This is a genomic window from Neomegalonema perideroedes DSM 15528 (assembly GCF_000374145.1).
Classification (GTDB): domain Bacteria; phylum Pseudomonadota; class Alphaproteobacteria; order Rhodobacterales; family Rhodobacteraceae; genus Neomegalonema; species Neomegalonema perideroedes.
Genome location: NZ_KB893654.1, coordinates 222,328 through 277,874, shown reverse-complemented (window position 1 = coordinate 277,874; position 55,547 = coordinate 222,328). Strand labels below are relative to the sequence as shown.

General features: G+C 68.0%; 53 protein-coding genes and 2 pseudogenes (2 of these 55 only partly in view). 40 read left to right on the top strand and 15 right to left on the bottom strand.

Annotated elements, in window-relative coordinates; genetic code table 11:
• The 3 genes in view from B161_RS0108400 to B161_RS0108390 are tightly spaced (at most 58 nt apart) and all read left to right on the top strand, a layout consistent with a single transcriptional unit that may run on beyond the window.
• Positions 1-139, top strand: partial view of an acetyl-CoA C-acyltransferase gene (locus tag B161_RS0108400; protein ID WP_018632926.1) — the end only. The gene continues 1,049 nt to the left of window position 1, outside the view; the window shows 139 of its 1,188 coding nt (coding positions 1,050-1,188); the start codon falls outside the window, past its left edge; the stop codon is at positions 137-139.
• Between the two features lie 10 nt (positions 140-149).
• A complete protein-coding gene (locus B161_RS0108395; protein WP_018632925.1) occupies positions 150-1,277 on the top strand; it encodes an acyl-CoA dehydrogenase family protein in 1,128 nt (375 codons plus the stop codon).
• 58 nt (positions 1,278-1,335) lie between these two features.
• A complete protein-coding gene (locus tag B161_RS0108390; protein WP_018632924.1) occupies positions 1,336-2,295 on the top strand; it encodes an aldo/keto reductase in 960 nt (319 codons plus the stop codon).
• A 175-nt stretch (positions 2,296-2,470) separates the two neighbouring features.
• Here the strand turns inward: B161_RS0108390 and B161_RS0108385 are convergent, their stop codons facing one another.
• The 7 genes from B161_RS0108385 to B161_RS0108355 form a co-directional block, all read right to left on the bottom strand.
• Positions 2,471-3,901 carry a gamma-aminobutyraldehyde dehydrogenase gene (locus B161_RS0108385; RefSeq protein WP_018632923.1) on the bottom strand — a complete coding sequence of 477 codons (1,431 nt, stop codon included), beginning with the start codon at positions 3,899-3,901 and terminating at the stop codon, positions 2,471-2,473.
• A gap of 139 nt (positions 3,902-4,040) precedes the next feature.
• On the bottom strand, positions 4,041-4,859 hold the full coding sequence (locus tag B161_RS0108380; protein WP_018632922.1) for an ABC transporter permease: 819 nt from the start codon (positions 4,857-4,859) through the stop codon (positions 4,041-4,043).
• Positions 4,849-5,787 carry an ABC transporter permease gene (locus B161_RS0108375; protein WP_018632921.1) on the bottom strand — a complete coding sequence of 313 codons (939 nt, stop codon included), beginning with the start codon at positions 5,785-5,787 and terminating at the stop codon, positions 4,849-4,851. Before B161_RS0108375 ends, B161_RS0108380 begins: the two co-directional genes overlap by 11 nt.
• Positions 5,784-6,833, bottom strand: a complete 1,050-nt coding sequence (locus tag B161_RS0108370) for an ABC transporter ATP-binding protein (protein ID WP_018632920.1) — start codon at positions 6,831-6,833, stop codon at positions 5,784-5,786. Before B161_RS0108370 ends, B161_RS0108375 begins: the two co-directional genes overlap by 4 nt.
• Before the next feature lie 165 nt (positions 6,834-6,998).
• Positions 6,999-8,159, bottom strand: coding sequence for an ABC transporter substrate-binding protein (locus B161_RS0108365; RefSeq protein WP_018632919.1), 1,161 nt, complete (start codon positions 8,157-8,159; stop codon positions 6,999-7,001).
• A gap of 174 nt (positions 8,160-8,333) precedes the next feature.
• On the bottom strand, positions 8,334-9,251 hold the full coding sequence (locus tag B161_RS0108360) for a LysR substrate-binding domain-containing protein (RefSeq protein WP_018632918.1): 918 nt from the start codon (positions 9,249-9,251) through the stop codon (positions 8,334-8,336).
• Positions 9,252-9,300: 49 nt separating this feature from the next.
• The gene (locus B161_RS0108355; protein ID WP_018632917.1) at positions 9,301-9,912 is read right to left on the bottom strand and encodes a hypothetical protein; all 612 of its coding nucleotides are present in this window, start codon (positions 9,910-9,912) and stop codon (positions 9,301-9,303) included.
• Positions 9,913-10,100: 188 nt separating this feature from the next.
• Between B161_RS0108355 and mutS the strand changes: the two genes are divergently transcribed.
• From mutS to B161_RS20020, 26 genes are all read left to right on the top strand, one after another.
• Positions 10,101-12,761 carry a DNA mismatch repair protein MutS gene (gene mutS, locus B161_RS0108350; RefSeq protein ID WP_018632916.1) on the top strand — a complete coding sequence of 887 codons (2,661 nt, stop codon included), beginning with the start codon at positions 10,101-10,103 and terminating at the stop codon, positions 12,759-12,761.
• A gap of 70 nt (positions 12,762-12,831) precedes the next feature.
• Positions 12,832-13,380 (top strand): hypothetical protein, encoded by a 549-nt coding sequence (locus tag B161_RS0108345; RefSeq protein WP_018632915.1) that lies wholly within the window; start codon positions 12,832-12,834, stop codon positions 13,378-13,380.
• Positions 13,370-14,101 carry a TlyA family RNA methyltransferase gene (locus tag B161_RS0108340; RefSeq protein ID WP_018632914.1) on the top strand — a complete coding sequence of 244 codons (732 nt, stop codon included), beginning with the start codon at positions 13,370-13,372 and terminating at the stop codon, positions 14,099-14,101. The genes B161_RS0108345 and B161_RS0108340 overlap by 11 nt, the downstream gene beginning before the upstream one ends.
• A complete protein-coding gene (locus B161_RS0108335) occupies positions 14,098-14,454 on the top strand; it encodes a hypothetical protein (protein WP_018632913.1) in 357 nt (118 codons plus the stop codon). Before B161_RS0108340 ends, B161_RS0108335 begins: the two co-directional genes overlap by 4 nt.
• 10 nt (positions 14,455-14,464) lie before the next feature.
• On the top strand, positions 14,465-14,854 hold the full coding sequence (gene crcB, locus B161_RS0108330; RefSeq protein WP_018632912.1) for a fluoride efflux transporter CrcB: 390 nt from the start codon (positions 14,465-14,467) through the stop codon (positions 14,852-14,854).
• Between the two features lie 4 nt (positions 14,855-14,858).
• Entirely contained in the window at positions 14,859-16,103 is a 1,245-nt protein-coding gene (locus B161_RS0108325) for a class I SAM-dependent RNA methyltransferase (RefSeq protein ID WP_018632911.1), read from the top strand.
• A 210-nt stretch (positions 16,104-16,313) separates the two neighbouring features.
• Positions 16,314-17,342, top strand: coding sequence for an RluA family pseudouridine synthase (locus B161_RS0108320; protein WP_018632910.1), 1,029 nt, complete (start codon positions 16,314-16,316; stop codon positions 17,340-17,342).
• Positions 17,343-17,369: 27 nt separating this feature from the next.
• Complete coding sequence (locus tag B161_RS18805) at positions 17,370-18,362, top strand: metallophosphoesterase (protein ID WP_018632909.1); 993 nt, start codon at positions 17,370-17,372, stop codon at positions 18,360-18,362.
• A gap of 155 nt (positions 18,363-18,517) precedes the next feature.
• Positions 18,518-18,835, top strand: a complete 318-nt coding sequence (gene rplU, locus B161_RS0108310) for a 50S ribosomal protein L21 (RefSeq protein WP_018632908.1) — start codon at positions 18,518-18,520, stop codon at positions 18,833-18,835.
• A gap of 37 nt (positions 18,836-18,872) precedes the next feature.
• Positions 18,873-19,142 carry a 50S ribosomal protein L27 gene (gene rpmA / locus B161_RS0108305; RefSeq protein ID WP_018632907.1) on the top strand — a complete coding sequence of 90 codons (270 nt, stop codon included), beginning with the start codon at positions 18,873-18,875 and terminating at the stop codon, positions 19,140-19,142.
• A 77-nt stretch (positions 19,143-19,219) separates the two neighbouring features.
• Positions 19,220-20,302, top strand: coding sequence for a GNAT family N-acetyltransferase (locus B161_RS18800; RefSeq protein ID WP_018632906.1), 1,083 nt, complete (start codon positions 19,220-19,222; stop codon positions 20,300-20,302).
• Positions 20,299-21,336 carry a GTPase ObgE gene (gene obgE / locus B161_RS0108295; protein ID WP_018632905.1) on the top strand — a complete coding sequence of 346 codons (1,038 nt, stop codon included), beginning with the start codon at positions 20,299-20,301 and terminating at the stop codon, positions 21,334-21,336. The genes B161_RS18800 and obgE overlap by 4 nt, the downstream gene beginning before the upstream one ends.
• On the top strand, positions 21,321-22,511 hold the full coding sequence (gene proB, locus B161_RS0108290) for a glutamate 5-kinase (protein ID WP_018632904.1): 1,191 nt from the start codon (positions 21,321-21,323) through the stop codon (positions 22,509-22,511). The genes obgE and proB overlap by 16 nt, the downstream gene beginning before the upstream one ends.
• The gene (locus tag B161_RS0108285) at positions 22,508-23,812 is read left to right on the top strand and encodes a glutamate-5-semialdehyde dehydrogenase (protein WP_018632903.1); all 1,305 of its coding nucleotides are present in this window, start codon (positions 22,508-22,510) and stop codon (positions 23,810-23,812) included. Before proB ends, B161_RS0108285 begins: the two co-directional genes overlap by 4 nt.
• A gap of 14 nt (positions 23,813-23,826) precedes the next feature.
• Positions 23,827-24,465, top strand: coding sequence for a recombination mediator RecR (gene recR, locus B161_RS0108280; RefSeq protein ID WP_018632902.1), 639 nt, complete (start codon positions 23,827-23,829; stop codon positions 24,463-24,465).
• Between the two features lie 308 nt (positions 24,466-24,773).
• Entirely contained in the window at positions 24,774-25,121 is a 348-nt protein-coding gene (locus B161_RS0108275) for a hypothetical protein (RefSeq protein ID WP_018632901.1), read from the top strand.
• On the top strand, positions 25,114-27,000 hold the full coding sequence (locus B161_RS0108270; RefSeq protein ID WP_018632900.1) for an OmpA family protein: 1,887 nt from the start codon (positions 25,114-25,116) through the stop codon (positions 26,998-27,000). Before B161_RS0108275 ends, B161_RS0108270 begins: the two co-directional genes overlap by 8 nt.
• Positions 27,001-27,150: 150 nt before the next feature.
• Positions 27,151-28,392: a 5-aminolevulinate synthase gene (hemA, locus tag B161_RS0108265; protein WP_018632899.1), complete on the top strand. Its 1,242-nt coding sequence runs from the start codon at positions 27,151-27,153 to the stop codon at positions 28,390-28,392.
• Positions 28,393-28,625: 233 nt separating this feature from the next.
• A complete protein-coding gene (locus B161_RS0108260; protein WP_018632898.1) occupies positions 28,626-29,987 on the top strand; it encodes a helix-turn-helix domain-containing protein in 1,362 nt (453 codons plus the stop codon).
• A gap of 57 nt (positions 29,988-30,044) precedes the next feature.
• The gene (ispG, locus tag B161_RS0108255; RefSeq protein WP_018632897.1) at positions 30,045-31,187 is read left to right on the top strand and encodes a flavodoxin-dependent (E)-4-hydroxy-3-methylbut-2-enyl-diphosphate synthase; all 1,143 of its coding nucleotides are present in this window, start codon (positions 30,045-30,047) and stop codon (positions 31,185-31,187) included.
• A complete protein-coding gene (locus B161_RS17405; protein ID WP_018632896.1) occupies positions 31,184-31,783 on the top strand; it encodes a GNAT family N-acetyltransferase in 600 nt (199 codons plus the stop codon). The genes ispG and B161_RS17405 overlap by 4 nt, the downstream gene beginning before the upstream one ends.
• A 112-nt stretch (positions 31,784-31,895) precedes the next feature.
• Positions 31,896-32,318 (top strand): nucleoside-diphosphate kinase, encoded by a 423-nt coding sequence (ndk, locus tag B161_RS0108245; RefSeq protein WP_018632895.1) that lies wholly within the window; start codon positions 31,896-31,898, stop codon positions 32,316-32,318.
• Positions 32,319-32,473: 155 nt separating this feature from the next.
• Positions 32,474-33,466, top strand: coding sequence for a 2-hydroxyacid dehydrogenase (locus B161_RS0108240; protein ID WP_018632894.1), 993 nt, complete (start codon positions 32,474-32,476; stop codon positions 33,464-33,466).
• 186 nt (positions 33,467-33,652) lie between these two features.
• Positions 33,653-34,645: a deoxyribose-phosphate aldolase gene (gene deoC / locus B161_RS0108235; protein ID WP_018632893.1), complete on the top strand. Its 993-nt coding sequence runs from the start codon at positions 33,653-33,655 to the stop codon at positions 34,643-34,645.
• A 12-nt stretch (positions 34,646-34,657) separates the two neighbouring features.
• Entirely contained in the window at positions 34,658-37,060 is a 2,403-nt protein-coding gene (locus B161_RS0108230; RefSeq protein ID WP_018632892.1) for an aldehyde dehydrogenase family protein, read from the top strand.
• The gene (locus B161_RS20020) at positions 37,060-37,848 is read left to right on the top strand and encodes an HNH endonuclease (protein ID WP_083922974.1); all 789 of its coding nucleotides are present in this window, start codon (positions 37,060-37,062) and stop codon (positions 37,846-37,848) included. The genes B161_RS0108230 and B161_RS20020 overlap by 1 nt, the downstream gene beginning before the upstream one ends.
• On the opposite strand, the gene B161_RS0108220 is transcribed toward B161_RS20020, so the two are convergent.
• The 3 genes from B161_RS0108220 to B161_RS0108210 all read right to left on the bottom strand — a co-directional run bounded on the left by B161_RS0108220 (position 37,811) and on the right by B161_RS0108210 (position 42,613).
• Entirely contained in the window at positions 37,811-39,529 is a 1,719-nt protein-coding gene (locus B161_RS0108220) for an acyl-CoA dehydrogenase family protein (protein ID WP_018632890.1), read from the bottom strand. The two genes, B161_RS20020 and B161_RS0108220, sit on opposite strands and share 38 nt — an antisense overlap.
• Before the next feature lie 223 nt (positions 39,530-39,752).
• Positions 39,753-40,589, bottom strand: a complete 837-nt coding sequence (locus tag B161_RS0108215; RefSeq protein ID WP_018632889.1) for a hypothetical protein — start codon at positions 40,587-40,589, stop codon at positions 39,753-39,755.
• 128 nt (positions 40,590-40,717) lie between these two features.
• A complete protein-coding gene (locus tag B161_RS0108210) occupies positions 40,718-42,613 on the bottom strand; it encodes an acyl-CoA synthetase (protein ID WP_018632888.1) in 1,896 nt (631 codons plus the stop codon).
• Positions 42,614-42,869: 256 nt separating this feature from the next.
• On the opposite strand from B161_RS0108210, the gene B161_RS0108205 reads away from it, so the two are divergent.
• On the top strand, positions 42,870-44,663 hold the full coding sequence (locus B161_RS0108205; protein ID WP_026310293.1) for an ABC transporter transmembrane domain-containing protein: 1,794 nt from the start codon (positions 42,870-42,872) through the stop codon (positions 44,661-44,663).
• Here the strand turns inward: B161_RS0108205 and B161_RS0108200 are convergent, their stop codons facing one another.
• Positions 44,664-44,918, bottom strand: a complete 255-nt coding sequence (locus B161_RS0108200; protein ID WP_018632886.1) for a zinc ribbon domain-containing protein — start codon at positions 44,916-44,918, stop codon at positions 44,664-44,666. It lies immediately after the preceding gene.
• Between the two features lie 297 nt (positions 44,919-45,215).
• Here B161_RS0108200 and B161_RS20015 point away from each other — a divergent pair.
• Both B161_RS20015 and B161_RS20010 read left to right on the top strand, forming a co-directional pair.
• A pseudogene (locus B161_RS20015) lies at positions 45,216-45,491 on the top strand (BON domain-containing protein); the annotation flags it as partial.
• Between the two features lie 225 nt (positions 45,492-45,716).
• Positions 45,717-45,869: pseudogene (locus tag B161_RS20010) on the top strand (LysM peptidoglycan-binding domain-containing protein); the annotation flags it as partial.
• 79 nt (positions 45,870-45,948) lie between these two features.
• Here B161_RS20010 and B161_RS0108190 read toward each other — a convergent pair.
• The 3 genes from B161_RS0108190 to B161_RS0108180 all read right to left on the bottom strand — a co-directional run bounded on the left by B161_RS0108190 (position 45,949) and on the right by B161_RS0108180 (position 47,881).
• Positions 45,949-47,022 carry a 5-(carboxyamino)imidazole ribonucleotide synthase gene (locus B161_RS0108190; RefSeq protein WP_018632884.1) on the bottom strand — a complete coding sequence of 358 codons (1,074 nt, stop codon included), beginning with the start codon at positions 47,020-47,022 and terminating at the stop codon, positions 45,949-45,951.
• Entirely contained in the window at positions 47,019-47,504 is a 486-nt protein-coding gene (purE, locus tag B161_RS0108185) for a 5-(carboxyamino)imidazole ribonucleotide mutase (RefSeq protein ID WP_040789702.1), read from the bottom strand. The genes B161_RS0108190 and purE overlap by 4 nt, the downstream gene beginning before the upstream one ends.
• A gap of 170 nt (positions 47,505-47,674) precedes the next feature.
• Entirely contained in the window at positions 47,675-47,881 is a 207-nt protein-coding gene (locus B161_RS0108180; RefSeq protein ID WP_018632882.1) for a YdcH family protein, read from the bottom strand.
• Between the two features lie 86 nt (positions 47,882-47,967).
• Here B161_RS0108180 and B161_RS17395 point away from each other — a divergent pair, with 86 nt between their 5' ends.
• Positions 47,968-48,471, top strand: coding sequence for a TIGR02444 family protein (locus B161_RS17395; RefSeq protein WP_018632881.1), 504 nt, complete (start codon positions 47,968-47,970; stop codon positions 48,469-48,471).
• Here B161_RS17395 and B161_RS0108170 read toward each other — a convergent pair.
• Positions 48,468-49,925, bottom strand: a complete 1,458-nt coding sequence (locus B161_RS0108170) for a TldD/PmbA family protein (RefSeq protein WP_018632880.1) — start codon at positions 49,923-49,925, stop codon at positions 48,468-48,470. The two genes, B161_RS17395 and B161_RS0108170, sit on opposite strands and share 4 nt — an antisense overlap.
• 349 nt (positions 49,926-50,274) lie before the next feature.
• On the opposite strand from B161_RS0108170, the gene coxB reads away from it, so the two are divergent.
• The 7 genes in view from coxB to miaB are tightly spaced (at most 39 nt apart) and all read left to right on the top strand, a layout consistent with a single transcriptional unit that may run on beyond the window.
• The gene (gene coxB, locus B161_RS0108165) at positions 50,275-51,117 is read left to right on the top strand and encodes a cytochrome c oxidase subunit II (protein WP_018632879.1); all 843 of its coding nucleotides are present in this window, start codon (positions 50,275-50,277) and stop codon (positions 51,115-51,117) included.
• Positions 51,118-51,154: 37 nt separating this feature from the next.
• Complete coding sequence (locus B161_RS0108160; RefSeq protein WP_018632878.1) at positions 51,155-52,126, top strand: heme o synthase; 972 nt, start codon at positions 51,155-51,157, stop codon at positions 52,124-52,126.
• Positions 52,127-52,139: 13 nt separating this feature from the next.
• On the top strand, positions 52,140-52,283 hold the full coding sequence (locus B161_RS19735) for a hypothetical protein (RefSeq protein ID WP_018632877.1): 144 nt from the start codon (positions 52,140-52,142) through the stop codon (positions 52,281-52,283).
• Positions 52,280-52,936 carry a cytochrome c oxidase assembly protein gene (locus B161_RS0108150; RefSeq protein WP_018632876.1) on the top strand — a complete coding sequence of 219 codons (657 nt, stop codon included), beginning with the start codon at positions 52,280-52,282 and terminating at the stop codon, positions 52,934-52,936. The genes B161_RS19735 and B161_RS0108150 overlap by 4 nt, the downstream gene beginning before the upstream one ends.
• 39 nt (positions 52,937-52,975) lie before the next feature.
• Entirely contained in the window at positions 52,976-53,815 is an 840-nt protein-coding gene (locus B161_RS0108145) for a cytochrome c oxidase subunit 3 (protein ID WP_018632875.1), read from the top strand.
• Between the two features lie 31 nt (positions 53,816-53,846).
• Positions 53,847-54,575: an SURF1 family protein gene (locus B161_RS0108140; RefSeq protein WP_018632874.1), complete on the top strand. Its 729-nt coding sequence runs from the start codon at positions 53,847-53,849 to the stop codon at positions 54,573-54,575.
• A 34-nt stretch (positions 54,576-54,609) separates the two neighbouring features.
• Positions 54,610-55,547, top strand: the 5' portion of a protein-coding gene (gene miaB, locus B161_RS0108135; protein ID WP_018632873.1) for a tRNA (N6-isopentenyl adenosine(37)-C2)-methylthiotransferase MiaB. The gene runs 436 nt beyond the window's last position; only the first 938 of its 1,374 coding nucleotides appear in the window; the start codon lies at positions 54,610-54,612; its stop codon lies beyond the right edge, outside the window.

The window sequence follows — 55,547 nt, the reverse complement described above, 5'->3', positions numbered from 1 at the left end:
TCCCATCGGGGCCTCGGGCGCGCGGATTCTCGTGACGCTCATCGCGGCCTTGCGGCGGCGCGGACTGAAGCGCGGCCTCGCGACGCTCTGCATCGGCGGCGGCGAGGCCACGGCCATGGCCGTCGAGCTTGCGGAATGAGGAGGCGCGCATGATTCCCAATGAAGAGCAGGCCGCCATTCAGGAGGCCGCCCGAAGCTTCGCGCAGGAGCGCCTCGCGCCCTTCGCCGAGGGCTGGGACCGCCGCCATGAATTCCCCGCCGAGGCTCTGCGCGAGATGGGCGACCTTGGGTTTCTCGGGATGGTGGTTCCCGAGGAATACGGCGGCGTGGGCGCCGGACAAATCGCCTACGCCATGGCGCTCGAAGAGATCGCGGCGGGCTGCGGCGCGGTCTCGACGATCATGTCGGTGCATAATTCGGTGGGCTGCGCGCCGATCCTGAAATTCGGGACCGAAGAGCAGAAACAAAAATTCCTGCCCAAGATGGCCTCGGGCGCATGGATCGGCGGCTTCGCCCTCACCGAGCCGCAGGCCGGATCCGACGCCAGCGCGCTCAAGACCCGCGCCCGCCGCGACGGCGATCATTACGTGCTGAACGGCGCCAAGCAATTCATCACCTCGGGCAAGAACGGCCATGTGATCGTCGCCTTCGCCGTGACCGACCCGGAGGCGGGCAAGAAGGGCCTCAGCGCCTTCATCATCCCTACGGATTCCCCCGGCTATAAGGTGGTGCGCGTCGAGGAGAAGCTTGGGCAGCACGCCTCGGACACTTGCCAATTGGCCTTTGAGGATCTGCGGCTTCCGGTCGAAAACCGCCTCGGCGAGGAGGGGCGCGGCTACGCCATCGCGCTCTCCAATCTGGAGGGAGGCCGCATCGGCATCGCCTCGCAATCGGTGGGCATGGCCCGCGCCGCCTTCGAGGCCGCCCGCGACTACGCCCGCCAGCGCGTGACTTTCGGCAAGCCGATCATCGAGCATCAGGCGGTGGCCTTCCGGCTGGCCGACATGGCGACGCGCATCGAGGCGGGGCGTCAGATGGTCTTGCACGCGGCGGCTCTGCGCGAGGCGGGCATGCCCTGCCTCAAAGAGGCGAGCATGGCGAAGCTCTTCGCCTCCGAGATGGCGGAGCGCGTCTGTTCGGACGCGATCCAGATCCATGGCGGCTACGGCTATCTCAAGGATTTCCCCGTCGAGCGCATTTATCGCGACGTGCGGGTCTCGCAGATCTACGAAGGCGCCAGCGACATTCAAAGGCTCGTGATCGCGCGGGATTTGTGAGCTTGCCGCCTGCGGCGGGGCGTGATCGGATGCGGCCTCATTCGCAAGGAGACCCTTCATGACCGCCCCCCGCCCTCTCGGCCGCACCGGAATCGACATCCAACCGCTGATCTTCGGCGGCAACGTCTTCGGCTGGACGCTGGACGAAGCGCAGTCCTTCGCGATCCTCGACGCCTTTCTCGATCAGGGCTTCGACGCCATAGACACCGCCGACGTCTATTCCGTCTGGGTGCCCGGCAATCAGAGCGAAAGCGAAAGGATCATCGGGCGCTGGATGAAGGCGCGCGGAAACCGCGATAAGGTCAAGATCTTCACCAAGGTCGGCATGGAGCTGGGGCCGGAGCGCAACGGCCTCTCGGCGCGCTGGATCGCGCAGGCCGTCGAGGATTCGCTCAAACGCCTCCAGACCGACCACATCGACCTTTATCAGAGCCATCGCCCCGATCCCGAAACCCCGCAGGAGGAGACTCTCCGCGCCTATGAGGACCTCGTCAAGGCGGGGAAGGTCCGGCATGTCGGCGCCTCGAATTTCGACGCCGCCCAGCTCGGCGAGGCGCTGAAGCTCAGCGCCGAGAAGAGCCTGCCGCGCTATGAGACCCTCCAGAACGAATATAACCTCCTCACCCGCGAGAAGATCGAGGGCGAGCTGCAAGCTCTGGCCGTGCAGGAAGAGATCGGGCTGATCCCCTTTTATGCGCTTTCGGCGGGCTTCCTGACCGGGAAATATCGCTCCGAGGCCGATTTTCATAAAAGCCCGCGCGGCGGCGGCATGGGGCGCTTCCTCACGCCCAAGGGTCTGCGGGTGCTGGCGGCGATGGACGAAGTGGCCGCCTCGACGGGCGCGGCCCATTCGGAGATCGCTCTGGCTTGGCTGCTCAGCCGCCCCGGCGTGACGGCGCCCATCGCCTCGGCGACTTCGGTCGCGCAGGTGGAGAGCCTCGCGCGCGGCGCAAGGCTGAAGCTCTCGGACGCGGATCTCGCCAAGCTCACGGCGGCGGGCGAAGACCAAGCCGCCTGAAAGCGCTTTCCAGCGAACCGATCAGGCTTCGCGTCGCGCAAGCGCGACCACATCGAAACCGAGAGCGTTCGAACGATCCGATTCGGTCGGGAGACGCTCGAAAAGCGAAGGGGCGCCCCCCGCCGGGACGCCCCTTTCCTCTTGGTCTCCGGGCCGAATTCGAATTCCGGGGCGCTTATCCGCCGTGGTTGATCATCACATGCCGGACGGCGGTGTAATCCTCCAGCGCATAGACCGACATGTCCTTGCCGTAGCCCGATTGCTTCAGCCCGCCATGAGGCATTTCATTGACCAGCATGAAATGCGTGTTGATCCAGGTGCAGCCATATTGCAGACGCGCCGCCGCCGCCATGGCCCGGCCCACGTCCCGCGTCCAGACGGAGGAGGCGAGGCCGTAATCGCTGTCGTTGGCCCAAGCCACGGCCTGATCGACCTCGGAAAAGCGCGTCACCGAGACCACCGGCCCGAAGACCTCGCGGCGCACGATCTCGTCCTGCTGCAAGGCGCCCGCCACCACGGTCGGCTGATAATAGAAGCCCGAGCCCGAACCCGGCTTGCCGCCCGCCGCGATCTCGATATGCTTGAGCTCGGCGGCGCGCTCCACGAAGGAGGCCACCCGATCGCGCTGACGCCGCGAGATCAGCGGGCCCATCTCATTGGCGGAATCATCGGCCTGATCGAAAGCGATGGTCGACACCGCCGAGGAGAGATCCGCCACCAGCTTCTCATAAATCTTCTCGCCCGCGTAGATGCGGCAGGCGGCGGTGCAGTCCTGTCCGGCGTTGTAGAAGCCGAAGGCCCGCAGCCCGCTCACGACGAGATCCAGATCCGCGTCGTCGAAGACGATCACCGGGGCCTTGCCGCCCAATTCCAGATGGCTGCGCTTGATGGTCTTGGCGGCGGCCTGAAGCACCTTGCGCCCCGTGGCGATGTCGCCGGTGATCGAGACCATGCGCACGTCCGGGTGATTGATCAGCGCGTCGCCGACCGTGTCGCCCCGCCCAAGCACCACGTTGACCACGCCTTCCGGCAGGACCTCGGCGAGGATCTTCGCCAGCTTCAGCGCCGTCAGAGGCGTTTGCTCCGAGGGTTTGAAAATGACCGTGTTGCCGCCCGCCAAAGCCGGGGCCAGCTTCCAGGCCATCATCATCAGCGGATAATTCCACGGCGCGATGGAGGCCACCACGCCGATGGGATCGCGGCGGATCATGCTCGTGTGGCCCGCGAGATATTCCCCCGCCGCCACGGCGGGCATATTGCGGATGGCGCCCGCGAAGAAGCGGTAGCAATCGACGATGGCGGGGATCTCGTCGTTCAGAGCCGCCTGAATCGGCTTGCCGCAGTTCAGAGCCTCCAGCGCGGCGAAACCTGCGGCCTCGGCCTCGATGCGCTCGGCGATCTTGAGGAGATAGCCCGAACGCTCCGCCGGAGTCGTCCGCGACCAGCTTTCGAAGGCTTTGGAGGCCGCCGCCGCCGCCCGGTCGATCTGCCCGCGCGAGGCCTCGGGGAGTTCGAGGATCGCCGCCCCCGTGCGCGGATTGAGGATGGTCTCCGGCGCTTCGGCGCCCGTTTCGAAGCCTCCGCCGATCAGCATTTGGACGTCCATGGCGTTTCTCCCGTGGGTTTTGGCGTCAGTTTGGGCGTTAGAGCGTTTTCCGACCGAACTGGGTCGTTCAAACGCTCCAACTTCTTTTGCGGCCGCGCTTTCTCGACGCGAAACCTCGTCGGTTTCGCTGGAAAGCGCTCTATTTTCCGGCTCCGGCGGTCTGATCGCCGTCGCGGGTGAGGCGATAGGCGAGAAGGATCGGCAGGAAGGTCGCCAGAGCCACCACCATGGCCGCGACGTTGGTCACTGGGCGCTGGCGCGGACGCACCAATTCCTCCAGCATCCAGATCGGCAGAGTCTGTTGTTGTCCGGCGGTGAAGGTGGTCACGATGACTTCGTCGAAGGAGAGCGCGAAGGCCAGCATGCCCCCCGCCAGCAGCGCCGTGCCGATGTTCGGCAAGACCACATAGCGGAAGGCCTGAAAGCCGTCGGCGCCGAGATCGGCGGCGGCCTCCATCAGCGACCCATGCAGACGCCGGAACCGCGCCACCGCATTGTTATAAACCATCACCACGCAGAAGGTCGCATGGCCGATGATCAGCGTCCAGAAGGAGAAGGGGATCTCCGCCAGATTGAAGGCCGAGCGCAAGGCCACGCCCGTCACGATGCCCGGCAAGGCGATGGGCAAGATGATCAGCAAGGAGATGCTCTCGCGGCCGAAGAACTTCGTCCGGCTCATGGCCGCCGCGCAGAGCGTCCCGAGCAGCATGGCCAAAAGCGTGGCGAGGCTCGCGACCTTCAGCGAGAGGATCAAAGCCTCCCAGAGATCGGCGCGTCCCCAAGCCACGCCGAACCATTTCAGCGTGAAGCCCGGCGGCGGCCATTGATAGCTCCGCTCCTCGGTGGTGAAGGCGTAGACGAAGATCAGCAGGATCGGCAGATGCAGGAAGGCCAAGCCCAGCCCCGCCGCGATCTTCAGACCCAGAGGCGCCCGCGCGCCCTCCTTGTCAGAGCGCATCGAAAGCCCCCTTGCGTTTGGCGAACCAGAGATAGACCCCCATGATGAGGATCGGCGCCACCGTGAAGGCCGCCGCCAGAGGAATATTCCCCGCCGTGCCCTGATGGGCGTAGACGGCTTGTCCGATGAAGCGGCGCGAAGTCCCGACGATCTGCGGAATGATGTAGTCGCCCATCGTCAGCGAGAAGGTGAAGATGGAGCCTGCGAGGACTCCCGGCAGAGCCAGCGGAAAGAGCACGTTCCAGAAAGTCTGGCGCGGCGTGGCCCCGAGGTCGGAGGCGGCCTCGATCAGATTGCCCGGCACCCGCTCCAGCGAGGCCTGAATAGGCAAAATCATATAGGGGAGCCAGACGTAGAGGAAGACGAGGAAGGTGCCCGTATGGCTCACCGAGAGCGAATTCCCCCCGACGATGGGCAGCGCAAGCCAAGCCTCCACCAGCCAAGTCAGATGGAGCTTGGCGAAAGTCCAATTGAGGATGCCTTCCCGCGCGAGGATCAATTTCCACGCATAGACCTTCACCAGATAGCTCGACCAGAGCGGCAGCATCACCCCGAGATAGAAGATCGCCTTCCAACGGCCTTTCGCGTAGCGGGCGGCGAAATAGGCGATGGGAAAAGCCACCACCGCCGACCCGACCGTCACGAGGGCGGCCATGGTCACCGTGCGCAGGATGATGTCGAGATTGGCGGGCTTGAAGAGTTCGGCGTAGGTCTTGAGCGTGAATTCCCGGTTGATCAGCCCGGAATATTCGTCGATCGAATAAAAGCTCTGAAGCAGCAGCGCGAAGAGCGAGCCCAGATAAATGATCCCCAGCCAAAGCAGCGGCGGCAGGAGCATCAGAAAAAGCGTCATCCCCGGATTGCGCCAGAACCAATCGCTGAGCGCCCCGCGCAGACCCCGGCTTTGGGGAATCTCGGCGGCGGTCATGGGGCGTCCTCCATGAGGTGGATCGCCTCGGGCGCGAAGGCGGCTTCGACCATCTGCCCCAGAGCCAGCCCCGTCGCCGCCGCCGCCGGGACCGCCGCATGCAGCCGCAAGGCCCCCTCCTCCGGCGCCGTCTCCAGCCCGAGCCGGGTCGTCGCGCCGAGATAGCTCACGGAGGCGATGCGCGCCGGAGCGCCCTCGCCGGAGCCCGCGGGCCGCAGCGCGATCTGCTCCGGCCGCAGACTGCCCCAGCGCCGCGCGCCAAGACGCTTCTCCACGAAATCGGGCGGCAGAAGATTCGAGGAGCCCACGAAATCCGCCACGAAGCGCGTGCGCGGGCGATTATAAATCTCTTCGGGCGCGCCGATCTGACGGATCTTCCCTTCGCTGAAGACCGCCACGCGGTCGGCCATGGACAGCGCCTCGCCCTGATCATGGGTGACGAAGATGAAGGTCACGCCGAGGGATTTCTGAATCGCCTTCAGCTCCTCCTGCATCTGCTCGCGCAGCTTGAGGTCCAGCGCGCCGAGCGGCTCGTCGAGCAGCAGGACTTTCGGCTTGTTCACCAGAGCCCGCGCCAGAGCCACGCGCTGACGCTGGCCGCCCGAAAGCTGACCCGGCTTGCGCGCCCCATAGCCGGGGAGCTTCACCAGCTCCAGAGCCTCGGCGGCGGCGCGGCGGCGTTCGGCGGCCTCGACGCCCCGCATCTTCAGCCCGAAGCCGACGTTCTCCAGAATATCGAGATGGGGGAAGAGCGCGTAATCCTGAAACACCGTGTTCACGCCGCGCCGATAGGGCGGCAGATCCTCCACCTGCTCGCCGAAGAGCCGGATATGGCCCGCGCTCGGGCGTTCGAAGCCGGCGATCAGCCGGAGACAAGTCGTCTTGCCCGAGCCCGAAGGCCCCAGCATGGCGAAGAACTCGCCGGGGGCTATGGCGAGATCCACCCCGTCCACCGCTCTGACCGCGCCGTAATGGCGCGAGACGGCTTCAAAAGTTACGGCGGGGGACAGGGCGGGCGGAGGAGCGGAAGATGCGGACGCGGTCATGCGGCCTCCTTCTTCGAGAGCGGGCGTCGAGGACGGGCGTCGAAGCATGGAAGAGAAAGGCGCGGCCCTCCTGCGCCGGAAGCGGCGGAGGACGCCCCCCTTGTCGGATCTTGAGGACATCAGGCGCTCCCCCGGCGTCGGAGCCCGGAGGAGCGCCCGGCGGGCTCAGCGTCCGCCGATCACGGCGATGTAGTCGGAGACCCAGCGGTAATAGGGCACGCATTCGCCTTGGCTGGCGCATTGGGTGATCGGCGTCTGCCAGAAGCGGACCTTCTCGAAGTCGTTGGAGCCGTTCTGCGCGCAGACCTCGGCGGTGAGCATGCCGCTGCCGTCGGTGCAGGCGGCGGGCACCGAGGGATTGGCGCCGAACCACAGCGACAAATCGCTTTGCAGATTGGAGTTCAGCGAATGCTCCAGCCATTTATAGGCGCAATTGGGATTGGCGGCCTCGGCGTGCATCATGCTGGTGTCGGCCCAGCCCGTGACGCCCTCCTGCGGGAAGGTCGAGGCGATGGGAGCGCCGTCGCCCTTGAGGAGATTCACCTGAAACGGCCATGAGCCTGAAGCCACGACGCCCTCGTTTTTGAAGTCGTCGATCTGAATGAAGGCGTCATGCCAGTAGCGGCTGGCGAGCTTGCGCTGGCCGCGCAGCAGATCCAAAGCGGCGGCGTATTGCTCGTCGTTCAGCTCATAGGGGCTGACGATGCCCAATTCCGGCTTATGGAACATCAGATATTGCGCGGCGTCGGCGATGTGGATCGGGCCGTCGTAGGCCTGCACGCGGCCGACGTTGCTCTTGCCGTCGGGAAGATCCTGCTCCTCGAAGACCACGCTCCATGAAGTCGGCGCCTCAGGGAAGACCTCGGTGTTATAGGCGAGGACGTTCGGGCCCCAGACGTAAGGCACGCCGTAATGCGCGCCCTCGACGGTGTGCCAAGGGGCGTCCTTCAGCCGGTCGTCGAGCTTGGACCAGCTCGGGATGAGGTCGATGTTGATCGGCTGGACGCGCTTGCCCGCGATCAGGCGGCGCGAGGCGTCGCCGGAGGCCGTCACGAGGTCGAAGCCGCCCTCGTTCATCAGCGCGACCATCTCGTCGGAGGTGTTGGCGGTCTTGACGCTGACCTTGCAGCCGGTGGCCTCTTCGAAGCCGGTGACCCAATCGAATTTAGGGTCGGTCTCGCCGCGCTCCAGAAAGCCGGCCCAGGCGACGACGTTCAGACGCCCCTCGCCCTCGCCGAGTTCGGTCTTCATGGCCTGAGCGTAGGCGGCGCTCATGAAGCCCGCCGAAAGCGCCAGAACGGCGCAGGTCGCCAAAGAACGGATCATGCGAACTCCTCCAAAAAATTGAGAGGCCGCTCTTGTTCGTCGCGCCTGTCGCGGAAGGGGGCGGCTTGCGATCTGTGAGGGTCAGCCTGCGGCGGATATGCGCTCAGCGCAAACCTATTTAACAGAAACGTCATATCGGGATTTCCGATAGACCCCGATTCGCGCCGAAAGGACTTAGGGCCGCGAACGGGCGAAGCTCTGGCTTTGCGCCAGAGCCACGAACTCCCGCGCCGCGAGGCTCAGCCTTGAGCCGCGCCGCCAGACCATCCCCACCTCGACGGGCGGAGGCGCGCCCGCCACGTCGCGGGCCTCGATGCGGTCGCCTTCGAGGGACCAGGGCCGATAGACCAGATTGGGCAGGATCGCCACCCCCGCCCCCGTCGCCACGAGGCTGCGCGCCGCCTCGACGCTGCGGGTGCGGAAAGCCACCTGAGGCCGCAGACCCTGAGCCCGCAGCAAGGCGCCCGCCGTCTCCTCGATCTCGTCGATGGCGAGCATGACGAAGGGCTCGCGGGCGGCGGCGGCCAGCTCCACGGCGCCCTCGGCCGCCGCGAGGGGATGCCCCCCCGGCAGCCAGAGCCGGTAAGGCGAGACTTCGAGGCTTTCGGTCTGCAAGGCCATGCGCTCGCGCAGATTGGAGACCACCATCACCGCCACGTCGAGTTCGCCGCCGATGAGCAGATGCTCCAGATATTCCCCGCCGTCCTCGATGGCCGAAACCGCCACGTTGGGCCAGGCCCGCCGATAGCGCGCCAGAAGATCCGAGAGCACATAGCCCGCCACCAGCGAGGTCGTGCCCAAATGCAGCGTCCCGACGGTCTCGGCGCCCCGCCCCGCCGAGAAGCTGCGGCGGGCGTCGGAGACTCCGGCGAGGATCTGCGTGGCGTGGCGGAGGAAGCGGTGTCCCTGCTGGGTCGGCGAGAGCCCCCGCGCATGACGCTCGAAAAGCGCCACCCCGAGATCCTGCTCCAGCTCCTGAATGGCCTCGGTGACGGAGGATTGCGAAATGGACAAGCTCCGCGCCGCGCGGGAGACTCCGCCCTGCTCGGCCACCGCCACGAAATATTGCAATTGCCGCAAGGTGAAGGCCATAGGCTCAGCATAGGCGGCGCGCGGCGGCGGGGAAAGCCTTACGGAAGCCTCACGACGAAGCTTCGGCGCGGCCGTAAACGCGGATCCGGTCGATCTCGACCACGCCGCGGCCGCCTCTCCATCCCGCCTCCACGCCCTGAACCGAGACCCCCAGCCAGAGCCCCTCCCGAGCGGAAAGGCTCAAGAACCATGCGCTCGTCTCCTTCCGCGAGATGCGCGTCGCAAGCCGCTCCGTCCGGAAGCCCTCCGCATGCATCCTGTCGTTCAGACGCAGCAGGAAATCCGTATCCCCCACGCCGAGCCAAGCGGGCTGCGCCTTCGCCTCCTCCGGCGAAAGCCGCGCGCGCTCGACCGCGCAGAAATGGAGCCCCTGCTCATCCACGCCCCAAGAGGCGACGTAGCGCGGGACGACCGGCTCGCCGCGCAGCGCCTCCGGACCCATCGTCAAAATCAGGGCGGCCTCCTGAGCGGCGGGATCTGAGCGCATGGCCTGAAAGGGCGCCTTGCCCTCGCGCAGATGAGGGAGGCATTCCGCGAAGATCAGCTGCATGACCAGATATTCGTTCTTCGGCACGATCTCCGTGGGGGCGCCCCCCAAGCCGAGCGCCACCAGAGCCTTCATCGCCAGATAAGCCAGCGTCTTCAGCAGCCATTCCACCATAGCCCCCTCTCACCCCCTGCGTCGCGCCCGGAAGGCGCTTACGGAGCATCCCTCCAGAAAAGGCCGCGCCGCAAGCCGTATGATTTACAGGGTTCAGGACCTTCCCGCCGAGGCCCCGCCCTTTTCGCTTGGGCGGGCCTGAGCTTTCGGCTAGCTCTGAGGCCGTTCGTTCAGGAAGGCCCCGCCGCATGACTCGCCCCCTCTCTCCCGCCGCGCCGTTTCGGGATCCCGCCATCGCCTCGCCCGCCATGGCGCAATATCTGGAGCTGAAGGCCGAGCATCCTCATGCGCTGCTCTTCTACCGGATGGGCGATTTCTACGAGATGTTCTTCGAGGACGCCGTGGCGGCCTCGGCGGCGCTGGACATCGCGCTCACCAAGCGCGGCAAACATGGCGAGGAAGACATCGCCATGTGCGGCGTGCCGGTGGTTCAGGCGGAGCGCTATCTCCTCGAACTGACGCGCAAAGGCTTCGTGGTGGCCGTCTGCGAGCAGATGGAGGATCCCGCCGAGGCCAAGAAGCGCGGCGCGAAATCGGTCGTGCGCCGCGAGGTGGTGCGGGTGGTCACGCCGGGCACCATCACCGAAGACGCGCTTCTGGAGGCCCGCGCCTCCAACCACCTTGCGGCCTATGCGGAGACCGGAGCCGGGGCGGCTCTGGCTTGGATGGACATCTCGGCGGGCGCGCCCCTCGCCCGCCCGACGCGCCGCCAGAGGCTCGGGGCGGATCTGGCGCGCATCGCGCCGCGCGAGATCCTCATTCCGGAGCGCCTGCTCGACGACGCGGCGCTCATGGAGCTTCTGACCGAGACCGGCGCCCGCGTCGCGCCTCTGGGCCCGGCGAGCTTCGAGCCCGGATCCGCCGAGCGCCGCCTGAAGGAGCTTTACGGCGTGACCACGCTGGAGGGCTTCGGCGCCTTCGCCCAGCCGGAGATTTCGGCGCTGGGGGCTCTGGCCGATTACCTCGCGATCACCCAGAAAGGCCGCGCTCCGGTCCTCGCGCCGCCGCGCCGCGAAGCCGAAAACGCCGCCATGCGGCTCGACGCCGCCACGAGGCGCAATCTTGAAATCCTCACCAACCTCTCCGGCCAGCGCGCGGGGGGCCTGCTCGACGCCGTGGACCGCAGCCGCACCGGCGCCGGAGGCCGCCTGCTCGCGGAGAGGCTCGCGGCGCCGCTGACCGATCCCGAAGCGATCTCGGCGCGGCTGGACGCGGTTTCGGCCTTCGTGGAGAACGACGCCCTGCGCGGCGAGATCCGCAATTACCTCGGGGCGGCGCCGGATATGGCGCGGGCTCTGGCGCGGCTCTCTCTGGAGCGCGGCGGCCCGCGCGACCTCGCGGCTTTAAGGGATGGTCTGGAGGCGGCGGCGGTCCTCGCGGACGCCCTGTCCTTCAGCGATCCGCCCGCCGAAATCGCGCGGGCGCGGGCGGCTCTGACCGACCACGAGGCTCTGGCGGAATTGCTCAAAGGCGCGCTCGGGCCGGATCTGCCGCTCGCGGCGCGGGACGGCGGATTCGTCGCGGCTCATTGGCGGCCCGAGCTGGATCAGCTCCGCCGCCTCGCCGAAGACGCGCGCGGCGTGATGCGCGATCTTGAGGGAAAGCTGAAGGCGGAGACCGGCGTCTCATCGCTGAAGATCAAATATAACGGGGTTCTGGGCTATCATGTGGAGGTGACCTCCGCCCATGCGGAGCGCTTCCTCAAGCCGCCGCTCGCGGAGCGCTTCATCCATCGCCAGACCACCGCCAACGCCTCGCGCTTCACCACCACGGAATTGGCGGATCTCGATTCCAAAATCTCCCGCGCGGGCGCCGAGGCCGTCGCTATGGAGCTGGCGATCTTCGCCGAACTCTCGGCCGCGGTCCTCGCCGAGGCCCCCCGGATTTCGGCGGCGGCGGCGGCTCTGGCCGAGATCGACGTGGCTTCAGGGCTGGCGGAGCTCGCCCGCGCCGAGGGCTGGACGCGGCCCCTCGTGGAGGATTCCGACGCCTTCGAGATCGAGGCGGGGCGTCATCCGGTGGTGGATCAGGCTCTGCGCCGCGAGAACGTTCCCTTCGTCGCCAATAGCTGCGATCTGAGCGCGGATCGGCTCTGGCTGGTGCTGGGTCCGAACATGGCGGGCAAATCGACCTTTCTGCGCCAGAACGCCCTGATCGCCTTGCTGGCTCAGGCGGGGAGCTACGTCCCGGCGGCTTCGGCGCGGATCGGGGCGGTGGATCAGCTCTTCAGCCGCATCGGCGCCGCCGACGACCTCGCGCGGGGGCGCTCGACCTTCATGGTGGAGATGGTGGAGACGGCGGCGATCCTGAACCAAGCCGGACCGAAAGCCCTCGTGATCCTCGACGAGATCGGGCGCGGCACCGCCACTTTCGACGGCCTCTCCATCGCCTGGGCCACGGTGGAGCATCTGCACGCCGTGAATCGTTGCCGGGCGCTCTTCGCGACGCATTATCATGAGCTGGCGGCTCTGGCGAAGAAGCTGGAGGGCGCGAAGACCGTCTCGCTCAAGGTTTCGGAGTGGAAAGGCGACCTCGTTTTCCTGCATGAGGTGGCCGAAGGCGCCAAAGGCCGCAGCTACGGCGTTCAGGTGGCGCGCAAGGCGGGGCTTCCGGCGGCGGCCCTCTCCCGCGCGGAGGAGGTTCTCGCGGCCCTCGAAAAAGGCGACGGCGAGGGCGCGAAGCGCCGCCTCAAGGCTCTGGCCGAGGATCTGCCGCTCTTCGTCGCCGCCGAGACCGCCCGGCCCAGAACCTCCGCCGTGGAGGAGGCGCTCAAGGCCCTCGACGTGGACGCCCTCAGCCCCCGCGAGGCTCTGGACCAGCTTTACCTTCTCAAATCCCTGCTGAATTGAAGCTTGCGGGAGACGGTCCGCCGCGAAGCGCAAAGCCGCCGTCATCTTCGCTCGCATGGGGAGCGGGCGCATGATATGGGGCCTCATGCGCGAAACCCCGCCCTTCGCCTCCAAAGCTCTGGAGGCTGCGGCCCCCGCGGGCCTGAAATGGCGCTCGCTGACCGAGGCCGAAGCCCGGTCGCGACGGGATTTCGGCTTGCGCGGATGGTTGGGCGCGGCTTCGGCTTTGAATCTGCTGCTTTTGGCCATGCTCGGGCTGCTGCTGCTGCGGCTCTGGACGGAGCAGACCGCTCCGGTCGAGCTGATCGGCGAAGCCGCCCCCTTCGCGGCTTTGCGCTGGTATTTCACGCTCTGCGCTCTGGCGCTGCTCGTCTTTCAGATCGGCGCATGGACGAAATGGCGCCATACGCCGGAAGCCGCCGTCGGGGCTCTGGCCTTCATCGCCGGGCTGACCATGGCGCTGGATCTCTGCTGGCCGCCCCATGGCGCCCATTGGACGACGATCCTCGCCAATCACGCCGCTTCCTGGGTGGTCTTCGGGCTCTTCGCCCTCTGGCTGATGCGCGGGCATGGGCCGAACCTCACCTTCAAAAGGCGCGTCCGCGAAGATGAGGCTTGATCAGGCTTTGGTCGCGCGGGGGCTGGCGGAGAGCCGGGCCCGGGCTCAGGCGCTGATCCGCGAAGGACGCGTGCGGATCGGCGGCGCAGCCGCCCGCAAGGCCTCTCAGGAGATTTCCGCAACCGATGAATTGGCCGTCGAGGCCGGAGGCTTGGCTTGGGTCTCGCGGGGGGCGCTGAAGCTGCTGGCGGCGCTGGAGGGCTTCGGCTTCTCGCCGGAGGGGCGGACGGCCTATGACCTCGGAGCCTCGACGGGCGGCTTCACGGAGGTTCTGCTCAGCCGGGGCGCGCGGCGGGTCTATGCTCTGGACGTGGGCCATGGGCAATTGCATCCCCGGATCGCCGCCGATCCCCGGGTCTCGCCGCGCGAGGGCTTCAACGTCCGCGAGATGGGGCCCGAAGACCCGCCCGAAGACCCGGAGGCCCTCGTGGCGGATCTCTCCTTCATCTCGCTGACCAAAGCCTTGGGGCCCGCTCTGGCGCGGGCGAGGCCGGGGGCTTGGCTGGCGGCTCTGGTCAAGCCGCAATTCGAGCTGGGGCCGGGACGGGTCGGCAAGGGCGGGATCGTCAAGGAGGAGACGGCGGGCGAAGAGGCCCTCGCCCTCGCGGCGGCTTTTCTGGAGGCCGGGGGCTGGCGCGTGGTCGGGCGCATGGAGAGCCCCATCCTCGGCGGCGACGGCAATCGGGAAATGCTCCTCGGGGCCGTGAAGGAGGCCCCATGACGAGCCTCCCCGCATGGATCTGGATGCTGATCGGCGGATTCTTGGGCGCCGGAGCGCGCGTCCTGACGAGCGCGGCGGCGAAACGGATCGGAGGCGGCGTCTTCTGGCGGCGGGCGATGGTCGAAATCCTCGTCGCCGGACTGTTCGGCGCAGGCGTCGGCTGGCTGATCATGCAGCCGGAGGATCCCTTCTGGCCCCATGATCTGACGCGCTTCGCGGTCATCGGCTTCCTCGCGGCCTCTCCGGACCTGCGCCGGAAGGATCAGGATCAGGGAGACGCCTTCTTCCTCATGCTTCTGACGCTCGGCGCCCTCCTCGCGGGACTGGCGGCGGGAGTCTATCTGCTCGCCTGAAGGAGCGCGCATGACGAACGGACTGACGGCTTCTCTTCTGGTCGGCTTAGGCGGGGGCCTCGGCGCGATGCTGCGGCATTGGACGATCCTCGCGGTCGGGCGGATCTGGCCGAGCTTCCCCATGGGCGTCCTGCTGGCCAACATCGCCGGGAGCTTCGCCATGGGGCTCGTCGCGGGCTGGCTGGCGCGGCGCGGAGGCCCCTCGGCCGAGGGCTGGAGACTCTTCCTCGCCACGGGAGTCTTGGGCGGCTTCACCACCTTCTCCGCCTTTTCGCTCGACTTCCAGCGGCTCTTGGCGCAAGAGCGCTGGCTTGGCGCGACGCTTTACGCGGGGCTTTCGGTGGCTCTGGCTCTGGCGGCGCTGGTTTTGGGCCTCTGGCTCATGAAAAGATTCGGATGAAGTCATGGGACAGGCGGCGGAACGGGCGGCGGAGATCGAAGTCGAGGCGCTCGGAGCGCAAGGCGATGGAATCGCCCATTCTCCCGAGGGAAAGCTTCTGCATATCCCCCTCGCGGCGCCCGGCGACCGCGTGAGGCTCGACGCGGCGGGAGAGCCCGCCGAGATCATCCCGCTTTCGCCTTGGCGCCAGACGCCGCCTTGTCCGCAATTCGGGCGCTGCGGCGGCTGCTCCGTGCAGCATCTGCAAGACGAGGAGCTCGCGCTCTGGAAGGCCGATCTCGTGGAGCGGGCGCTCGCGCAACGCGGAATCGAGGCTGGCGACATCCTGCCGACGATCACCGTTCCGGCCGCCTCGCGCCGCCGCGCCGCCTTCAGCCTGCTGCGCACCCGCGAGGAGATCACGTTAGGATTCGCCGCGCGGGGCTCGCATGACATCGTGGACGCCGCCGAATGCCGCGTCCTCGCGCCGGGGCTCAAGGCGGCCTTGCCCAAACTCCGGCGCATCGCCGAAGTCGGGGCGGCGCGTCAGACCACGGTCCGCATGACCGCAACCGATTCTCAAGCCGGGCTGGACCTCTCCGTGGAGGGCGGCAAGCCGCTGGATCTGAAGCTGAGGCAGGAGCTGGCCCTCGCCGCCGAAGCGCTGGATCTGGCGCGGCTGGTCTGGAACGGCGAGCCCGTGGCGGCGCGGCGGCCTCCGGTTCAGGATTTCGGCGGAACCCTCGTGGCGCCTCCGCCCGGCGGCTTTCTTCAGGCCGCCGCCGAGGGCGAATCCGCTTTGGCCGCCTTCGTCGTGGAGGCGCTGAAGGGCGTCAAGCGCGCGGCGGATCTCTTCGCCGGAGCGGGCGCCCTGACCTTTCCTCTGGCGCGCTTCGTCAACGTCGCGGCCTTCGAGGGCGAGGCCGCCGCCGTGGAGGCGGGGAATCTCGCCATGCGGCGGGCTCAGGGGCTCAAATCCGTGAGCTTCACGCGGCGCGACCTCTATCGGCGCCCGCTGATCCCCAATGAGCTGAAGGAGTTTCAGGCTCTGGTGGTGGATCCGCCCCGCGCGGGGGCTCAGGCGCAATGCGAGCAGATCGCGCGCTCGAAGGTGCCGCGCGTGGTCATGGCGACCTGCAATCCCGCCAGCTTCGCCCGGGACGCCCGAATCCTCCTCGACGGAGGCTATAAGCTGGAGAAGATCCAGCCGGTGGACCAGTTCCGCTGGACGGCCCATGTCGAGGCCGCGGCGCTTTTCCGCAGATCCTGAAGCCGCGAGCCTTTCTTTCCGGCCCGCGAATCGCTATCTGGCAGGTTTGGAGCGCGATCCGAAAACTGGGAGCCGGTTTTTCGGATAAATCGCGCGACCACAAACAAAGCGCGATCCGAAAAATTTGAAAGAGTTTTCGGAGACATCGCGCGTCCCCCAAAACACGAGAGCGCTTCGACGCTCTCGGACGCGCAAACTTCAGGAGCGGTCATGTCCGGCGTTCAGATTCTCGAAGTCGGCCCCGAAGAGGGCGAGCAGAGGCTCGACCGCTGGCTGAGGCGGAAATTCCCTCAGGTTACGCAGGGCGCGATTGAAAAGCTCCTGCGCACGGGACAAGTCCGTCTCGACGGCGCGCGGGCGAAATCCAGCGACCGCGTGGAGCCGGGCCAGAAAGTCCGCGTGCCGCCCCTGCCCGACGAGCCGCCTCCGCCGCGCGATCCCGCCGAGGGCATGAGCCCGGAGGACGTCAGCGCCGTCCGGGACATGATCATCTATGAGGATAAATACCTCTTCGCCCTGAACAAGCCGCCGGGTCTGGCGACTCAGGGCGGCAGCGGCGTGACGCGCCATCTCGACGGCCTGCTGGAGGCCCTGCGCCTGCCCGGCAAGGATAAGCCCAAGCTCGTCCATCGCCTCGACCGCGACACCTCCGGGGTGATCCTCGCGGCGCGGACGACTCAGGCCGCCGCCCGTCTGGGCGAGCTCTTCTTCAGCCGCGCGACCCGGAAAATCTACTGGGCCGCCGTGGTCGGCCGCCCCGTTCCGGATCACGGGATCATCCGTTACGGGCTGGTCAAGGGCTCGGGCCATGGCCCCAAGGGCGAAGCCGAGAAGATGCGCTGCATCCATCCGAACGAGGTCGACAAGACCGAAGGCGCCAAACGCGCCCGCACGGATTACTTCACCGTCGATTCGGCGGGCAAACGCGCCTCATGGTCGATTCTGCGCCCGGTGACGGGCCGCACCCATCAGCTGCGCGCCCATATGGCCGAGATCGGGCATCCCATCGTCGGCGACGGCAAATACGGCGGCTCCTCGGTGGAGGACGGCGCGCAGCTCGGCGGCGAGATCAGCCGCAAGCTGCATCTGCACGCCCGCAGCCTGACTCTGCCCCACCCCATCGAGCCCCGGCGGACCTTAACGCTTTCGGCGCCTTTGCCCGATCATATGAGGCGCACATGGGCCTCGCTGGGCTGGAGCCTGCGCGACGCTCCGGAAGATCCCTTCCCGGAGGATTGACCGATTCCCAAAGCCGTCCGCTCCCGTTTGCGCAAGCTGCGCCGGATTCTGTTTGGTCTGGGCGCTTCGGCTTTTCTCTGGTCCTTCCTCGTCGAGCCCCGGATGCTGGAGGCCAATCAGGCCGAAATCCGCATCGAGGGGCTGACGGCGCCGATCCGGGCTCTGGTGGCGGCCGACACGCAGTCTTTGTCTCTGCATTGGTCGGAAAAGCGGCTGGCGGAGAAGCTCAAGCCCATGGTCGAGGCGCAAAAGCCGGATCTGATCCTCCTGCTGGGGGATTACTCCGGGATCAGCCATGGCCCGGCGCAGAAGCTCTATAACGACTGGATGCGCGTGGATCCTCAGGCCGCCGCGCGGCTTCTCGGCGGGCTGGAGGCGCCCATGGGCGTCTACGCCATCCTCGGGAATCACGATTGGGCCGAGGATGGCGAGGCCATAGCGGCGGCTCTGGCGGAGGGCGGCGCCAAGGTGCTGCGCAATGAAAACCTGGAGATCGCCGCGCCCGGAGGCGGACGCCTGATCCTCGCGGGCGTGGACGACCCCATCGGACCCCAAGGCGCGCGGCCGGATCTGGCTCTGGCGGGAACCGACCCCGCCGCGCCGCTGATCTTCCTCACCCATCGCCCCGACGAAGCCATGCGGCTGCCGCGTCCGGCCTCGCTTTCGGCGGCGGGCCATACCCATGGCGGCCAAATCTGCCTGCCGCTGATCGGCTGCCCCGTCGCCATGTCGCGGCATGGCTTCTCCGCAGGGCTTTATGAGACGCCCAAAGGCCCGCTCTACGTCTCGCGGGGAATCGGCACGGCGGCCCTGCCTCTGCGCTTCCTCAATCCGCCCGAGATCGTGACGCTGAATCTGATTCCGGCCGCGCCGCCCGCTCCGGCCCAACCCGCGCCGAAGCCCCCCGCGCCGCGCCCGGATTCCTCGGAGCTGATCGCGCGGGAGGAGCCGCGCCCCCTCAATCTCTCCCCCAATCTCCCCCTCGCGACGGTTCGCGCGCCCGAAGCGATCCCGCGTTGACAAAAGGCGCCTGACCGCCCTATATGGCCGCCTCGCGCGCGGAGCCTTCGTCTTCACGCGCGTCTCGTCATTCCAACGCGCCGCCCGATGGCCCGCAAAGTCCGACCTTCCGGGGTCGGCGCCGCAGGGCGCGCCATAATCTTAGCGAGGACGCGATGTTCGCGGTCATCAGAACGGGCGGCAAGCAATACACCGTCGCCCAAAACGACGTGCTCCGGATCGAAAAGCTCGAGGTCGAGGCCGGCGCCACGATCACCTTCGACGAGGTTCTCGTCGTCGGCGAAGGCGAGAACGTGACCGTGGGAGCCCCCACCGTCGCGGGCGCCTCGGTGACCGCCACCGTCATCGACCAGATCCGCGGCGATAAGGTCATCGCCTTCAAGAAGCGTCGCCGCAAGCACGGCTCGCAGCGCAAGCGCGGCCATCGCCAATATCTGACCCTCGTGCGCATCGGCGCCATCGCCGGCGCCTGAGCGCCTGCGGTCACCCTGATTTAAAGGAGGCCATCTTATGGCTCAGAAAAAAGCAGGCGGCTCCTCGCGCAACGGTCGCGATTCCGCCGGTCGCCGTCTCGGCGTGAAGAAGTTCGGCGGCGAGGCCATCCGTTCGGGCGGCATCATCGTGCGTCAGCGCGGCACCCGCGTCTGGCCGGGCGCCAACGTCGGCCTCGGCAAGGACCACACCCTCTTCGCCACCGCCGACGGCAATGTGCAGTTCCATGAGGGCCGCGGCCGCCGCCAGTTCGTTTCGGTGGTCCCGGCGGCGGAAGCCGCCGAGTAATCCGCCGCCTCACAGCAGAAATTCCCGAAGGGGGCGGTCCGCGAGGCCGCCCCCTTTCGCTTTCGGGACCCAAAACCATGAACCCCGTGCTGCGCACGCCCCGTCTGACGCTCCGGCCCATGACCCCGGAGGACGCTCCGCGCCTCGCCGCTCTGGCGAATGATCCGCGCGTGGCGCGCATGGTCTCGTCGATTTCTCAGCCTTACGGGGTCGAGCAGGCCGAGGCCTTCATCGCGCGCCATCCCCTCCTCGAGGAGGAGGGCGGGCGCGTCTGGGCGATCTGCGATTCGGATGGGCTGCAAGGCGCGATGGGCCTGCACGCCGATCCTCTGCGCCGGGCCGAGGCCGAACTTGGTTATTGGCTGGGCTTCGAGGTCTGGGGCCGGGGCTACGCCACGGAGGCGGGCCGGGCGGTCGTCGCGGAGGGCTTCGCGCGGGGCGGCTCCGGCGAGGGATTCGCCGAGATCACGGCGGGATATTTCGCCGACAACCCCGCTTCGGGAAACGCGCTGCGCAAGCTCGGATTCCGGGATAAAGGCGAGACCCGCGCCGTGTTTTGTCAGGCGCGCGGCGAGGAGGTCGACTGCCTGAGGCTGGATCTCTCCGCCGAGGACGCGCCGCCCCCTCCGCCCTTTCTGGAGACCGGACGCCTGATCCTCGCCCCTTTGCAGGACGAGCAGGCGGCGGAGCTGGCGCGGATCGGGAATGATCCCGAGATCGCCCGCCGGATGGCGAATCTCCCCTCGCCCTTCACCGAGGCGGCGGCTCTGGAGCGCATCCGCGCGAGCCGCTTCCGGGGCGCGCCGGGCTTCCGGCTCGGGCTGACGCGGAAGGCGGACGGCGCTCTGATCGGCGAATGGGGCGTCGGGCCGAAGGACGCGGCGGGGGCTCCGGACGTCTCCTATTGGCTGAGCCGCGCGGCGCAAGGCCAGGGCTGCGCCCGCGAGGCTTCGGCGGCGCTGCTGGATTATCTCTTCACGACGCTCAAGGCTCCGGCGGTCCGGGCGGAGCGCCTCAAGACCAATGCGGCCTCGGGGCGGCTTCTGGAGGCTCTGGGATTCGAATCCTCGGGCGAATATCCTTTGGGCGACGAGGCCGTCGTCCTTTATGAATTGACGCGCGCGGCCTGGAAGGATCGGCGCGAGGAGGGCGCGGCGTGAAATTTCTGGATCAGGCGAAAGTCTACATCAAATCCGGCGACGGCGGGGCGGGCTGCCTCTCCTTCCGGCGTGAGAAGTTCATCGAATTCGGCGGTCCCGACGGCGGAGACGGCGGACGGGGCGGCGACGTCTGGATCGAGGCGGTGGAGGGGCTGAACACCCTCATCGATTATCGTTATCAGCAGCATTTCAAGGCCAAGACCGGCGGCCACGGCATGGGCAAGAACCGCACCGGAGCGGGCGCGCCCGACGTGGTGATGAAGGCCCCCGTCGGCACCGAGATCTATGATTACGACACCGGCGAGCTTCTGGCCGATCTCGTGGAGGTCGGACAAAAGGCGCTTCTGGCCGAGGGCGGCAACGGCGGATGGGGCAACGCGCGCTTCGTCACCTCGACGAACCAGTCTCCGCGCCGGGTGAATCCGGGTCTGCCGGGGGTGGAGCGCACGATTCTGCTGCGGCTGAAGCTCATCGCCGACGCGGGGTTGACGGGGCTGCCCAACGCCGGGAAGTCGACCTTCCTCTCGGCGGTCTCCAACGCGCGGCCCAAGATCGCGGATTACCCCTTCACCACGCTGCATCCGGGGCTCGGAGTCGCGGCGGTGGACGAGCGCGAATTCGTGGTCGCCGATCTGCCCGGCCTCATCGAGGGCGCCCATGAAGGCGCCGGGCTCGGAGACCGCTTCCTCGGCCATCTGGAGCGCTGCGCGGTGATCCTCCATCTGCTGGACGGAACCTCCGAGACGCTGGTCGAGGATTACCGGATCATCGTCAAAGAGCTTGAGGAATACGGCGAGGGCCTGCCCGAAAAGCCGCGTCTGCTCGGGCTGAACAAGATCGACGCTCTGACCGAGGAGGAGGTCAAGGAGAAGACCGCCCTTCTGCGCAAGGCGGGCGCGAAGAAGATCATGCCGCTTTCCGGCGCGACGGGCAAAGGCGTCAAGCCCATGCTGCGCGCCCTGCTCAAAGTCATCGACGAGGCCCGCGCCGAGGAGGCCGCGCCCAAGGAGCCCGCCCCATGGTCGCCCAGTTAAGTCAGGCCGAAGCGCCCCAAGCCCTTCAGGACGAGGCCGAAGCGGGCTTCGATCCGGGCGGATTCTTCCGCTCCGGCAAGCTGATCGTGGTCAAGATCGGCTCGGCGCTGCTGGTGGATAAATCCGGCGCGCTGCGTCAGGATTGGCTGAAGGGACTCGCCGCCGACGTGGCCGCCTTGCGCGCAGGCGGGGCGCAAGTCGCTTTGGTCTCCTCGGGCTCCATCGCTTTGGGACGCGGGATTCTCGGTCTGCCGAAAGGCCCTCTGCCGCTGGAGCGCGCTCAGGCGGCGGCGGCGGTGGGGCAAATCGGCTTGGCGCGGGCCTATTCCGAGGCTCTGGCGCCTTACGGGATCGTGGCGGCTCAGGTGCTGCTGACCTTGGGCGACACGCATGACCGCCGCCGCTATCTCAACGGGCGCTCGACGCTGAAAACTCTGCTCGGCCTCGGCGCGGTGCCGATCATCAATGAAAACGACACCGTGGCCACGGATGAGATCCGTTATGGCGACAACGACCGCCTCGCGGCTCAGGCGGCCCTGACGCTGGAGGCGGATCGGCTGATCCTGCTCTCCGACGTGGACGGGCTTTACACCGCCAATCCCAATCTCGACCCGACGGCGAAGCGCTTGCCCGTGATCCGCGAGATCACCCCGGAGATCGCCGCCATGGCCGGAGACCCCGTCTCCGGCGTCAGCAAGGGCGGGATGAAGACCAAGGTCATGGCCGCCCAGACCGCCTTGCAGGGCGGCTGCGCCATGGCCATTTTAAAAGGCGACGTCGAGCGGCCTTTGCAGGCCCTCGCCGAGAATCGCGCGCCCTGCTCATGGTTCCTGCCCGGCCATACGCCCCAGAGCGCCCGCAAACGCTGGATCTCCGGCCTCAAGACGGAAGGCGCCTTCGTCGTGGACGCGGGGGCGGCGCGGGCTCTGAAGCGCGGAGGCTCGCTGCTTCCGGCGGGGCTCAAGGCGGTGATCGGCGATTTCGAGCGCGGCGCCCCCGTGGCGATTCAGGATGAGGCCGGCGCGCAGATCGGCGTGGGCTTCGCCGCCTATGATTCCGTCGAGGCCCGCAAGGCGGCGGGGCGGCGGTCTCACGAATTGGAATCCATCCTCGGCCACCCCGGCCGGACCGAAATCAGCCATCGGGACGATATGGCGATCTGGAGCGAGTCATGAATCAAGTTCTCCCCTCCTCTCAGATCGAAGCTTCCAAAGACCCGCAGGCTCTGCGCGCCGAGATGAAGGCCCTCGGCGCCCGCGCCCGCGCCGCCGCGCGTCTGCTGGCGGAGGCTCCTTCTGAGGCCAAGCGCAAGGCTCTGGAGATCGCCGCCGATCTTCTGGAGGCCCGTTCCGCCGGGATCCTCGCCGCCAACGCCGAGGACATGGCCCGCGCCGAAGCCCGGGGCCTTTCGGGCTCCATGCTGGACCGCCTGCTGCTGGACGAGGCCCGCCTCAAGGGAATCGCCAAGGGCCTGCGCGAGGTCGCGGCGACGCCCGATCCCGTGGGCGAGGTCATCGCCGACTGGACGCGCCCCAATGGCCTGCGCATCCGTCGGGTGCGCACGCCCATCGGCGTGATCGGGATCATCTACGAATCCCGTCCCAACGTCACCGCCGACGCGGGCGCGCTCTGCGTGAAATCGGGCAACGCCGCCATTCTGCGCGGCGGCTCCGAGAGTTTTGCGAGTTCCGGCGCGATTCTGGAAGTCATCCGCGAGGGGCTCCGTCAGGCGGGCCTGCCCGAGGACGCCGTCCAGCGCGTCCCCACCCGCGACCGCGCCGCCGTGGGGATTCTGCTCGGCGAGATGGTCGATTACGTGGACGTCATTGTGCCGCGCGGCGGGCGCAGCCTCGTCGAGCGGGTGCAGAAAGAGGCCCGCGTCCCGGTCTTCGCCCATCTCGAAGGGATTTGCCATCTCTACGTCGACGCCTCCGCCGATGAGGCCATGGCCGTGAAGGTCGCGGTCAACGCCAAGATGCGCCGGACGGGAATCTGCGGCTCGGCGGAATGCCTGCTCTTCGACAAGGCCGCGCCCGAGCATGTGGCGCCGGTGGTGGCGGCTCTGGCGGCGGCGGGCTGCGAGATTCGCGGCGACGAAGGCGTGCGGGCGCTCGCGCCCGAGGCGGTCCCCGCCTCGCCCGAGGATTACGGCCATGAATTCCTCGACGCGATCATCGCGGCGAAGATGGTGGACGGCGTCGAGGGCGCCATAGACCACATCCGCCGCTATGGATCGGGCCATACGGAATCGATCCTCGCGGAGGCCGCCGCCCCCGTGGCGCGCTTCTTCCAAGGGCTCGACAGCGCGATTCTGATGCATAACGCCTCGACGCAATTCGCCGACGGCGGAGAATTCGGCATGGGCGCCGAGATCGGCATCGCGACGGGCAAGCTCCATGCGCGGGGCCCGGTGGGCGCCGAGCAGCTGACCAGCTTCAAATATCTCGTGACCGGCGACGGCGCGATCCGCTCCTGACCTGAGGCGCAGCCATGGATTCCTCCCGCCGCCCGAATTCCGGCCCCAACGCCGCTTCGCCCATGGGGCCGGAGCTGGCGCGGCTGATCGAGCTTCTGGCGCGCCTGCCGGGGCTCGGGCCGCGTTCGGCGCGGCGGGCGGCGCTGCATCTGGCCAAGCGCCGCGAGGCCCTGCTCGCGCCTCTGGCCGAGGCCATGGCCCTCGCCGCCGAGAAGATCCGCCCCTGTTCGATCTGCGGCCATATCGACACCGCCGAAATCTGCTCCATCTGCGCCGATCCTCAGCGCGACGACGGCGCCCTCTGCGTGGTGGAGGATTCGGCGGATCTCTGGGCCATCGAGCGCATGGGCGCCTTTCAGGGGCGCTATCATGTGCTGGGCGGCTGCCTCTCGGCTCTGGACGGCGTAGGGCCGGAGGAGCTGCGCATCCCGCAGCTGCTCGCCCGCGCCGCCGAGGCCAAGCCCCGCGAGGTCGTCCTCGCGCTCAACGCCACGGTGGACGGCCGCGCCACGGCGCATTATCTCGCCGAAGCCTTCGCGGATCTGGGAATCAGGACCAGCGTTCTGGCTCAGGGCGTGCCCATGGGCGGAGAGCTGGAGCATCTGGACGAAGGCACCATCGCCGCCGCCTTCATGGCCCGGCGGGGGCTCTGACCCCTCCGAAAGAACCGCGCGGCCTTCTCCCTGCGCCCTCCCCGCGCAAAGCGCCGGGCCTCCCCGAAAGAACCTGCGGAATCCGCCCCCGAGGCGGCCCCGCCCCGCCTTACGGCGCCTATCTTTTCGCCTGCGCCGCCGCTAGTCTGCTCCCGCGCCGCGCGAGATCGCCGACGGGGGTCGCCGACAGGGATTTCCGGCGCGGGCCGCGCGGAGGAAGCTTTAAGAATTTCTTGTTCCAATCGGCTCACGGAGTTTTTCCGTCGCCTTACGCGCGCAAGCCCGCAACGCCTTTCGCCGGAGCCCCTATGACCGACGCCGCCTACGCCCCCCATCACCCGCAGCAGACCGACGCCTCCACGCCCGACGTCGCCATGGCGCAGGTCCGCGATCTGCTCTTCGGAGACGCCCAGCGCCGCCTCGTCGACCGGATCAACCATCTGGAGGACCGTCTGCGCGAGACCGACCGCCGCCTCGCGCAGGCCGCCGCCGAGACCGACCGCCGCCTGCGCGAGCTGGACGCCCGCGGCGAAGAGCGCCGCCGCCGCACCCTCGCCGACATCTCGGCCAATCTCGCCCAGATGAGCGAAGACCTGCGCCGCCTCGCCGAGGAGCGCCCGGAGGATTCCGCCGGACATAGCGAGGACCATGGCTGACCGCATGGCCGATTCCGGATCCGTCTCCGGTTCTGGGGCCGATCCCAGAGCCGAAGCCCGGTTGCGCGCCGCCGCCGAAGCCGCCCATGCGGAGGCCGAGGCGGCGCGTTTCGCGCGTCTGCGCGCTTTGCTGCTCGCTCAGGACCGCGATTCCCTCGCGCGGCTCTCCGCCCGTCTGGAGGCGGTCGAGGGCTCCATGGGCGACAAGGACTCCATCCGCGAGGCCATGGCGGAGAACCTCGTCGAGGCTCTGCGCGAAACCCGCGCCAAACGCGGCAAGGCCCTCGCCTCCACCCTCGCCCCGATGATGGGCGTGGCCATCCGCGCCGAAATCGACAATTCCAAGGAGAAGATGGTCGAGACCTTCCGTCCCATCGCCGGACGCATGGTCAAGGCCGCCGTCGCCGACAGCTTCCGCAAGCTGGTCGAGGACGTGAACGCCCGACTGGACGCCCTCGCCTCGGCGCAGGGCTGGCGGCTGAGGATGCGCGCGCTGCTCACGGGACGCAGCGTCAGCGAATTGGCCCTCGCCGATCTCAGCGCCCGGGGCGGCGTCTCGCGCATTCTGCTCATCGACCGCCAGAGCGGCGGCCTCGTCGCCCAATGGCCCGAGGATCCCGCCGACCCCGCCGCGGCCGAGATGATCGGCGGCATGATCGCCGCCATCCTCTCCTTCTCGGAAGAGGCGCTGCGCTCGGGCGAGGGCGACGAATTGCGCTCCCTCGACCTCAACGGCCGCTCGGTGACGCTGCAGGCGCGGGCGGAGCGGATCCTCGCCATAGAGGCCAGCGGCTCCCCCTCCGCCGAGCGCCGCGAGCGCATGGAGGAGGCCGCTTCGAATTTCCTCGACGCGCTGGGCGAAGCCCCGCCCGAAGCGCTGGCGCGGCCCGACGCCCTCGCGCCCCTCGCCCGCGCCCTGATCACCTCTCAGAAAGCCTCCGCCCGGCGCGGCGCGCGGCGCCGGCGTCTGGCGCTGGGCGCGCTGCTGCTGCTGGGGCTGCTGGGCTTCTTCGCCTGGAAGGCTTGGGAGGCCCATAGCCGCGAGGCCGCCTTAGAGCGGGTGCGGGCCGCCATCGCCGAGGAGCCCGTCCTCGACGACGCGCCGGTCTTCGCCGCCTGGTCCGGCCGGACGCGGATTCAGGTGAGCGGCGTCCTGCCCCCCGGCGCCGACGCCGAGGCTCTGAGCGCGCGCCTGACCGCCGCCGCCGGCGAAGGCTTTCCGCTTCAGGCCCGCTTCGCCTATGGGGCCTCGCCCGAATTCGCCGAAAGCGCCGCGCAGGCCGAGGCCCGCCTTTCGGGTCTGGCCGCGCAGATGGAGGGCCTGCGCCGCGCCCGCGCCGAAGCCGAGGCCGCTCTGGCGGCCGCCCGGCAAGCGCAGAGCGAGACCGCCGCCGCCCTTGAGGAGGCCCGCGCCCGCCTCCTCGCGCAGGAGGCGGAGATCGCCGCCCTCTCCGAGCGTCAGGGGGCTCTGGCCGCCGAAACCCGCGATCTCGCGGCCTTCGCCCAAGCCGCCGAGACGCCCGAGGCCCGCCTGAGGCTCTGGGCGACGCGCAGCGCGATCTTCATCCCCGACGGCGCGAATCTGTCTCAGGCCCGCAATCTCGAAGTCTTGGACGAGGCCGTGGAGATCCTGAGCCGGCCCGGCGCGCCGCGTCTGCGGGTGATCGGCTATGTGGACCGCCTCGGCAGCGCCGAAACCAACCAGCGCCTCGCCCGCGAAAGGGCTCAGGCGGTGATCGCCGAACTGATCGCCCGAGGCGCGCCCGCGGATCGTCTGATCGCGGCGGCGCGTCCCGATCCGGTCGAACTGGTCGAGACGCATGGCCCCGGATCCACCAACCGGCGCGTGCAGTTCGAGGCGGCCTTCTCCGGAGAATAACCGAGTATTTTCCTCGGATTTTCCGTCGGTTGCGACGAATCGCGCTCGTCTTTTCGTCCTAATGCGGCTTCGGCGCCCTTGAGCGGTCCGGTTCTTGAGTCCTATGCTCGCTCAAAGAGCCGTTCATCGTCGGGGAGGGACGATTCCGCCATGAAAGATCACGCCGACCGCGCGCCTACGCGCTATGACCAGATGTTCGACAGCGCCCTCGGAGCCTTGCGCGCCGAAGGCCGTTACCGCGTCTTCGCCGACATCCGGCGCATCCGGGGCGAATTTCCGCAGGCGCTTTTGCGCGAAGCGGACGGCTCCACCCGCGAGATCACCGTCTGGTGCGGGAACGATTATCTCGGCATGGGCCAGAATCCCGCCGTGCTGGAGGCGCTCAAGCGCGCCGCCGACGAAGCGGGCTCCGGCTCGGGCGGCACGCGCAACATCTCGGGCACGACGCATTACCACGTCGATCTCGAGCGCGAGCTCGCCGACTGGCACGGCAAGGACGCCGCCCTGCTCTTCACCTCGGGCTATATCTCGAACGAGGCCAGCCTCTCGACCCTCGGGCGGGTGCTGCCGAACTGCGTCATCTTCTCGGACGCGCTGAATCACGCCTCGATGATCGAGGGCGTGCGCAACGCCCGCTGCGACAAGAAGATCTGGCGTCATAACGACCTGAATCACCTCGAAGATCTGCTCAAGGCCGCCGATCCTTCGCGTCCGAAGATCATCGCCTTCGAATCGGTCTACTCCATGGACGGCGATTTCGGCCCGATCCATGAGGTCTGCGACCTCGCGGAGCGTTACGACGCCCTGACCTATCTCGACGAAGTCCACGCCGTGGGCATGTACGGCGAGCGGGGCGGCGGCGTCGCCGAGCGCGAGGCGGCCCTTGCGCGGCTCGACGTGGTGGAGGGCACCCTCGGCAAGGCGGTCGGCGTGATGGGCGGCTACATCGCCGCCTCGGAGCGCCTCGTGGACGTGGTGCGCAGCTACGCCTCAAGCTTCATCTTCACCACCTCCCTCCCCCCGACCCTCGCGGCGGCGGCGGCGGAGAGCATCCGCTGGCTCAAGGCCCATCCGGAGCTGCGGACGCGCCATCAGGAGCGCGCCGCGACCCTCAAGGCCCGCCTGCGCGCGGCGGATCTGCCGGTGATGGACAGCCCGAGCCATATCGTGCCGCTGCTCGTCGGCGACCCGACGGAATGCAAGGCGGTTTCGGACGCTCTGCTCACGGAGTTCTCGCTTTACGCGCAGCCGATCAATTACCCGACCGTGCCCCGCGGGACGGAACGTCTGAGGTTCACGCCTTCGCCGTTGCATACGGACGCTCACATGGACGCCCTTGTGGACGCTCTTCAGACCATCTGGCGGCGGCGTTCGCTGCGCCGGGCCGCCTGACGACTCTCCGCGGGCCCGCGGATCCTCCCCCGCGCGCCCGCCCCCTGACCTTTCCGACCCGAAGTCCGGGGGGCCAGAGTCAACCAACTCTTGAGGAAATTGCGGCAACCTGTCCGCCGTGAGAGGTTTTCACGGGGGAGAAGCGCGTTGCAACATCCCGCCTCCTGAGCTAAAAAAAGACGCTGGCCAAAAACTTAAGGGCGCGCCCAAAGGCGCGCGAGTCGGGGCGGTCCATGACGGCGCATCGAAGCATCTCGACTTTACGATTCGAGGAAGCCGACGTCTCTCTCGGAGACGAACTTCGCGGCGCGCGCGCCAGCTCGGGCCGGAGTCTGGATCAGATCGAGCGCGAGCTGAAGATCAAGGCCGCTTATCTGCTCGCCATCGAGGACGTGCGCCCCGATCTGCTGCCCGATCCCGCTTACGCCGCCGGTTTTCTGCGCGCCTATGCGCGTTATCTCGGGCTGGACCCGGACAAGACCGCCCTGCGGTTTCAAAAAGAGGTCGAGGCTCAGGCGAAGAGCGAAAAAGGCGGAGTCGCGCGAATCTTCTCCGCCGCCCGCCGCGCCGAGCCCGAAGCCGCGCCGCTCCGCCGCCCGCCCGCCAAAGAGGATCCTCTGGCGGGTCTGGCCCGCCGCCGCGAGCGCGGCCGCGTCTGGCGCGGATTGCTCGGCGGAATCGCCATGCTGGCGCCTCTGGTCTTCGCGGGGGGCATCCTCTGGGGCGGCTGGAAGCTGATGGATCATGCGGGCGTCGCCGCCGTCTTCAGCGGCGGAGAGCCTCAGCCCGCCGCCGTCACCGTGGCGCTGGAGCGCCCGAGCGCCGCCGCCTATGAGCGCAGCGTCGACGCCTATTGGGCCGCCGCCTCCGATACGGGCGCCGCGCCGCCGCCTCTGCCGCCCATCGACGCGCCGCTCGCCTCGGCTCTGACCCGCGCCGCCGCCCCCGCCGCCGGAACGCCCTCCGGGGCCGAAGGCGGGGCGGAGGGCGAGGCCCTTACGGCCGCCGAAGGCGAAGCCCCCGCGCCGGAGGCCGGAGCCCCCGCCTTCGCGCTGGTCGCCGAGCGCAAAGTCTGGCTGGAGGCCCGCGAGGCCGAAGGCGGCGCGGTGATCTTCAGCGGCGAGATGAATCCCGGCGACCGCTTCACGCCCCCCGAGGGCCGCAGCGACGGCATGCGCCTGCATGTGGGCGACCCCTCCGGCCTGATCGTCGAGGTGGCGGGCGAGCGGCTCGGCCCCTTCTCGCGCCGCGCCGCCGTGATCCGCGACTTCGACCTCAGCGCCGAGAATCTGCGCGTCCAGATCGCCCAGAACGCTCCGGCGCCCGCGCCCGTCGCGGCCGCCCCGCCCCGCCCCGCCCCCGTCGCGACCCCGCCGCGCCCCGCGCCCGCTCTGGCCGCGGCGCCCGCCGCTCAGGCGCCGATCTGGGACGTTTCGGCCCCTGCGGCCCAGCCTCTGCCCGCCGCTCAGCGCGTGCAGCGCCCCGCGCCCGGTCCAGAACGACGCATTGTCTCGAATCCGCCGCCGTCCTATGTCTATCCTGAGGCCGCGCCCGGCGGCGGACGCGCCTTCGGCAGCATGCGCCCGGTGGACTGACGCCCGCCGCCCCAAGGGGCGCGGCCGAAGTCGAGGGCTGAAGTTTCGGAGGACCGGATGAGCGTTCGTCCATGGCGCGACATCGCGCGGCGCAAGAGCCGTCAGATTCGCGTGGGCAAGGTGCTGGTGGGCGGAGACGCCCCCATCAGCGTTCAGACCATGACCAACACCATCACCGCCGACGCTCCGGCGACCATCGACCAGATCCGGCGCTGCGCCGAGGCGGGCGCGGACATCGTGCGCGTCTCCTGCCCGGACGTGGAGTCGACGGCGGCGCTCAAGGCCATCGTGCGGGAAAGCCCGGTCCCCATCGTCGCGGACATTCACTTCCATTATAAGCGCGCCATCGAGGCCGCCGAGGCGGGCGCGGCCTGCCTGCGCATCAATCCCGGCAACATCGGCGACGCCAAGCGCGTGCGCGAGGTGGTCAAGGCGGCCAAGGATTACGGCTGCTCGATGCGCATCGGGGTGAACGGCGGCTCTCTGGAGCGCCATCTCCTCGAAAAATACGGCGAGCCCTGCCCCGACGCCATGGTCGAAAGCGCGATGGAGCACGCCCGGATCCTCGAAGACAACGACTTCTTCGAATTCAAGATCAGCGTGAAGGCTTCGGACGTGTTTCTCACGGCGGCGGCCTATCAGGCGCTCTCCGAAGCCTGCGACTATCCTCTGCATCTCGGCGTGACCGAAGCGGGCGGACGCTCCATCGGGGCGGTGAAAAGCTCCATCGGCTTGGGAAACCTCCTCTGGATGGGAATCGGCGACACCATCCGCGTCTCGCTCTCGGCGGAGCCCGAGGAGGAGGTGAAGGTCGGCTATGAGATTCTGAAATCGCTGAATCTGCGCCATCGCGGCGTCACGATCATCTCCTGCCCCTCCTGCGCGCGTCAGGGCTTCAACGTCATCGACACCGTGAGCCGCCTCGAAGAGCGCCTCGCCCATGTGAGCCAGCCCATCACGCTCTCGGTCATCGGCTGCGTGGTCAACGGCCCCGGCGAGGCCCGCGAAACGGATCTCGGCTTCACCGGCGGCGGCGCGGGCTCGGGGATGATCTACGTCTCGGGCCGTCCGAGCCATAAGATGTCCAACGCCGACATGATCGACCATATCGTCGAACTGGTCGAGAAGCGCGCCGAGGAGATCGCCAAGGCCCAAACCGAAGCGGAGGCCGCCGAAGCGGTCGCGCCCGCCGCGGAATGAGCGCCCCCGCCCTCCTCTGCGGCGACCTCGTCCGCCCCGCGCGCCCCGGGGACGCGCCGATGATGGCCGCCGTCGAAATGCTGACGGCGCCGGAATTCGCGCGATTCGTCTTTGAGGATCTGATCCCCGATCTTTCGGCGGGGGCGCTCATGAGCCAGCTTTACGGCGGCGACGGCCCCGACGGCTGGCGCTGGAGCTGGATCGCCGAGGCCGAAGGCGAGACGGTCGGCGCCCTGACCGCCTATCCGACCCGCCTGCTCGGCGCGGTCGATCCCCAAGACCCCGCCGCCGGGCGCCTCGCGCATCTGGCGGGCTTCGCGGCCCTGACGCCGAAGAACGCGCTGCATATCTCGCGCCTGGGCGTTCTGGAGGGCTTTCGCGGACGCGGCCTCGCGCGCGCTTTGATTTCGGCGGCGCTGCTCCGGGCGGCCCGCGAGGAGGCGGAGAGGGTTTCGCTCTTCGTCTGGGCCGACAACGCCCCCGCGCGGGCGCTTTACGCTTCTCTGGGCTTCCGGCCGTCCGGCCGGGTCGAGATCGCGCCCCATCCGCGCCTGACGCGCCATGGCGAAAGCCTGCTCATGACCCGCCCCGTCTGAGCCGCCCGGGCGACGGCTTGCGGATTGCGGCTCTTCGGCTCCCGTGCTATCCGCGAGGCGCAGCGCGGAGGGCCTTTCCGGCCCCCGCCGATCCAACACAGGAAGTTCTCCCATGGCCGTCGAGCGCACGCTCTCGATCCTCAAACCCGACGCCACCAAGCGCAATCTCACCGGCGCGATCAACAAGGTCTTCGAAGACGCCGGCCTGCGCATCGTGGCGCAAAAGCGCGTCCGCCTCACGCAGGATCAGGCCGGCGCCTTCTACGCCGAGCATAAGGCCCGCCCCTTCTACGGCGAACTGGTCTCCTACATGATCTCCGAGCCGGTGGTCGTGCAGATCCTCGAAGGCGAGAACGCCGTTCTGAAGCATCGCGACGTGATGGGCGCCACCGATCCGGCTCAGGCCGCCGAGGGCACCGTCCGCAAGCTCTACGCCTTGTCGAAGGGCGAGAACTCGGTCCACGGCTCCGACAGCGCCGAGAGCGCCGCCCGCGAGATCGGCTTCTTCTTCGCCCAGTCCGAGATCCCCGGCTGAGCCTGAAGCTTCGGCCCGCCTCCCCCTTTCATGCGGGAGGCGGGTTTTTGCGCGTCTTCGCAAAATTTTCTTTCAAAGATGCGAATGTTTTCGTAACAGAATATCCTTAGCGAGGGCGGCGCAGCCCCTTCGCCTGAGAAACCCGGAGATGTCGCATGCCCGCCCCTCGCCCGAAAGCGCGCGTGATCGTCACGCGCAAACTCCCTGATCAGATCGAAGCCCGCCTCAGCGAACTTTTCGACGTCGAGCTGAATCCCGAGGACAAGCCCTTCACGCGCGAGCAGCTGCATGCGGCCGTCCAGCGCGCCGAGGTTCTGGCGCCGACGCTCGGCGATCCCATCGACGGCGCCCTTCTGGCGAGCGCCGGACCGCAAATGCGCATGATCGCCAATTTCGGCGCGGGCGTGGACCATATCGACGTGAAAAGCGCCGTGGGGCGCGGAATCACCGTCTCGAACACGCCGGGCGTGCTGACCGACGATACGGCGGATCTCGCCATGGCGCTGATCCTCGCGGCGCCGCGCCGCCTCGCCGAGGGCGTCAAGCTGTTGCAGGAAGGCCGCTGGACGGGCTGGACCCCCACCTTCCTCATGGGCCGCCAGCTCAAGGGCAAGAAGCTCGGGATTCTGGGCATGGGCCGCATCGGTCAGGCTCTGGCCCATCGCGCCAAGGCTTTCGGCCTTGAAATCCATTATCATAACCGCAAGCCCCTGCCCGCCGCTCAGGCCGAGGAGCTGGGCGCGACCCATTGGCCGAGCCTCGACCAGATGCTGGCGCGGGTGGACATCCTCTCGGTGAATTGCCCCTATACGCCCGCGACTTATCATCTGCTCTCCAGCCGCAGCCTGAAGCTGATGAAGCCCGAGGCCTATATCGTCAACACGGCGCGCGGCGAGATCATCGACGAAAACGCCCTGATCCGCATGCTGGAGGCGGGCGAACTGGCGGGCGCGGCGCTCGACGTCTTCGAGGACGAGCCCTACATCAATCCTCGCCTGAGGGCTTTGCCGAACGTCTTCCTGCTGCCGCATATGGGCTCGGCCACGCTGGAGAGCCGCGTGGCCATGGGCGAGAAGATGATCCTGAACATCCACACCTTCCTCAGCGGCCATACGCCGCCGGACAAGGTGCTGCTCGCCTCTCTGTAAGCCCTCAGAAGGAGACCCGATCCTTTTCCGATCCTCAGGATCTTCAAAGTCTCGGGTTTCTTTTAAGGTCGCGCAATTGAGCCGAACGGCTGCTCAGCAGCCTGTTCGGATTGCGCTCTTGCGGCGGCCCGCGCCCCATGCGATCCAGAGTCGAAAGACATTCAGGCTCTGGGGAGGGCGCAGGCCATGACGCAGACGACGAAGATTCGGGCGGCGGCGCCTCCCGCGCCCCATCCCGAAAATCCGGGAATCCCCTTCGACCTCGGGCCTCTGGAGGCGCTGCGCGTCAACGCCTCGGCCGCCGAACGCCGCGCCGACGCGCTCGGCGGGCGGCGGAGCGTCAAGAAGCAATGGCAGGCGGCCTGGCTGATCCGGGCGCTGGAATGCGTGGACCTCACCACCCTCAACGGCGACGACACCGAAGGCCGCGTCAAGCGGCTTTGCGCCAAGGCGCGCCAGCCTCTGCGGGCGGATCTTCAGGCGGCTTTGGGGTTGGCCGGGCGCCGGATCGTTCCGGGCGCGGTCTGCGTCTATCACCGCTTCGTCGGAACCGCCGTGGAGGCGCTGAAGGGCTCCGGGATTCCGGTGGCCGCCGTCTCGACGGGCTTTCCGGCGGGGCTTTCGCCGCTCAAGACCAAGATCATGGAGATCGAGGCCTCGGTGGCCGACGGCGCCGCCGAGATCGACATCGTGATCACCCGCGAATTGGCGCTGACCGGGCGCTGGCGCGAGCTTTACGACGAGATCCGCGCTTATAAGCAAGCCTGCGGCCCGGCCCATATGAAGAGCATCTTGGCGACGGGCGATCTGCGGAATCTCGATCTGGTGGCGCGGGCCTCTTGGGTGGCGCTCATGGCGGGCTCGGACTTCATCAAGACCTCGACGGGCAAGGAGAGCGTCAACGCGACCCTTCCGGTGACTCTGACCATGCTGCGGGCGATCCGCGCCTATCGCGACGCGACGGGCCATAAGGCGGGCTATAAGCCCGCGGGCGGCATCTCAACGGCCAAGGACGCCCTCGGACAGCTCATGCTGGTCAAAGAGGAGCTGGGCGAGGATTGGCTTCAGCCGAATCTCTTCCGCATCGGCGCCTCCTCTCTGGTCGGCGACATCGAACGCCAGCTTGAGCATCACGTGACGGGCCGTTACGCCGCCCATGACCGCCATGGCCTCGCCTAAGGAAAAACTCCTATGACCGAGTCGACTCCCTCCATCGCGGAGATTCTGGACATGAGCCTGCCCTATGGCCCTTCGCCGGAAAGCGACGCTCCGGCGCGCGAATGGCTGAAGAGCCTCGGCGGCGAGGCGAAGCTCTTCATCGGCGGGGCTTGGCGCAAGGCGAAATCCGGCGAGAGTTTCGAAACCCGCGATCCCTCGACGGGCGCGGTTCTGGCCAAAATCGCCAAGGCGGGCGCCGCCGACGTCGACGCCGCCGTCAAGGCCGCCGCCAAGGCTCTGCCGGGCTGGTCTGCTCTGCCCGGCCATGCGCGGGCGAAGCATCTGTATGCTCTGGCGCGCGGACTTCAGCGCCATGCCCGGCTTTTCGCCGTGGTCGAGACCCTCGACAACGGCAAGCCGATCCGCGAAAGCCGCGATCTCGATATTCCTTTGGCCATCCGGCATTTCTACCATCATGCGGGTTGGGCGCAGATTCAGGCCGCCGAATTCCCCGATCAGGAGCCGGTGGGCGTCTGCGGCCAGATCATCCCATGGAATTTCCCGCTGCTCATGCTGGCGTGGAAGATCGCGCCCGCTCTGGCGATGGGGAACACCGTGGTTCTCAAACCCGCCGAGGACACGCCCCTCACCGCTTTGCTCTTCGCCGAACTCTGCGAGCGGGCCGGGATTCCGCCGGGCGTGGTCAACGTCGTCACGGGCGAAGGCGAGACGGGCGCGGCTCTGGCGGCCCATCCGGGAGTCGCGAAGCTGGCCTTCACTGGCTCGACGGAGGTCGGGCGGATTCTGCGTCAGGCCACGGCGGGAAGCGGCAAAGCTCTGACCTTGGAGCTGGGCGGGAAATCCCCCTTCATCGTCTTTGAGGACGCGGATCTTGATGCGGCGGTGGAAGGCGTGGTGGACGCCATTTGGCTGAATCAGGGGCAAGTCTGCTGCGCGGGCTCCCGGCTGCTGCTTCAGGAGGGAATCGAGGCGGAATTCCTGCATCGCCTCAAACGCCGCATGGAGCGCCTGCGGGTCGGGCCGCCACTCGACAAAGCCATCGACATGGGCGCGCTGGTCAGCCCGATCCAATTGCAGCGCGTGAAGGATCTCGTGGCGCAGGGCGTCAAGGAGGGCGCGCAGATCCATCAAGCGCCTTGCCCCTTGCCCGAAGGCGGCGCCTATTATCCCCCCACGCTGTTGACCAACGTGCAGCCCGCCTCGACCCTCGCCCAAGTGGAGATCTTCGGCCCGGTTCTGGTCGCCATGAGCTTCCGCACGCCGCAAGAAGCCGTGGAGATCGCCAATCACACGCCTTACGGCCTCGCGGCGAGCCTCTGGAGCGAGGGAATCAGCCGCGTGCTGGACGTGGCCTCCAAGCTGAAATGCGGCGTGGTCTGGATCAACGCGACCAATCTCTTCGACGCCGCCGTGGGCTTCGGCGGCTATAAGGAATCCGGCTATGGCCGCGAGGGCGGCCGCGAGGGTCTGGAGGCCTATCTCAAACCGCGCTGGCGCGCCAAAGCCAAGCCGCTCGCGCCGGAGGCCGCGCCGCCTGCGGCGGTTCCCGCCTCGCCGCTGGATCGGCCGGAAGGCGTGGACCAAACCGCCAAGCTCTATATCGGCGGCAAGCAGACCCGCCCCGACGGCGGAACCACGCGGCTCGTGCGTCACGCCTCGGGCGCGCTGCTCGGCGAATTGCCCGAAGCCAACCGCAAGGATCTCCGCAACGCCGTCGAGGCCGCCCGCAAGGCCGAGGGCTGGTCCGCGCAGAGCGGCCACGCCCGCGCGCAGATCCTTTACTATATCGCCGAGAATCTAGCCTCGGCCCGCGCGGCTTTCGTCGCCCGGCTTCAGGCCGCGACGGGACGCGCGAAAGCCGCCTGCGAGGCCGAAGTGGACACCAGCGTGGCGCGGCTTTTCGCCTATGGCGCTTGGGCGGATAAATATGAGGGGACGGTCCATCGTCCGCCGATCCGGGGAACGGCTTTAGCCATTCCGGAGCCTCTGGGCGTGATCGGGGCGGTTTGCCCGAGTTCGCCGGGACTTCTGGGTTTCGTCTCGCTGATGGGGCCGATTCTGGCGATGGGGAATCGGGCGGTTCTGGTTCCCTCCTTCACGGAGGCGCTGATCATCTCGGATTTCATCCAGATTCTGGAGACTTCGGACGTCCCCGGCGGCGCGGTGAATATTTTGATAGGCGATCCGGCGGCTTTGGGTCTGGAGCTGGCGAAACATGACGCCGTGGACGCTCTTTGGGCCTTCGCGCCTGCGGGATCTCTGGCGGATTTCGAGCGCGCTTCGGCGGGGAACCTCAAGCGGATCTGGACGGAGCCTCTGGCCCGCGATTGGTTCGACCTGGTTCAGGGCGAAGGCCGCGAATTCCTCGCTCAGGCGACGCAGATCAAAAACATCTGGATCCCTTGGGGGGCGTGATGACCGAGGAGGCCCCCGACCCGAAGACGCGCAATCCCCCTTGGACGCGGGATGAGTTGCTCATCGCGCTGGATCTTTACCTGCGCCATCGCCCGCGCTTTCTCGAACCCCACTCGCCGGAGATCCAAGAGGCGAGCGCTTTGCTTAATCGCTTAGGCGCGGCGCTCGGCGTCGAGGGCCGCGCGACTTATCGCAACGCCAATGGCGTGGCGATGAAGCTGATGAACCTCAAAAGCCTCGATCCGACGGCCTCGGGCAAGGGCCTGAGTTCGGCCAGCCGCGGCGACGCCGAGGTTTGGGCGGCCTACGCCCATCGTCCCGCTGAATTGGCGGCGGTGGTCGCGCGGATCCGCGAAGGCTTGGCGGTCCCGCCTCCGCCCATCCTCGAAGAGGAGGAAGAGGAGTTCGTCGCCGTGGAGGGACGGCTTCTGACGCGGCTTCATCGCCGCCGCGAGCGAGATCCCAAAATCGTCCGGCGCAAGAAAGAGCAGACTCTCAAGGCGCGCGGCGCCCTCGCCTGCGCGGCCTGCGGCTTCGACTTTCAAAAAACCTATGGCGATCTAGGCGCGGGCTTCCTCGAAGCCCATCATACGACTCCGCTGTCTGAGGCTCAGGAGAGCGTTCAGACGAAGCTCGCCGATCTGGCTTTGCTCTGCGCCAATTGCCACCGGATGATCCATCGCGCCAAGCCTTGGCTCAGCGTCGCGGCCTTGAAGGCGCTCCTTGAACAGGAGCGCCTCGCCGAGGCGGTTAGTTCGGGCCGCTCTCGAGCAGGCGGCGGGCGATGACTCCGGCTTGAATCTCGGCGGCGCCCTCGAAGATGTTGAGGATGCGCGCGTCGCAGAGAACCCGGCTGATCGGATATTCCAGCGCGAAGCCGTTGCCGCCATGAATCTGCAAGCCGTTGTCGGCGGCGGCCCAAGCCACCCGCGCCCCGAAGAGCTTCGCCATGCCCGCCTCAAGATCGCAACGCCGGTCGGCGTCCTTCTCCTGCGCGGCGTAATAGCTGAGCTGACGGGCGATCATGATCTCGACCACCATCCGCGCCAGCTTCCCATAGACGCGCGGGAAGGCCGCCAGAGGCTTGCCGAACTGCTTGCGCTCCTGAGCGTAGCGCATGCCGATCTCCAGCGCCGATTGCGCCACGCCCACGGCGCGGGCGGCGGTCTGGATGCGCGCGGATTCGAAGGTCTGCATGAGCTGCTTGAAGCCCTGTCCCTCCTCGCCTCCGAGCAGATTGGCCGCCGGAACGCGGAAGCCGTCGAAGCCGATCTCATATTCCTTCATGCCGCGATAGCCGAGCACTTCGATTTCGCCGCCGGTCATGCCGGGCGTCGGGAAGGCGTCGTCCTCGGTGCCGCGGATCTTCGGCGCGAGCAGCATCGAGAGCCCGCGATAGTCCTTCGTCGAAGGATCGGTGCGCACGAGCAGGGTCATGAGGTCGGCGCGGGCGGCGTGGGTGATCCAGGTCTTGGCGCCCGAGACCACATATTCCTCGCCCTGCTTCACGGCGCGCGTCGAGAGCGAGCCGAGATCCGAGCCGGTGTTGGGCTCGGTGAAGACGGCGGTCGGCAGGATCTCGCCGGAAGCCAGCTTCGGCAGCCATTCGGCTTTTTGCTCGGGCGTGCCGCCGCCGAGGATCAGCTCCGCCGCGATCTCCGAGCGCGTGCCGAGCGAGCCCACGCCGATATAGCCCCGGCTCAGCTCCTCGGAGACGACGCACATCGCCGTCTTGCCGAGGCCCGAACCTCCGAACTCCTCCGGGATGGTCAGGCCGAAGACGCCGAGCTCGGCGGCCTCGTTGACGATCTCGATGGGAATCAGTTCGTCGCGCAGATGCCAGCCATGGGCGTGCGGAATCACGCGCTCCTCGGCGAAGCGGCGGAACTGGTCGCGGATCATGTCGAAATCGGAGTCGAGCCCGCAATCGCCGAAGGTCGCCGCGCCCTGAGCCGCGAAGACCAGATCCATGATCCGCCGACGCACGGCGTCCACGTCGCCCTCGCGCGCGAGGCGGCGCACGGCGGGCGCGGCGGCGAAGGCGGCTTCGGCCTCGTCCGAGATCCCGAAATCGGCGGGACGCGCCGTCTCGCCCTGCGACATGGGGATTCCCCCGGAGATCTCGGCGCAGATCTGGCCGCAGGCGGCTTGGAAGATCAGCTCTTCGAGTTCTCCGCCCCGGCTCTCGGCGGCGAGGCGCTCGCGCCAGCCGATCATGCGGCGCAGGCCCTCGACGTAAACCGCCAGCCAGGCGAAGCCATGAGCGGCGTGCTGCTCCTCTTCGAGCGCGGCGCCCGACAGGCGGCCTCGGGAATCCACCCCGACCCGGGCGCGCAGGCCCGCGCGCGCGGCTTCAAGCAGAGTTTCGGCGGCGGCGAGCGCCTCGGCGGAAAGCTGGGAGAGCTCGGCGCGCGCAAGGGCGGCGGGGGCCTCTTTGGCGTCGGGAGCGGTCGCGGCGGCGGTCGTCATCTGGCGAGGTCCGGCTATGTTGCGTTGCGAAGACGATAGGCCAGCCTGCGAAGATCGTCAATCGCTTGCGAAGATCTTCGCGCAAGATTCGGATATGTCTCCGCCTAAAGTCGCAAGAAACTTCTTCTGAACGCCTTCACCCAAGGCTCCACGCCCCCGAACAGCAAGGGACGGCTTTTCAGCCGTCCCCTGTTTCAGTCGGCGGCGCAGAGCGCCTGCGACGTCAATTCGAGACCAATTGCCCGGAAGGCGTGACGCAGGGCGTGTTGAAGGGCAGATGCGGGCTGCAGAACGGGAAGCTGTTGCGGCCTCCATGATTGCCCTGCCACCCTTGCGACGCCAAAGCATGCCTGTCGGGCGGCGGCGGGAAGGTGCCCACGCCCTCGACGAGAGTCCCCCCATAGGAGGAGGGCGGAGCGAAAGGAGGGGCGTAGGAATAGCCGCTGGAATGGGGAACGCCGTAGCCGCCCGGCCCCGGCGTCGCGGCGAGTTCCGGAGAGAAGCGGGGCGCCGTGACCGGAAGATAGCGAACGACGGGCGGCGGCTTCACCACCTGCACGTCGGGGGCGCTGTAGCGGATGATGGGCGGCGGCTTCACCACCTGCACGTCGGGAGCGCTGTAGCGGATGATGGGCGGCGGCTTCGCCACCTGCACGTCGGGCGGCGCGAAATACCCCTGCGGGCCCGGTTGCGGCGCGCCCCAGCCCGGCGCGGCGCCATAAGGCGCGTCGATCACGCGCACGTCGGGCGGGATGATCGCGCGCCCCGAAGCGGAAGGGCCGGCGGGCGGGCCGTAGCCGTAAGGCGCGGGCGGAGGAACAGGCGCGCCATAGCCGTAAGGATAGGGCGCGGGCGCGCCCCAGACGGAGGGCCCATAAGCGCAGGGCGGCGGCGCGAGGGGCTGCGCGGAGCCGCAATTCGGCGCGAAGGCCGGAGGCGGAGCGACTCCGTATCCCGGAGAGAAGAAGGCGGGTCCGTAGCCTCCCTGCGCCCGGGCCTCCGGCGCGAGATTCGCCGCAAGGCCGACCGCGCCGCAAGCGAGCAAAAGCCGCAACTTCATGAAGACATCCTCCGCGCAAGTTTTAACCATTGGTTAAGTTAAGCATGTACGGAGAATCATCAAGTTGCGAAATCTTCATTCGCACATCTGTGATGGACGCGCGCCGCGCTCCGGCCCGACGCGGCCCCTCACCCCAGACGCCAGGGCGTGATGAAGGGACCGAGCGCCTCGCGGATCTTCTCTTCGTCGGCGCGATCTTCGGGCGAGGCCACCGCCACGAGGCCCTTTTTCGGATCCTCCTCCACGCGCAGGACCGCCTTCACGCCCGCCGCCTCCAGAGCCGCGCCATAGATGCGCCGGATCGCCGAGCGCCGCAGATCCGGCTTGAAGACCTTGCCCACCGCCGTCTTCGGCAATTCCGGGAGAATCTCGACGTAGACCGGCGCGGCGGCGCGCTCGGGCACATGCTCGGCCACGAAGGCCTTGATCTCCTCAGCCGTGGCGGCCGCGCCCGCGTTCAGCTCGACGTAAAGCGCCGGAAGCTCGCCGGTCTTGGCGTCGGGCTGGCCGATGGCGCCCGCGAAGGCCACCGCCGGATGACGCGAAGCCGCTTCTTCGATCATGCCCGGATCGATGTTATGGCCGCCGCGGATGATCAGATCCTTCGCCCGGCCCGTGATCCAGAGATAGCCGTCGGAATCGAGCCGCCCCAGATCGCCCGTGCGGATCCACTCCTTATCGGCGAAGAGGTTCTTATTGCGGTCGGCCTCCTTATAGCCGGGGATGACCTGCGGGCCCTTCACGCAGATCTCGCCGATTTCATCCGTCGCGCAATCTTTGACCACCGCGCCGGAGGCGTCGATATGAAGGATGCGAATGTCGGTGTAGGGGAAGGGAATCCCCACCGAGCCGATCTTGCGCTCGCCCTCGGGCGGATTGCAGGAGATGAGGCAGGTGGTCTCCGTCTGGCCGTAGCCCTCGATGATCCGGACGCCCACCGCCTCCTCGAATTTGCGGAACAGCTCGGTCGGCATGGGCGCCGAGCCGCAGAGCGCCAGCTTCAGCGTCGAGACGTCGGCGTCGATCGGGCGCTGCATCATGGCCGAAACCGCCGTCGGCACCACCACGATGAAGGTCGCCTTATGGCGCTCGACGAGCTTCCAGATCTCGTCCATCACCCCCGCGCCGCGATAGCCCTGCGGCGTCGGCATGATGAAATGCGCGCCGCCCGCCATGCAGGCCATGAGGATCGGATAGGCCGCCAGCACATGGAACAAGGGCAAGGGGCAGAGCAGCGAGGATTCATGCGTGAAGAGCAGCTCGCTCGCCGCCCAGCCGTTCCAGATCATGCCGATCTGGCGATGCATGGCGGTTTTCGGCGCGCCGGTCGTGCCTCCGGTGTGGAAATAGGCGCCGATGTCTTCGGGACCGGCGGTCAGCTCGAAGGTGAGGCGGTCGGCGGGCTGGCCCGCGAGTCCGGCGGCGAAATCCATGATCTTCGCGTTATGGCCGCCGGGGCGCTTCGGACGGATCAGCGGAATGAGCCAGCTTTTCGGCGGCTTGAGCCCGCGTTTGAAATCCACCTCGACGAGGGTCTTGACGTTGGGCGCCAGAGCCAGAGCGGCGGCGGCCTTGTCGGCGAGGTCGGCGCGCGGGAAAGGCGCGAGGCTCACCAGAACCTTGGCCCCCGACTCGCGCAGCAGAGCGGCGATCTGGGCGGGCTCCAGCAGCGGATTGATCGGATGGACGATCCCCGCCGTCTGGCCCGCCATGAGCGTGACGGCCATCTCCATGCAATTGGGCAGCAGCGCCGCCACCACGTCCTTCGGCCCCACGCCCAGAGACCGGAAGAGATTCGCCGCCTGCGTGACTTCGCCCCGGAACTCGCGCCAATTGGAGGAGATCAGCTTCGCGTCGGGCTCGCTGGTGAGCTGGAAGGTGACCGCCGGGCGGTTCGGATGCTTCGCCGCCGTGGCGCTGAGCAGCTCATAGGTGTTGCGGGCGCTCCAACGCTCCGAAAGCGGAATTTTATCCATGGCGAGCTTATCGGCCATGGTGGCGTAGCGCGGGCGCGTCCCGTCCATCCTGAAGTCCTCCCGAGTCCGGCTTTTTTCTTTACGCGTCCAAACTAACGCCTCGCCCCGGAGCGGCGCAAGATGCCGCCAAGGCAAGATCTTAGCGCCCTAAACCTCCGGGCGGGCGCCGGAAGCTCGGCGGAAAGGCGGAGCCGCTGCGGCGCCTCCGCGCTTGACCCTCCGCGCAAGGCGGGCCTAACTCGCCGCCAAGAGACTGGGATGGAAACGCAGACGGAACGGACGCAGCATGGCGCGCGAAGGCGGAATGGAATCGACGGAGACTCTGGCCGCTGGCCGGGCGAAATCCAAAAGCCTGCGGCCTTTGCGGGCGCTCTGGCCCTTTCTGAAGCCCTATCGCGGATTTCTGGCGGCGGCGGTCCTCTCGCTGACTCTGGCGGCGGGCTTCACGATGGTCATGCCCATGGCGCTGCGCCGGGTGATCGACCTCGGATTCGACCCCGAGAAGGCGCGCTTCATCGATCAGTATTTCCTCGCCTTCCTCGCGGTGGCGGGAGGTCTGGCTCTGGCGACGGCGGCGCGGTTTTATTTCGTCACCCAGCTCGGCGAGCGGGTGGTGGCCGACATCCGCCGCGCGGTCTATGACCATGTGATCGGCCTCGGCCCCGCCTATTTCGAGCGCATGCGCAGCGGAGAGACCCTGTCGCGCCTGACCACCGACACCACGGTGATTCAATCCGTGGTGGGTTCGGCGGCCTCGGTGGCGCTGCGGAACGTTCTGATGCTGGTCGCGGGGCTGGCGCTGCTCTTCTACACCAGCCCCAGCCTGACGGGCATGGTGCTGCTCATCGTGCCTTTGGTGGTGGCGCCCATCGTGCTGCTCGGGCGGCGGCTGCGGCGTCTGGCGCGGCTCTCTCAGGACCGCATCGCCGAGGCTTCCGGCGTGGCGGGGGAATCCCTCGGGGCCCTGCGCGACGTCCAAGCCTTCACCGCCGAGCCCGCCGCCCGCGCGCGCTTCGGCGCGAAGGTGGAATCCGCCTATGACGCCGCCCGCGAGCGCATTCAGGTGCGCTCATGGCTGACGGCCATCGTGATCTTTCTGGTCTTCTCGGCGGTGGTGCTGGTGATGTGGCGCGGCGCGCGCGCCGTGATCGACGGCCAGATGACGCCGGGCGCCCTCGGACAATTCATTCTTTACGCGGTGCTGGTGGCGGGCGCCGTGGGGGCGCTCTCGGAGGTCTGGGGCCAGATGCAGCAGGCGGCGGGCGCCACCGAGCGCCTCGTCGAGCTTCTGGAGGCCGAAGACCCCATCCCGGCCCCCGCCCGGCCCCTCGCCCTGCCCGAGCCGCCGCGCGGAGAAATCCGCTTCGAGCATGTGGGCTTCCGTTATCCTCTGCGGCCTGAGGCCTCGGCGCTGGAGGATCTGAATCTGACGGTGCGTCCCGGCGAGACGGTGGCTCTGGTGGGGCCTTCGGGGGCGGGCAAGACCACGGTGTTTCAGCTTCTGGAGCGCTTTTACGATCCGCAGAAAGGCCGCGTCCTGCTCGACGGCGTGGATCTGCGCGAGGCCGACCCCCGCGAGATCCGCAAACGCGTCGCTCTGGTGCCGCAGGAGCCCGCGATCTTCGCGGCCAGCGTCGCCGAGAACGTCGCCTTCGGCGCGGGCGGCTCCGCCGAGCCCTCGCGCGCCGAGATCGAGGAGGCCGCCAAAGCCGCCGCCGCTCATGAGTTCATCCTGCGTCTGCCCCAAGGCTACGACACGCTGGTCGGCGAGCGGGGCGTGCTGCTCTCGGGAGGGCAGAAACAGCGGCTGGCCATCGCGCGGGCGATCCTGCGCGACGCGCCGATTCTGCTGCTCGACGAGGCCACCAGCGCCCTCGACGCCGAAAGCGAGCGCGCCGTTCAGGAGGCGGTGGCGCGGCTCTCGGAGAACCGCACCACTCTGGTCATCGCGCATCGTCTGGCGACGGTTCAGCGCGCCGACCGCATCGTCGTTCTGGAGCATGGCCGCGTCGCGGCGGAGGGAACCCACGCCGAGCTCGTGGCGCAAGGCGGGCTCTATGCGCGCCTCGCGCGGCTGCAGTTCGAGGCGGCGGCCTGATCAGATCCCGAGATTGCGCCGCAAGACCGAAAACAAGGCCCAGAGAAGCGCATAGCTCAGAGACAGGACGAAGAAGAGGCCGACCAGCGTCTCGCCGAGGCTCCAGGGCCATTCGCCTTCGGGCCCTCCTCCTGCGCGGGGGCGCCTGCCGTCGGAGTCCGGGGGACGCCGCGCAGCGCCGCAGAAGGAGCAAAACGACGCCGTCGCGGCGATCTCCCGGCCGCAGGTCGTGCAGGGGGTGAAAGGATTGCGCATTTTCGGACCTCCCTTTTGCGAATCTTCCCTCCTCTGACGTTCTCTTAAAAATCCGTCTCCATACATCACATCAATTATTGATATACGAAGACGTCACCCCATCCCCCCATGCGGGAATGCGCCGCCAAAGGCGCTTTTAAAACGGCCAAGGCTTTGAAGATTCGAAAATTTCGAGGATCTCGGCCCAAGGGGCCGCTTTTCTCCGCCTCACGAAATCTTGACGCGACGCCCCTCCGCGTCCATCTGTGAAGCGCCCCGCCGGATCTGGCGCCGGGCTGAATCTCAGGGAGACGCCTCATGGGTCTGTTCGATTTCTTCAAGCGCGCGGGCCGGTCGCTCGCTCCGGGCAAGGCCAAGGCCGCCCCCGCCACGCTCGACTCCAAAGAGGAGGCCGACACCCCCACCGCCGAGGAGATCAAGGCCGAGGTTCTGACCCATCTGCCCGAAGCCAAGGATCTGACCTTCACGGTCGAGGGCGACACGGTGAAGATCTCGGGCGCCGCCTCTCAGGAGACGCGTGAAAAGGCCATCGTCGCGGCGGGCAACATCGCCGGCGTGGCCCGGATCGACGAGAATATTCAGGTGATCCATCAGGTCCAGCCGCAGGCGGCTCCGGCTCCGGCGCCTGCTCAGCCCGCCGCCCGCGCCGCGGCCCCCGCTCCGGCTCAGCCCGCCGCTCCGGCCGCCCAGCCTCAGACTCAGGTCGCCGCCGCCCGCACGACGACCGTCGCCGCCGCGACGACCGCCGCCGTGACGACCTCGGCGCCCGCCGCCCCCGTGGCGGATTCGACCTACGTCATGGTGGAGAAGGGCGACACGCTCTGGAAGATCGCGGCCAAAGCCTATGGCGACGGCTCGAAATATCAGCGGATCTTCGAGGCCAACCGCCCGATGCTGACCCATCCCGATAAGATTTATCCGGGCCAGACCCTGCGCATTCCGCCGAAATAATCCCGGCGCGGCCCTTTGCGGATTCAGCCGCGCGAGGCCCCCCCGGCTTCGCGCGGCTTTTCTTCGCGCGGCTTTTTCGTCAGACCCGCAGAACCCGCGTGACATGGCCCATCTTGCGGCCCGGCCGGGCTTCGGTCTTGCCGTAGAGATGCACCGCCGTATTCGGCTGACGCGCGTATTCCGCCCATGAATCCGCCTCATGGCCGATGAGGTTGGTCATCACGGCGTCGGCGTGGCGCGAGGGATCGCCCAGAGGCCAGCCCGCCACGGCTCGAATCTGCTGCTCGAACTGGCTGACGGCGCAAGCCTCGATGGTCCAGTGGCCGGTGTTATGGACGCGCGGCGCGATCTCATTGACCAAAAGCCGCCCGTCGCCGAGGGCGAAGAACTCGATCCCCATCACCCCGACGTATTCGAGGCCCTCAAGGATCCGCCGCGCCATGTCGAAGGCCACGGCGGAGATCTCCGCCCCGCCCCGGACCGGCACGCGGCTCTCGCGCAGGATTCCCGCCTCATGGCGGTTTTCGGCCAGATCATAGGCGCGGATCTCGCCGTCGGCGCCGCGCGCGGCCACAAGGCTGACCTCGCGGACGAAAGGCGCGAAGCCCTCCAGAATCGCTTGGGCCCCCTTCATCTCGGCGAAAGCCGAAGCGGCCTCCTCGGGCGATGTGATCCGGACCTGCCCCTTGCCGTCATAGCCGAAGCGGCGGGTCTTCAGGATGGCGGGCGTCCCCAGCTCCGCGAGGGCCTTTTTGAGATCCTCAAGGGAATCGACCTTGCGGTAAGGCGCGGTCGGCGCTCCGACGCGGTTGAGGAAGTCCTTTTCGAGCATCCGGTCCTGCGCGATGGCCACCGCCCGCGCGCCCGGACGCACCGGCACGCCCTCGTTCAGAATCGCGAGGGTCTGGGCGGGCACGTTCTCGAATTCGGTGGTGACCGCCCCGACCGAAGCCGCGAAGGCCGCCAGAGCCGCGCGGTCGTCATAAGGCGCGCGCGTGACCTGATCGGCCACGTCATAGGCGGGGGCCTCCTCGTCGGGAGCGTAGATATGGGCCCGGATCCCCAGACGCGCCGCCGCCATGGCCAGCATGCGGCCGAGCTGTCCGCCGCCGAGGACGCCGATCATTCCGCCCGGAGGCGCCAGAACCTTCATGCCGAAACCCCCGAATCCGCATCTTCATCTTCCACGGTCTCCGGCACCGAGGCCGTTTGTTCAGCCCGCCAGAGCGCCAGACGCCCCGAGAGTTCAGGATCGAAGGCGGCGAGGATCTGCACGGCCAGAAGTCCGGCGTTGGCGGCGCCCGCCTCGCCGACGGCCAGAGTCCCGACCGGCACGCCCTTGGGCATCTGCACGATGGAGAGCAGGCTGTCCCATCCGCTGAGCGCCGCGCTGCGCACCGGCACGCCCAGAACCGGCAGATTGGTTTTCGAGGCGATCATGCCCGGCAGATGGGCCGCGCCTCCCGCGCCCGCCACGACCACCTTGATCCCCCGGCTCGCGGCGGTCTCGGCGTAGGCGAAAAGCCGGTCCGGCGTGCGATGCGCCGAGACCACCTTGGCCTCATAGGCCACGCCGAAGCGCTCCAGCATTTCGGCCGCGGCCTTCATGGTCGGCCAATCCGAGCGGCTGCCCATGACCACGCCGACGACGGCCTTTTCCGAAGACCGGACCTCGTTCCCCTCCGCCTTGCTCAAGGCGTCCCCCTTCTTCTGGGTTTCAGAAGCGGCCCATCATGAAGGCCCGCCGCCAAGAAGCAAGATGGGAATCGGAACGCGCCGTCACGCGACGCGACGGGAACGCGTCGTCACGCGATGATGTCAGGATAAAGCGAGTCGCCGAGCCGCGCGATCTCGTCCTTGAGCATGAGCTTGCGCTTCTTCAGCCGCCGCAAAGCGAGTTCGTCGCCCGGCGTCTCCGCCCTCTGCGCGATTTCTTCGTCGAGAGCGCGGTGTTCGGCCTGCAGAGCCTCCAGCCGCGCGCGCAAAGCCGATTCGACGCCGGAATCTTCCATGTCATGCCTATATTCGGACCTACGCCGCCCCATGATCAGCTGGCGGTCAGCATAGCGCGAAACCGGCTCTAAACCCAGAGGAAACCATGACGCCCGACGCCCTGAGTTCCGGTTTCCGGAGATTCGCCCTCGATTTTTACGCCGCCCCCGGCGCGGAGGCCGCTTTGCTCGCGCTTCAGGAGGCGGCGGGCTGGGACGTGGTCCTCGCGCTTTACGGGCTCTGGCGGGCCGGAGGCGGCGAGGCTCTGGGGCCGGAGGAAGCCCGGAAGGCGGCGGATCTCGCGGAGGAGTGGACGACGCGGGTCGTGCGGCCTCTGCGGGCGGTCCGGCGGGAGATGAAGACGGGATTCCGCCTCCTCCCCCCCGAGGATTCCGAAGCCGCCCGCCGCGAGGTCAAGGCGCTGGAGCTGGCCATGGAGCTGCGGCTGATCGGCTGGCTGGAGGCCCTCCCCCTCCCCCGGACTCCGTGGGCCGAAGCCTCCGAAGCTTTGGCCTTGGCGAATCTGCGGGCTCTGGGCGCGGCCTCAGATCGGGCGGGCGGGGATTTGGAGGCCCTCGCCCGGCTCTGGGAGGTCTGGCGGAGAGCTTAGCGCTCGCCGCGCCCGCCGACCACCAGCCCGTCAATGAGCAGGCTCGGCTGGCCGCAGGTGACCGGCACGCCTTGGCCGTTCTTGCCGCAGGTGCCGCCGCCGTCGTCCAGCTTCACGTCGTTTCCGACCATGCGGATCTGCTTCAGAGCGGTCGGGCCGTCGCCGATGATGGTCGCGCCCTTCACCGGATGCAGGATCTCGCCGTTCTTCACCCGATAGGCCTCGACGCAGTTGAAGACGAATTTCCCGGAGGTGATGTCCACCTGTCCGCCGGAGAACTCCACGGCGTAGATCCCGTCCTTCACCGCCTTGACGATCTCCTGAGGATCATGCGGCCCGGCGAGGGCGAAGGTGTTGGTCATGCGCGGCATGGGCATATGCGCGTAGGACTGGCGCCGCCCGTTGCCCGTGGGCTTGGCGCCCATCAGCCGGGCGTTCTGACGATCCTGCATATAGCCCACGAGCCGCCCGTCCTCGATCAGCACGTTGCGCGCGGTGGGCTCGCCTTCGTCGTCGACGTTGAGCGAGCCGCGCGCCTCGGGGATGGTCCCGTCGTCCACCACGGTGACGCCCTTGGCCGCCACCTGCTCGCCCATCAGCTTCGAGAAGGCCGAAGTGCCTTTGCGGTTGAAGTCGCCCTCCAGCCCATGGCCCACCGCCTCATGCAAGAGCACGCCGGGTCCGCCCGAAGCCAGAGCCACCTCCATCTGTCCCGCCGGCGCCTCTTCGGCCTCCAGATTCAGCAGAGCGCGGCGCAGAGCCTCGTCGGCGACATGGCGCCAGCCCTCGGGGCTGATCAGCCGCTCGAAGCCGTGGCGTCCGCCGAGCAGGGCGTATCCGCTTTCACGACGGGCGTTGCTCTCGACGATCACGCTGACCATCAGCCGCACCGAAGGCCGCGAATCCGACACGCGCTTTCCGTCGGCGTGGAGGATCTCCACCTCCGTGAGGCCGCCCCCGAGCGAGGCGCTCACCTGCTTCACGCGCGGATCGCGGGCGCGGACATAGGCGTCGATCTCGCGGAGGAGCGCCGCCTTGGCGCCGAGGGAGCCGCCGTCCAGAGGATTGCGCGCCTCATAGAGGGAAGGACGCTCAGCGCGCTCCGGCGAGAGCGCGAGATTCGCCTGACGCCCCGCCGTCGCCGCCTCGGAGGCCGCCGCCGCCGCGCGCCTCAGAGCGGCCTCGGTCAACTCGGGCGAATGGGCGTAGCCGACGGTTTCGCCCGCCACCACCCGCAGCCCGAAGCCTTGCGCCGAATCCGCCTGAGCCTCGGCGAGGCGGCCGTCGTCGAAGGACAGATGCTCGATGCGGCGGCGTTCGAGATAAAGCTCGCCGTCGTCGGCGCCCTTGAGCGCCTCGCTCAGGATGCGCCGCGCGGCCTCCGAATCAAGCTGCGCTCCGAAAGGCGCGAAGGGGGCGGAGGAGACGGAGGAGGAGGAGGCGGGCGAGGTCATCTGAACTCCTTGCGGGCTCCGGGGCTTCGGAGGGATCTCCGGGAGACTCCTTCCGGAATCCCCCCGGCCGAAATCCCGCCGGATCCTGAAGATCGGCGGAGTCTAGATGCGCCCTCGGAGCCTCCGGCGCAAGAGGCGCGTCGGAAGGGGCGCGGGGGCGGCCCTCCGGAGCCTGCGCGCGCGCCCATGCGGCCTTCCGCCGCCCGATGAGGCCAAGGGCCGACTTGCGCCCCGGGCTTTCCTGTGCTTTGTGGCGCTTTAAGGACAGGCCGCGTCCGCCGATCAGGTCGAGCCCGCAAGGGCTCCGTCGGAGAGCGCGGCGAAGGGGAGCAAGGGAGAGGGACAACCCATGCGCAGCTACGCGAAACCCGCAGCCATGATCTTCGCCGCGGGGCTGACGCTCGCCGCAGGCGCGGCCGTCGCTCAGGAGACTCTCGGCCACGCCGTGAACTGGCAGACGGGCTTTCAGCCGGCGGCGACCGAAGTCGCCGACCGCACGCATGGCGTGCATAACCTCTTGCTCTGGATCATCACCTTCATCACGCTCTTCGTGGTGGCGCTGCTGCTCTACACCTGCTTCCGCTTCAGCGCGAAACGGAACCCCGAGCCCCGCCGCTTCACGCATAACACGCTGGTCGAAGTGGTCTGGACCATCGTTCCGGTGATCATTCTGGCGCTTATCGCCGGGCCTTCGATCCGCCTCCTGTACTTCCAGGAGGAGATCCCCCCCGCCGACGTCACCATCAAGGCCGTCGGCCATCAGTGGAACTGGGAATACACCTATCCCCTGCCCGACGATCAGGAGATCAACTTCACCTCGATCATGCTGACCGAGGACGAGGCCGCCGAAGAAGATCTGCCTTGGCTGCTCGCGACCAGCGATCCGCTGGTGATCCCGGTCGGCAAGACCGTGCGCCTTCAGCTGACCGCCAGCACCGTGATCCACGCGTGGACCGTGCCCAGCTTCGGCGTGAAGATGGACGCCGTGCCGGGCCGCCTCAACGAGACTTGGTTCCGCCCTGAAGTGGTCGGCACCTTCTACGGCCAGTGCTCCGAGCTCTGCGGCAAAGACCACAGCTTCATGCCGATCATGGTGAAGGTGGTCCCGCAGGAGGAATACGACGCCTGGGTCGCGGAGAACGTGGCCGCGCTGGGCGGCGCCCAGCCGACCCGCCTCGCCGAGGCGCGCTGAGACTCACATCCGTTCAACCGTCGAGGGGACCAGCGAAATGGCCAATCCCGCCGTGGAGATGGAGAGGATCGGCGCCGCCTCCGGCAAGGGCGGCGACGCGGAGCTGGGCGATTATCTCCAGCTGCTCAAGCCGCGGGTGATGTCGCTGTCGATCTTCACCGCCTTCGCGGGCATGGCGGCGGCGCCTCATCCGCCGCATCCGGTGGTGGCCTTCGCGGCCCTGCTCTGCGTGGCGGTGGGCGCGGGCGCCTCGGGCGCGCTGAACATGTGGTGGGACGCCGACATCGACGCCCATATGGACCGCACCCGTCGGCGCCCCATTCCCGCCGGACGCGTGCAGGCCGAAGAAGCCCGCTCGCTCGGGCTGGTTCTGGCGGTGCTCTCCGTGGCCATGCTGGCGGTCTTCGCCAATCCTCTGGCGGCGGGGCTTCTGGCCTTCACCATCTTCTTCTACGTCGTGATCTACAGCATGTGGCTGAAGCGCGCGACGCCGCAGAACATCGTGATCGGCGGCGCGGCGGGGGCTCTGCCCCCGATGGTGGGATGGGCCGTCTCGACGGGTTCGGTCTCGGTCGAATCCCTGCTGATGTTCCTGCTGATCTTCCTCTGGACGCCGCCGCATTTCTGGGCGCTGGCGCTCTGGCGCCGGCCGGATTACGCCGCCGCGGGCGTGCCCATGATGCCGGTGACCGCAGGCGAGCCCCATACGCGCCGTCTGATCTGGATCTACGCGCTGCTTTTGGCGGCGGCCTCGCTCGCGCTGGCCTTCTCGGAGGTGGGCGGGCCTTTGTCTCTGGCGGCGGCGCTGCTGCTCAACGCGCGTTTTCTGATCGACTCGCGGCGCGTGGCGCGGCGCTCGACCGCCGACTCCGAAGCCGACCGCTACGCCGCCGAGAAACGCCTTTTCGGCTTTTCGTTGATCTATCTCTTCGCGATCTTCGCGCTTTTGCCGATCGAGGCCGCCCTCCGCTCCGTTTGGGGCTGGCCGACCATCGGCGCCCTGATCTGAGGAAAGGCGAGCCATGGCCGAACATGACATCTTCCGTCGTCGCCGGGGACGCAATTATCTGGTCGGGGGGCTTTTGCTCCTCTTCGCTCTGCTGATCTTCGCGGTGACCATCGTGAAGCTCAAGACGGGAACGGGCTCTTGGGGGCCGGGGCTATGAGCGCGACGCCGGAGAGCCGCAGGGAAACGCGCCCCGAGACGCGGGAGGAGCTGGAGGCCCGTCGCGGCAAGGGTCTGCGCCGCACGGTGCGGATCGCGGTGGGCGTGGTCCTGACCATGGGCGCGGCCTCTTTCGCCGCCGTGCCGCTCTATGACCTGTTCTGCCGCGTGACCGGCTACGGCGGCACGCCGGTGCTGGCCTCCGACCGGGGCGGCCCGAGCGGCGCGACCGAGGATTTCATCACCGTCAGCTTCGACGCCTCCAAGGCGCCGGACATGCCCTGGACCTTCACGCCGCTTCAGCGCGAGGTGAAGGCGCGGCTCGGCGAGGACACGCTGATCTTCTACCGCGCCCATAATCCGACCGACGAAGTCGTGGCGGGACAAGCGACCTACAACGTCGCGCCCGTCTCGGCGGGAGAGTATTTCGTCAAGATCGACTGCTTCTGCTTCACCGAGCAGATCTTGCAGCCGGGCGAATCCGTGGATATGCCCGTCAGCTTCTACGTCGATCCGGCCATCCGGGAGAACGCGGGCACGCGCCGGATGCCGAGCATCACTTTATCCTACACGTTCTACAGGCTCGACGCGCCGCAGGAGGCCGCCGCGCTCTCCGCCGCGCCGGGAGCCGAGGGGGCGACGACGGTTCGTTGACCCGTCGCCGGAAGAGACCGCCAGAGGGAGCCCAGGGCCATGTCGAGCGCCGTTAAAAACCACGATTATCATATTCTTCCACCGAGCATCTGGCCCTTCGTGGGCGCGGTCGCGGCCTTCGTCATGTTCGTCGGCGGCGTGCTGTGGATGCACGACGTCACGCCCGTCATGTTCTGGATCGGGCTGGTCGGCGTGATCGTCACCATGTTCGGCTGGTGGCGCGGCGTGATCCATGAATCCAACACCGGCGATCATACGCCGGTGGTGCGCATCGGCCTGCGCTACGGCTTCATTCTGTTCATCATCTCCGAGCTGATGTTCTTCGTGGCCTGGTTCTGGGCCTATTTCAAGGGCGCGATCTATCCCTCGGACATGGTCACCTCCGAGGATTACGCCAGCAAGCTCGGCACCTTCCCGCCCGCCGGAATCGAGCCGGTGGACCCCTGGGGCCTGCCGCTGATCAACACGCTGATCCTGCTGCTCTCGGGCGCGACGCTCACCTGGGCGCATCACGCTCTGCTGGAGAACGACCGCAAGAACCTCATCCGCGGCCTCGCGGTGACGGTGGCCCTGGGCTTCATCTTCCTCGGCATGCAGGCTCTGGAATACGTCCACGCCTATCATGAGGGCCTGACGCTTCAGAGCGACCTCTATGGCGCGGTCTTCTTCATGGCGACCGGCTTCCACGGCTTCCACGTCTTCATCGGCGCGGTGTTTCTGGCGGTCTGCCTCGTGCGCGCCATGAAGGGCGACTTCACCCCCGAGGCCCATGTCGGCTTCGAGGCCGCCGCCTGGTACTGGCATTTCGTGGACGTGGTTTGGCTCTTCCTCTTCATCTCGGTCTACATTGGCAGCGCCTATTTCCTCCACGCCGCCTGAGGCGGCCCCGCCCGCCCGCAGCCGTCGCGCTTTGGGGATCGCTCTCCTTTTCGCGGCGGCGGGGCTTGGGCTTCTGCTGAGCCTCGGCTTCTGGCAGCTTCAGCGCCTTCACTGGAAGGAGGCGCTGATCGCCATGGCCGAAGCGCGGATCTCCGCCGCGCCCGGCCCTCTGCCCGCCGCCCCCACGCCGGAGGCGGATCAATTCCGCCCCGTGCTGATCCGGGGCGCCTACGCTCAAGAGCCCGAAACGCTCATCGCCACCAGCCGCGCCCCCGACGGGCCGGGCTTCCGGGTGGTGGAGGTCTTCGAGGCCGAAACGCCCGCGGGCGCGCCCCGCCGCATCCTCGTGGATCGCGGCTACGTCCCCTCCGCCAAGCGCGACCCCGCCAGCCGCCCCGAGAGCCTGCGCTCCGGGGAACAGGAGCTGAGCGGCGTCCTGCGCTGGTTCGACGAGGGCAATTTCGCCATTCCCAAACCGGATTTTGAGAATCGCCTCTGGTTCGAACGCGACGTTCCCGCTCTGGCGGCGGCGCTCGGGACGGAGCCGACGATGATCCTCGCGGCGGATGAAGATCCGACCGCCCTACCCCTCGCCGATCCGCCCGACGTCTCTTATCGCAATAAGCATCTCGAATACGCCGGGACGTGGTTTTCTCTGGCGGCGGCTTGGGCGCTGATGTCTTTTGTCTGGCTGCGCCGCCTCGCTTCGGCGCGTCCCGACGCGCCCCGTCTCGACTCCGGGCGCGGGCGCGGGGTATAGTCGGCCTTTCCTCCGAGCCTGCGAGAGTTTCCGAATGTCCGCCGAGACCCCTGCGCGCAAAAAGCTGTTCGTCAAGACCTACGGGTGCCAGATGAACGTCTACGACTCCACGCGCATGGCCGACGCCCTCGCGCCGGAGGGCTATGACGAAGCCGCCACGCCCGAAGAGGCGGATCTCGTTCTGCTCAACACCTGCCATATCCGCGAGAAGGCCGCTGAAAAGGTCTATTCGGATCTCGGGCGCATCAAGAAGATGGCCGAGGCGCGCAAAGCCGAAGGCGGCGCCGGGATCCTCGTGGGCGTGGCGGGCTGCGTGGCTCAGGCCGAGGGCGCGGAGATTCTGCGCCGTCAGCCCATGGTGGATTTCGTGGTGGGGCCTCAGGCCTATCACCGCCTGCCGGAGCTGGTCCGCGAGGCGCGGGCGCCCGGCCCCAAGCGCGTGGACACCGATTTCCCCGTCGAGGATAAATTCGAGGCTCTGCCCAAGATCCCGCGTCGCCAGACCGGACCCACGGCCTTTCTGACCGTTCAGGAGGGCTGCGATAAATTCTGCGCCTTCTGCGTGGTGCCTTATACGCGGGGCGCGGAATATTCGCGGCCCGTCGCCAAGCTCCTCGCCGAGGCCGAAGCTCTGGTCGCCTCCGGCGCGCGGGAGATCACCCTCCTCGGCCAGAACGTCAACGCCTATCACGGCGAAGGCCCGGAGGGCGAAATCTGGGGCCTCGCGCGGCTGCTGGAGGCTCTGGCGGCCATGGAGGGAATCCTGCGGCTGCGCTACGTCACCAGCCATCCCCGCGACATGAGCGAGGATCTGATCGCCGCCCATGGCTCCATCGCCAAGCTCATGCCCTATCTGCATCTGCCGGTTCAGGCGGGCTCGGATAAGATCCTCAAGGCGATGAACCGCAAACACACCGCCGCCGAATATGTCGCGATCATCGACCGCTGCCGCGCGGCGCGTCCGGATCTCGC

Excerpts from the sequence above, each read along its gene's own strand:
- rpmA (WP_018632907.1), top strand. The coding sequence starts at position 18,873 with ATGGCTCAGAAAAAAGCAGGCGGCTCCTCGCGCAACGGTCGCGATTCC.
- B161_RS17405 (WP_018632896.1), top strand. The coding sequence starts at position 31,184 with ATGAGCGCCCCCGCCCTCCTCTGCGGCGACCTCGTCCGCCCCGCGCGC.
- B161_RS0108150 (WP_018632876.1), top strand. The coding sequence starts at position 52,280 with ATGAGCGCGACGCCGGAGAGCCGCAGGGAAACGCGCCCCGAGACGCGG.
- rplU (WP_018632908.1), top strand. The coding sequence starts at position 18,518 with ATGTTCGCGGTCATCAGAACGGGCGGCAAGCAATACACCGTCGCCCAA.
- deoC (WP_018632893.1), top strand. The coding sequence starts at position 33,653 with ATGACGCAGACGACGAAGATTCGGGCGGCGGCGCCTCCCGCGCCCCAT.
- B161_RS0108395 (WP_018632925.1), top strand. The coding sequence starts at position 150 with ATGATTCCCAATGAAGAGCAGGCCGCCATTCAGGAGGCCGCCCGAAGC.
- B161_RS0108190 (WP_018632884.1), bottom strand. The coding sequence starts at position 47,022 with ATGAAGGTTCTGGCGCCTCCGGGCGGAATGATCGGCGTCCTCGGCGGC.
- B161_RS0108205 (WP_026310293.1), top strand. The coding sequence starts at position 42,870 with ATGGAATCGACGGAGACTCTGGCCGCTGGCCGGGCGAAATCCAAAAGC.
- B161_RS0108325 (WP_018632911.1), top strand. The coding sequence starts at position 14,859 with ATGGGACAGGCGGCGGAACGGGCGGCGGAGATCGAAGTCGAGGCGCTC.
- B161_RS0108240 (WP_018632894.1), top strand. The coding sequence starts at position 32,474 with ATGCCCGCCCCTCGCCCGAAAGCGCGCGTGATCGTCACGCGCAAACTC.
- mutS (WP_018632916.1), top strand. The coding sequence starts at position 10,101 with ATGACTCGCCCCCTCTCTCCCGCCGCGCCGTTTCGGGATCCCGCCATC.
- B161_RS0108270 (WP_018632900.1), top strand. The coding sequence starts at position 25,114 with ATGGCTGACCGCATGGCCGATTCCGGATCCGTCTCCGGTTCTGGGGCC.
- B161_RS0108320 (WP_018632910.1), top strand. The coding sequence starts at position 16,314 with ATGTCCGGCGTTCAGATTCTCGAAGTCGGCCCCGAAGAGGGCGAGCAG.
- crcB (WP_018632912.1), top strand. The coding sequence starts at position 14,465 with ATGACGAACGGACTGACGGCTTCTCTTCTGGTCGGCTTAGGCGGGGGC.
- B161_RS0108210 (WP_018632888.1), bottom strand. The coding sequence starts at position 42,613 with ATGGACGGGACGCGCCCGCGCTACGCCACCATGGCCGATAAGCTCGCC.
- coxB (WP_018632879.1), top strand. The coding sequence starts at position 50,275 with ATGCGCAGCTACGCGAAACCCGCAGCCATGATCTTCGCCGCGGGGCTG.
- hemA (WP_018632899.1), top strand. The coding sequence starts at position 27,151 with ATGAAAGATCACGCCGACCGCGCGCCTACGCGCTATGACCAGATGTTC.
- B161_RS0108260 (WP_018632898.1), top strand. The coding sequence starts at position 28,626 with ATGACGGCGCATCGAAGCATCTCGACTTTACGATTCGAGGAAGCCGAC.
- B161_RS0108230 (WP_018632892.1), top strand. The coding sequence starts at position 34,658 with ATGACCGAGTCGACTCCCTCCATCGCGGAGATTCTGGACATGAGCCTG.
- B161_RS0108355 (WP_018632917.1), bottom strand. The coding sequence starts at position 9,912 with ATGGTGGAATGGCTGCTGAAGACGCTGGCTTATCTGGCGATGAAGGCT.
- B161_RS20020 (WP_083922974.1), top strand. The coding sequence starts at position 37,060 with ATGACCGAGGAGGCCCCCGACCCGAAGACGCGCAATCCCCCTTGGACG.
- B161_RS0108275 (WP_018632901.1), top strand. The coding sequence starts at position 24,774 with ATGACCGACGCCGCCTACGCCCCCCATCACCCGCAGCAGACCGACGCC.
- B161_RS18800 (WP_018632906.1), top strand. The coding sequence starts at position 19,220 with ATGAACCCCGTGCTGCGCACGCCCCGTCTGACGCTCCGGCCCATGACC.
- B161_RS19735 (WP_018632877.1), top strand. The coding sequence starts at position 52,140 with ATGGCCGAACATGACATCTTCCGTCGTCGCCGGGGACGCAATTATCTG.
- B161_RS0108335 (WP_018632913.1), top strand. The coding sequence starts at position 14,098 with ATGACGAGCCTCCCCGCATGGATCTGGATGCTGATCGGCGGATTCTTG.
- B161_RS0108215 (WP_018632889.1), bottom strand. The coding sequence starts at position 40,589 with ATGAAGTTGCGGCTTTTGCTCGCTTGCGGCGCGGTCGGCCTTGCGGCG.
- ndk (WP_018632895.1), top strand. The coding sequence starts at position 31,896 with ATGGCCGTCGAGCGCACGCTCTCGATCCTCAAACCCGACGCCACCAAG.
- B161_RS0108385 (WP_018632923.1), bottom strand. The coding sequence starts at position 3,901 with ATGGACGTCCAAATGCTGATCGGCGGAGGCTTCGAAACGGGCGCCGAA.
- purE (WP_040789702.1), bottom strand. The coding sequence starts at position 47,504 with ATGGGCAGCCGCTCGGATTGGCCGACCATGAAGGCCGCGGCCGAAATG.
- B161_RS0108180 (WP_018632882.1), bottom strand. The coding sequence starts at position 47,881 with ATGGAAGATTCCGGCGTCGAATCGGCTTTGCGCGCGCGGCTGGAGGCT.
- B161_RS0108360 (WP_018632918.1), bottom strand. The coding sequence starts at position 9,251 with ATGGCCTTCACCTTGCGGCAATTGCAATATTTCGTGGCGGTGGCCGAG.
- B161_RS0108370 (WP_018632920.1), bottom strand. The coding sequence starts at position 6,833 with ATGACCGCGTCCGCATCTTCCGCTCCTCCGCCCGCCCTGTCCCCCGCC.
- B161_RS17395 (WP_018632881.1), top strand. The coding sequence starts at position 47,968 with ATGACGCCCGACGCCCTGAGTTCCGGTTTCCGGAGATTCGCCCTCGAT.
- B161_RS0108160 (WP_018632878.1), top strand. The coding sequence starts at position 51,155 with ATGGCCAATCCCGCCGTGGAGATGGAGAGGATCGGCGCCGCCTCCGGC.
- recR (WP_018632902.1), top strand. The coding sequence starts at position 23,827 with ATGGATTCCTCCCGCCGCCCGAATTCCGGCCCCAACGCCGCTTCGCCC.
- B161_RS0108390 (WP_018632924.1), top strand. The coding sequence starts at position 1,336 with ATGACCGCCCCCCGCCCTCTCGGCCGCACCGGAATCGACATCCAACCG.
- B161_RS0108345 (WP_018632915.1), top strand. The coding sequence starts at position 12,832 with ATGATATGGGGCCTCATGCGCGAAACCCCGCCCTTCGCCTCCAAAGCT.
- B161_RS0108340 (WP_018632914.1), top strand. The coding sequence starts at position 13,370 with ATGAGGCTTGATCAGGCTTTGGTCGCGCGGGGGCTGGCGGAGAGCCGG.
- ispG (WP_018632897.1), top strand. The coding sequence starts at position 30,045 with ATGAGCGTTCGTCCATGGCGCGACATCGCGCGGCGCAAGAGCCGTCAG.
- B161_RS0108145 (WP_018632875.1), top strand. The coding sequence starts at position 52,976 with ATGTCGAGCGCCGTTAAAAACCACGATTATCATATTCTTCCACCGAGC.
- B161_RS0108380 (WP_018632922.1), bottom strand. The coding sequence starts at position 4,859 with ATGCGCTCTGACAAGGAGGGCGCGCGGGCGCCTCTGGGTCTGAAGATC.
- B161_RS0108220 (WP_018632890.1), bottom strand. The coding sequence starts at position 39,529 with ATGACGACCGCCGCCGCGACCGCTCCCGACGCCAAAGAGGCCCCCGCC.
- B161_RS0108375 (WP_018632921.1), bottom strand. The coding sequence starts at position 5,787 with ATGACCGCCGCCGAGATTCCCCAAAGCCGGGGTCTGCGCGGGGCGCTC.
- B161_RS0108170 (WP_018632880.1), bottom strand. The coding sequence starts at position 49,925 with ATGACCTCGCCCGCCTCCTCCTCCTCCGTCTCCTCCGCCCCCTTCGCG.
- B161_RS0108365 (WP_018632919.1), bottom strand. The coding sequence starts at position 8,159 with ATGATCCGTTCTTTGGCGACCTGCGCCGTTCTGGCGCTTTCGGCGGGC.
- proB (WP_018632904.1), top strand. The coding sequence starts at position 21,321 with ATGGTCGCCCAGTTAAGTCAGGCCGAAGCGCCCCAAGCCCTTCAGGAC.
- B161_RS0108285 (WP_018632903.1), top strand. The coding sequence starts at position 22,508 with ATGAATCAAGTTCTCCCCTCCTCTCAGATCGAAGCTTCCAAAGACCCG.
- B161_RS0108200 (WP_018632886.1), bottom strand. The coding sequence starts at position 44,918 with ATGCGCAATCCTTTCACCCCCTGCACGACCTGCGGCCGGGAGATCGCC.